46 protein-coding genes (2 of these 46 only partly in view) are annotated in these 57671 nt (G+C 68.7%); 17 read left to right on the top strand and 29 right to left on the bottom strand.

Annotated features, from left to right (window positions below; genetic code table 11):
- Positions 1–1376 carry the 3' portion of an ATP-binding protein gene (locus tag ACORQU_RS09625; RefSeq protein WP_491640978.1) on the top strand. 109 nt of this gene lie to the left of the window's left edge, so 1376 of the gene's 1485 nt are visible here — the last part of the coding sequence; its start codon lies beyond the left edge, outside the window; the stop codon is at positions 1374–1376.
- Between the two features lie 33 nt (positions 1377–1409).
- On the opposite strand, the gene ACORQU_RS09620 is transcribed toward ACORQU_RS09625, so the two are convergent.
- Positions 1410–2774 carry a glutamate--cysteine ligase gene (locus ACORQU_RS09620; protein WP_491640977.1) on the bottom strand — a complete coding sequence of 455 codons (1365 nt, stop codon included), beginning with the start codon at positions 2772–2774 and terminating at the stop codon, positions 1410–1412.
- Between the two features lie 267 nt (positions 2775–3041).
- Between ACORQU_RS09620 and ACORQU_RS09615 the strand changes: the two genes are divergently transcribed.
- The gene (locus tag ACORQU_RS09615; RefSeq protein ID WP_491640976.1) at positions 3042–3734 is read left to right on the top strand and encodes a VIT1/CCC1 transporter family protein; all 693 of its coding nucleotides are present in this window, start codon (positions 3042–3044) and stop codon (positions 3732–3734) included.
- 4 nt (positions 3735–3738) lie between these two features.
- Here the strand turns inward: ACORQU_RS09615 and yihA are convergent, their stop codons facing one another.
- Positions 3739–4380: a ribosome biogenesis GTP-binding protein YihA/YsxC gene (yihA, locus tag ACORQU_RS09610; protein ID WP_271647495.1), complete on the bottom strand. Its 642-nt coding sequence runs from the start codon at positions 4378–4380 to the stop codon at positions 3739–3741.
- Positions 4381–4600: 220 nt separating this feature from the next.
- Here yihA and ACORQU_RS09605 point away from each other — a divergent pair, with 220 nt between their 5' ends.
- The 6 genes from ACORQU_RS09605 to ACORQU_RS09580 all read left to right on the top strand — a co-directional run bounded on the left by ACORQU_RS09605 (position 4601) and on the right by ACORQU_RS09580 (position 11265).
- Entirely contained in the window at positions 4601–5449 is an 849-nt protein-coding gene (locus ACORQU_RS09605) for a c-type cytochrome (RefSeq protein ID WP_491640975.1), read from the top strand.
- Between the two features lie 130 nt (positions 5450–5579).
- Positions 5580–6221 carry a thiol:disulfide interchange protein DsbA/DsbL gene (locus tag ACORQU_RS09600; RefSeq protein ID WP_491640974.1) on the top strand — a complete coding sequence of 214 codons (642 nt, stop codon included), beginning with the start codon at positions 5580–5582 and terminating at the stop codon, positions 6219–6221.
- Between the two features lie 80 nt (positions 6222–6301).
- Entirely contained in the window at positions 6302–7111 is an 810-nt protein-coding gene (locus ACORQU_RS09595) for a thiol:disulfide interchange protein DsbA/DsbL (RefSeq protein ID WP_491640972.1), read from the top strand.
- A 45-nt stretch (positions 7112–7156) separates the two neighbouring features.
- A complete protein-coding gene (locus ACORQU_RS09590) occupies positions 7157–7897 on the top strand; it encodes an endonuclease/exonuclease/phosphatase family protein (RefSeq protein WP_491645042.1) in 741 nt (246 codons plus the stop codon).
- A gap of 141 nt (positions 7898–8038) precedes the next feature.
- On the top strand, positions 8039–10006 hold the full coding sequence (locus ACORQU_RS09585) for a transglycosylase SLT domain-containing protein (protein WP_491640971.1): 1968 nt from the start codon (positions 8039–8041) through the stop codon (positions 10004–10006).
- Positions 10007–10038: 32 nt separating this feature from the next.
- Positions 10039–11265, top strand: coding sequence for a multifunctional CCA addition/repair protein (locus ACORQU_RS09580; RefSeq protein ID WP_491645040.1), 1227 nt, complete (start codon positions 10039–10041; stop codon positions 11263–11265).
- A gap of 15 nt (positions 11266–11280) precedes the next feature.
- Here the strand turns inward: ACORQU_RS09580 and ACORQU_RS09575 are convergent, their stop codons facing one another.
- Positions 11281–12183: a LysR family transcriptional regulator gene (locus ACORQU_RS09575; RefSeq protein ID WP_491640970.1), complete on the bottom strand. Its 903-nt coding sequence runs from the start codon at positions 12181–12183 to the stop codon at positions 11281–11283.
- A gap of 86 nt (positions 12184–12269) precedes the next feature.
- Here ACORQU_RS09575 and ACORQU_RS09570 point away from each other — a divergent pair, with 86 nt between their 5' ends.
- On the top strand, positions 12270–13322 hold the full coding sequence (locus tag ACORQU_RS09570; RefSeq protein ID WP_491640969.1) for a YeiH family protein: 1053 nt from the start codon (positions 12270–12272) through the stop codon (positions 13320–13322).
- Between the two features lie 996 nt (positions 13323–14318).
- Here ACORQU_RS09570 and ACORQU_RS09565 read toward each other — a convergent pair.
- The 12 genes from ACORQU_RS09565 to ACORQU_RS09510 all read right to left on the bottom strand — a co-directional run bounded on the left by ACORQU_RS09565 (position 14319) and on the right by ACORQU_RS09510 (position 31523).
- The gene (locus ACORQU_RS09565) at positions 14319–15344 is read right to left on the bottom strand and encodes a sialidase family protein (RefSeq protein WP_491644889.1); all 1026 of its coding nucleotides are present in this window, start codon (positions 15342–15344) and stop codon (positions 14319–14321) included.
- Between the two features lie 145 nt (positions 15345–15489).
- Entirely contained in the window at positions 15490–17343 is a 1854-nt protein-coding gene (locus tag ACORQU_RS09560) for a glycoside hydrolase family 35 protein (RefSeq protein WP_491645038.1), read from the bottom strand.
- 23 nt (positions 17344–17366) lie between these two features.
- Positions 17367–19709 (bottom strand): GH92 family glycosyl hydrolase, encoded by a 2343-nt coding sequence (locus tag ACORQU_RS09555; protein WP_491644888.1) that lies wholly within the window; start codon positions 19707–19709, stop codon positions 17367–17369.
- Between the two features lie 98 nt (positions 19710–19807).
- Positions 19808–21259: a glycoside hydrolase family 125 protein gene (locus tag ACORQU_RS09550; RefSeq protein WP_491644886.1), complete on the bottom strand. Its 1452-nt coding sequence runs from the start codon at positions 21257–21259 to the stop codon at positions 19808–19810.
- 53 nt (positions 21260–21312) lie between these two features.
- Positions 21313–21492, bottom strand: a complete 180-nt coding sequence (locus tag ACORQU_RS09545; protein WP_491644884.1) for a hypothetical protein — start codon at positions 21490–21492, stop codon at positions 21313–21315.
- 17 nt (positions 21493–21509) lie between these two features.
- On the bottom strand, positions 21510–24185 hold the full coding sequence (locus ACORQU_RS09540) for a beta-mannosidase (RefSeq protein WP_491644883.1): 2676 nt from the start codon (positions 24183–24185) through the stop codon (positions 21510–21512).
- Positions 24186–25030: 845 nt separating this feature from the next.
- A complete protein-coding gene (locus tag ACORQU_RS09535; protein ID WP_491644881.1) occupies positions 25031–26107 on the bottom strand; it encodes an acyltransferase family protein in 1077 nt (358 codons plus the stop codon).
- A gap of 4 nt (positions 26108–26111) precedes the next feature.
- The gene (gene nagA / locus ACORQU_RS09530; RefSeq protein WP_491644879.1) at positions 26112–27263 is read right to left on the bottom strand and encodes an N-acetylglucosamine-6-phosphate deacetylase; all 1152 of its coding nucleotides are present in this window, start codon (positions 27261–27263) and stop codon (positions 26112–26114) included.
- The gene (locus tag ACORQU_RS09525) at positions 27260–28312 is read right to left on the bottom strand and encodes an SIS domain-containing protein (RefSeq protein ID WP_491644878.1); all 1053 of its coding nucleotides are present in this window, start codon (positions 28310–28312) and stop codon (positions 27260–27262) included. Before ACORQU_RS09525 ends, nagA begins: the two co-directional genes overlap by 4 nt.
- Positions 28309–29376, bottom strand: coding sequence for a LacI family DNA-binding transcriptional regulator (locus ACORQU_RS09520; protein ID WP_491644876.1), 1068 nt, complete (start codon positions 29374–29376; stop codon positions 28309–28311). Before ACORQU_RS09520 ends, ACORQU_RS09525 begins: the two co-directional genes overlap by 4 nt.
- A gap of 30 nt (positions 29377–29406) precedes the next feature.
- Positions 29407–30684: a sugar MFS transporter gene (locus ACORQU_RS09515; protein ID WP_491644874.1), complete on the bottom strand. Its 1278-nt coding sequence runs from the start codon at positions 30682–30684 to the stop codon at positions 29407–29409.
- Positions 30685–30767: 83 nt separating this feature from the next.
- Complete coding sequence (locus ACORQU_RS09510) at positions 30768–31523, bottom strand: GntR family transcriptional regulator (protein ID WP_491644872.1); 756 nt, start codon at positions 31521–31523, stop codon at positions 30768–30770.
- 347 nt (positions 31524–31870) lie between these two features.
- On the opposite strand from ACORQU_RS09510, the gene ACORQU_RS09505 reads away from it, so the two are divergent.
- The 3 genes from ACORQU_RS09505 (at position 31871) to ACORQU_RS09495 (ending at position 38089) form a co-directional block, all read left to right on the top strand.
- Positions 31871–32863 carry a glucokinase gene (locus ACORQU_RS09505; protein ID WP_491644870.1) on the top strand — a complete coding sequence of 331 codons (993 nt, stop codon included), beginning with the start codon at positions 31871–31873 and terminating at the stop codon, positions 32861–32863.
- Between the two features lie 143 nt (positions 32864–33006).
- Positions 33007–35673, top strand: a complete 2667-nt coding sequence (locus tag ACORQU_RS09500; RefSeq protein ID WP_491644868.1) for a TonB-dependent receptor — start codon at positions 33007–33009, stop codon at positions 35671–35673.
- Between the two features lie 121 nt (positions 35674–35794).
- Entirely contained in the window at positions 35795–38089 is a 2295-nt protein-coding gene (locus tag ACORQU_RS09495) for a beta-N-acetylhexosaminidase (protein WP_491644866.1), read from the top strand.
- A 45-nt stretch (positions 38090–38134) separates the two neighbouring features.
- Here the strand turns inward: ACORQU_RS09495 and ACORQU_RS09490 are convergent, their stop codons facing one another.
- A complete protein-coding gene (locus ACORQU_RS09490) occupies positions 38135–39340 on the bottom strand; it encodes an exo-beta-N-acetylmuramidase NamZ family protein (protein ID WP_491644864.1) in 1206 nt (401 codons plus the stop codon).
- Positions 39341–39613: 273 nt separating this feature from the next.
- Between ACORQU_RS09490 and ACORQU_RS09485 the strand changes: the two genes are divergently transcribed.
- Entirely contained in the window at positions 39614–41632 is a 2019-nt protein-coding gene (locus tag ACORQU_RS09485) for a hypothetical protein (protein WP_491644863.1), read from the top strand.
- Here the strand turns inward: ACORQU_RS09485 and ACORQU_RS09480 are convergent.
- On the bottom strand, positions 41629–42036 hold the full coding sequence (locus ACORQU_RS09480) for a VanZ family protein (protein ID WP_491644861.1): 408 nt from the start codon (positions 42034–42036) through the stop codon (positions 41629–41631). The genes ACORQU_RS09485 and ACORQU_RS09480 overlap by 4 nt on opposite strands.
- The gene (locus ACORQU_RS09475; protein ID WP_491644859.1) at positions 42024–43205 is read right to left on the bottom strand and encodes a class I SAM-dependent methyltransferase; all 1182 of its coding nucleotides are present in this window, start codon (positions 43203–43205) and stop codon (positions 42024–42026) included. Before ACORQU_RS09475 ends, ACORQU_RS09480 begins: the two co-directional genes overlap by 13 nt.
- Positions 43206–43356: 151 nt before the next feature.
- Here ACORQU_RS09475 and ACORQU_RS09470 point away from each other — a divergent pair, with 151 nt between their 5' ends.
- Positions 43357–44199 (top strand): proteasome-type protease, encoded by an 843-nt coding sequence (locus ACORQU_RS09470; RefSeq protein WP_271647530.1) that lies wholly within the window; start codon positions 43357–43359, stop codon positions 44197–44199.
- Between the two features lie 66 nt (positions 44200–44265).
- Here ACORQU_RS09470 and ACORQU_RS09465 read toward each other — a convergent pair whose 3' ends face one another.
- From ACORQU_RS09465 to ACORQU_RS09450, 4 genes are all read right to left on the bottom strand, one after another.
- Positions 44266–45207 (bottom strand): alpha-E domain-containing protein, encoded by a 942-nt coding sequence (locus tag ACORQU_RS09465; protein WP_491644857.1) that lies wholly within the window; start codon positions 45205–45207, stop codon positions 44266–44268.
- Positions 45207–45377, bottom strand: coding sequence for a hypothetical protein (locus ACORQU_RS09460; protein WP_491644855.1), 171 nt, complete (start codon positions 45375–45377; stop codon positions 45207–45209). Before ACORQU_RS09460 ends, ACORQU_RS09465 begins: the two co-directional genes overlap by 1 nt.
- A 96-nt stretch (positions 45378–45473) precedes the next feature.
- Positions 45474–46919, bottom strand: coding sequence for a circularly permuted type 2 ATP-grasp protein (locus tag ACORQU_RS09455; protein ID WP_491644853.1), 1446 nt, complete (start codon positions 46917–46919; stop codon positions 45474–45476).
- 119 nt (positions 46920–47038) lie between these two features.
- Positions 47039–48265, bottom strand: a complete 1227-nt coding sequence (locus tag ACORQU_RS09450; protein WP_491644851.1) for a mechanosensitive ion channel family protein — start codon at positions 48263–48265, stop codon at positions 47039–47041.
- Positions 48266–48414: 149 nt separating this feature from the next.
- On the opposite strand from ACORQU_RS09450, the gene ACORQU_RS09445 reads away from it, so the two are divergent.
- Entirely contained in the window at positions 48415–49155 is a 741-nt protein-coding gene (locus ACORQU_RS09445; protein WP_491644849.1) for a pteridine reductase, read from the top strand.
- 110 nt (positions 49156–49265) lie between these two features.
- On the opposite strand, the gene ACORQU_RS09440 is transcribed toward ACORQU_RS09445, so the two are convergent.
- The 6 genes from ACORQU_RS09440 to rhlB all read right to left on the bottom strand — a co-directional run bounded on the left by ACORQU_RS09440 (position 49266) and on the right by rhlB (position 54507).
- On the bottom strand, positions 49266–49673 hold the full coding sequence (locus ACORQU_RS09440; RefSeq protein WP_491644847.1) for a 2-amino-4-hydroxy-6-hydroxymethyldihydropteridine diphosphokinase: 408 nt from the start codon (positions 49671–49673) through the stop codon (positions 49266–49268).
- On the bottom strand, positions 49670–50032 hold the full coding sequence (gene folB / locus ACORQU_RS09435) for a dihydroneopterin aldolase (protein WP_491644846.1): 363 nt from the start codon (positions 50030–50032) through the stop codon (positions 49670–49672). Before folB ends, ACORQU_RS09440 begins: the two co-directional genes overlap by 4 nt.
- A gap of 10 nt (positions 50033–50042) precedes the next feature.
- Positions 50043–50888, bottom strand: coding sequence for a response regulator (locus tag ACORQU_RS09430; RefSeq protein ID WP_271647536.1), 846 nt, complete (start codon positions 50886–50888; stop codon positions 50043–50045).
- Positions 50889–50902: 14 nt separating this feature from the next.
- The gene (gene ftsX / locus ACORQU_RS09425; RefSeq protein ID WP_491644844.1) at positions 50903–51865 is read right to left on the bottom strand and encodes a permease-like cell division protein FtsX; all 963 of its coding nucleotides are present in this window, start codon (positions 51863–51865) and stop codon (positions 50903–50905) included.
- 34 nt (positions 51866–51899) lie between these two features.
- Positions 51900–52586 carry a cell division ATP-binding protein FtsE gene (ftsE, locus tag ACORQU_RS09420; RefSeq protein ID WP_491644842.1) on the bottom strand — a complete coding sequence of 229 codons (687 nt, stop codon included), beginning with the start codon at positions 52584–52586 and terminating at the stop codon, positions 51900–51902.
- A gap of 151 nt (positions 52587–52737) precedes the next feature.
- Positions 52738–54507 (bottom strand): ATP-dependent RNA helicase RhlB, encoded by a 1770-nt coding sequence (rhlB, locus tag ACORQU_RS09415; protein ID WP_491644840.1) that lies wholly within the window; start codon positions 54505–54507, stop codon positions 52738–52740.
- 223 nt (positions 54508–54730) lie between these two features.
- On the opposite strand from rhlB, the gene trxA reads away from it, so the two are divergent.
- Both trxA and rho read left to right on the top strand, forming a co-directional pair.
- Positions 54731–55072 carry a thioredoxin TrxA gene (gene trxA, locus ACORQU_RS09410; protein ID WP_271647540.1) on the top strand — a complete coding sequence of 114 codons (342 nt, stop codon included), beginning with the start codon at positions 54731–54733 and terminating at the stop codon, positions 55070–55072.
- Between the two features lie 228 nt (positions 55073–55300).
- Entirely contained in the window at positions 55301–57115 is a 1815-nt protein-coding gene (rho, locus tag ACORQU_RS09405; RefSeq protein WP_491644838.1) for a transcription termination factor Rho, read from the top strand.
- A 122-nt stretch (positions 57116–57237) separates the two neighbouring features.
- Here the strand turns inward: rho and ACORQU_RS09400 are convergent, their stop codons facing one another.
- Positions 57238–57671, bottom strand: partial view of an energy transducer TonB gene (locus ACORQU_RS09400; protein WP_491644836.1) — the 3' portion only. It continues 394 nt past the right edge of the window; the window shows 434 of its 828 coding nt (coding positions 395–828); its start codon lies off the right edge, out of view — the gene reads right to left on this strand; its stop codon occupies positions 57238–57240.

Raw genomic sequence — 57671 nt, 5'->3', positions numbered from 1 at the left:
TGCTGTCCACGCGCATGCCGGCGTCGAGCAAGGACGTCTCGGTCAGCGACGAATCCACGCCCCCTGCGCCCACCGACCGGATGGGGGTGGAAGACCCGCGCATGCGCGCGGTGCTGGCCGACTGGATGGGCCAGCCAGTGGCGCAGGTCCACTTCTACCGGCCCAAGCTCCATGGCCTTGGCCAGGCGCCCCTGGACCAGCCGGAGATGGTGATTCCCCCCCCGCTGCGCCATGGCCCGCCCTGGGCCAGGCGGACGCCACGCACCGAGCCGGACGGCGCGCCGTCCACGAGCACCCCGCGCGACGCCGCGCCTGCCCAGCCCGACCCGCCAGCGGACCTGACGGCCACCGATGCCCCAGTGACCCAGCCGGTGGGAACAGACAGCAACGAGGACGGCCGGGGCATGGCCTTCGGCCAACGTGACGTCCTGTCCGAAGGGTTCGTGGCGGCCGCACAGCAGACCGACGGTAGCTGGCGCGTGGTGCGCTACAACGGCCTGACCCTCTCCAATGTCTTCAAACTGCAGCTGACGATCCTGTTCGCGCTGGGCCTGCTGCTCATGCTGCCGCTGGCGTGGTGGTTCTCACGGGCGCTGTCGGCTCCCATCCGGGAATTCGCCGCCGCCGCGGACCGACTGGGCCGTGACCCCGATGCGCCCCCGCTGGAGCGCCGCGGGCCGGCCGAGATCGTGCTGGCCACCGATTCGTTCAATGCCATGCAGGCCCGCCTGAGCCGGATGGTGGCCGAGCGCACACACATGGTCGGCGCGATCGCCCACGACCTGCGCACGCCGCTGGCACGCCTGGCCTTCCGCCTCAACGACATCGATTCGCCGCTGCGCGAGCGCGCCACGGCCGACATCGACGAGATGAAGCACATGATCACCGTGGCCCTGGAGTTCCTGCGCGACCAGTCGCGCAGCGGTCCGCGCGAACGCGTGGATTTCCAGGATCTGGTCGAGAGCGTGGTCGACGACGCCGCCGATATCGGACAGGACGTGGCCCTGGAACCCGGCGACAGCGCGATCCTGGACTGCGATCCCCTGGCGCTGCGGCGCGTGGTCGGCAATCTGATCGGCAACGCGGTGAAATACGGCAAGCGTGCCCGGGTGCGAGTCCGTCAGATCGACGGGCATGCGCGCCTGGAGATCGACGACGACGGTCCGGGCATCGATCCCAGGCTGGGCGACAAGCTGTTCATGCCGTTCTTTCGCGGCGAGAACTCACGCAACAAGGAAACCGGCGGGATCGGCCTGGGCCTGTCGGCTGCGCGCGCCATCGTCCTGGCGCATGGTGGCGAGATCGGCCTGACCAACCGCGAAGGCGGCGGCCTGCGCGCCTGGGCGACGCTGCCTCGGGCCAAGATCGAGCGCTGATCCAGATCGGCGCGCCCCCCTCCTGCGCAAGGCTCAGTAGGCGAACTCGCGGAACACCGGGTCCACGCTGCCGCCCCACGCGCCATGAAACAACGCCAGCTTGCGCTCGGCCGCGGTCTGGCCGGCGTCGGCGATCTCCACCAGCGCATCCAGGAACCCCGACTCGTCGGCGCCCTGCGCGTTGTGGATCGCGCGCCGGCGCAGGCCGGCCTGGGCGATCTTGAGCGCCTCGATGGCCAGTTCGCGCACCGTCGCGCCACGGAAGGGCAGCTTCAGCGCCTGGCGCGGCACGCCGTCGCGCAGCGCGTGGCGCTCTTCCCGGGTGAAGTCCTTGACCAGGTCCCAGGCCGCATCGAGCGCGGCATCGTCGTAGAGCAGGCCCACCCAGAACGCCGGCAGCGCGCACAGGCGATTCCAGGGGCCACCGTCGGCGCCGCGCATTTCCAGGAACTTCTTCATGCGCACCTCCGGGAAGGCGGTGGTCATGTGGTCCGACCAGTCGCGCAGCGTCGGCAGCGCCCCAGGCAGGGCCGGCAGCTTGCCCTTGAGGAAGTCGCGGAAGCTCTGGCCCGAGGCATCGTGGTAGATGCCATCGCGGTAGGAGAAGTACATCGGCACGTCGAGCAGATAGTCGACGTAGCGCTCGAAGCCGAAGCCATCCTCGAACACGAAATCCAGCATGCCGGTGCGATCGGCGTCGGTGTCGGTCCAGATGTGCGAGCGGTAGCTCAGGTAGCCGTTGGGCTGGCCCTCGACGAACGGCGAATCGGCGAACAGCGCCGTGGCGATCGGCTGCAGCGCCAGCGAGACGCGGAACTTCTTCACCATGTCCGCCTCCGAGCCGTAGTCCAGGTTGACCTGCACCGTGCAGGTGCGGGTCATCATGTCCAGGCCGAGCTGGCCGACCTTGGGCATGTAGGACTTCATGATCTGGTAGCGGCCCTTGGGCATCCACGGCATCTGGTCGCGGCGCCACTTGGGCTGGAAGCCCATGCCCAGGAAACCCAGCTGCAGCTCGTCAGCGACCGTGCGCACCTCCTTGAGGTGGGTCCCGACTTCCACGCAGGTCTGGTGGATGGTTTCCAGCGCCGCGCCGGACAGTTCCAGCTGACCGGCAGGCTCCAATGTCACCGAGGCACCGTCGCGCAGCAGGGCGATGGTGCGGCCATTCTCTTCCACCGGCTCCCAGCCGAAGCGGGTCAGGCCGCTGAGCAGCGCCTCGATGCCGCGCTCTCCGTCGAACGCTGGCGGATGCAGGTCGTCGGTGCGGAAGCCGAACTTCTCGTGCTCGGTGCCGATGCGCCAGTCCGCGCGCGGGCGTGCGCCGGCGGCGGAATATTCCACCAGCTGCGACAGGTCGGTGATCGGCGTATCGGCAACGTGGCTGGGGCTGGACAAAGGGCGGCTCGCAATCGACGGTGGATGGGGTCGGGCGATCCGTGTCCGGCATGCACACCCTTCGCAAGGGCCGCACTATACCGGCCCGGCACCGCCAGATCGTTGCCCCTGACCGGTTGCTGCATTCCATGGCCGGATGCAGCCGCGGTGGCGACGCCACGGCAGGCCAGCGATCGCATTCGGTTCGCATTCGCACCAGGGATCGCACTCCGCGATGCCTGCGCCAGAGCCGCTACGCTCCGACCCTCCGCCGCCGGCCCCTCCACGATGAAACAGACCCGCCACCATGAAACCCACCGCGCGCACCGCACAGGCTGGCTGCGCGCCGCGGTGCTGGGCGCCAACGACGGCATCGTCTCGGTCGCCGGCCTGATGGTCGGGGTGGCCGCGGGGGGCGCGGGCGCGACCACGCTGCTGGCCACCGGCGTGGCCGGCCTGGTCGCGGGCGCGATGTCGATGGCCGCAGGCGAGTACGTGTCGGTCAGCACCCAGTCCGATACCGAGCGGGCCGACCTGGTGCTGGAAAAGCGCGAGCTGGACGAAGACCCCGCCAGCGAACTCGACGAGTTGGCCCGCATCTATGAGCAGCGGGGCCTGCAGCCGGCGCTGGCCCGGCAGGTCGCCCAGCAGTTGACCGAACACGATGCCCTGGGAGCCCATGCACGGGACGAACTGGGCATCACCGAGACCCTGCGCGCGCGTCCGGTCCAGGCGGCGGCCGCATCGGCCGCGGCGTTTGCCGCCGGGGCGATGCTGCCGCTGCTGGCCGCCATCGTGGTCGCCGACCACGCGCGCGTGGCCGTGGTCGTGGCGACCCTGGTCGCGCTGCTGGTCTCCGGCGGCCTGGCCGCGTGGGCTGGCGGCGCGCCGGTCCTGCGCGGCGCGCTGCGGGTGACCTTCTGGGGCGCGCTGGCGATGGCCGCCGCGCACCTGATCGGCGGGCTGTTCCAGCTCGCCTGACGCCTCAGGCCTCCGGAGGCTCCGGGGCCACCGGCGCCGGCAGCAGCTCCAACCACTGCTGGACCACGGTCCGCGCCTGGTCCACGCCCAGCTTGGACTCGGAGGAGAACACCTGGAGGCTGACGGTGTCGCCGAACGCCGAGGACAGCTCCTTCTTCACCGCGGCCATGGTCTGGGCCTGCTGGCCGCGCCCCAGCTTGTCGGCCTTGGTCAGCAGCGCGTGCGCCGGCAGGCCGCGCTGGACCGCGTAGCCCAGCATCTGCCGGTCGTAGTCCTTGAGCGGATGGCGGATGTCCATCACCACCACCAGGCCGCGCAAGGCCTGGCGGGTGGCGAAGTACTGATCGATGAACGCCTGCCAGTGCGCCTGCAGGTCCATCGGCACCTTGGCATAGCCATAGCCGGGCAGGTCCACCAGGCAGCGCTCGGGCCTGACCTCGAAGAACACCAGCTGCTGGGTGCGCCCCGGCGTCTTGGACACGCGCGCCAGCGCGTTGTGGCCGGCCAGGGCGTTGAGGGCGCTGGACTTGCCGGCGTTCGAGCGCCCGGCGAAGGCCACTTCCAGCCCGGCATCGGGCGGAAGCTGGCGGGCGTTGTGGGCCGACAGCAGATAGTGCGCGGCGTTGAGATAGTTGGAGACGGCCATGCCCATAGGATCGCATGGGGATGCGCGCCGGTGAGCGATCCCATGCTGCACCGCGCCACGTTTTGCCGCGAACCGGACGTCAAAACGCTTCAACACGCCGAATCGGGCGCGGCGGCGGGCGGCGAAATTGACCGCCTGCGCGCGCCATGACGATAATCGGCCGGCTTCGCGTCGGCGCATGCCGGCGCGCGATCCAAAGGGAACCACGGAGCTCCAGCTAATGCGCCACGCTCGCGTCTTGGGACTGTCCTGTCTTGCCATTGCCGCGGCCGCCTGTGCCGCGTACGCCCAGACCAGCGTGACAGCGCTGCCTGACAACGCGCCAGTCCAGGCCCAGCCGCTGGAGATCAATCTGGCCAAGACCCACTGGGGCGATCCGCAAGCCGGCGCGGCCAAGGCCGCGCCTTGCGCGGCCTGCCACGGGGCCGACGGCAATCCGCCCACGCCGATGTACCCGCGCCTGGCCGGCCAGGGCGAGCGCTACATCTCCCAGCAGCTGGCGCTGTTCGCCACCGGTCAGCGCACGTCTGGCATGGCGGCGGTGATGATGCCGTTCGCCCAGTCGCTCAGCCCGCAGGAGATGCGTGACGTCGGCGCCTATTTCGCCCAGCAGAAGGCCGGTGCCGGCGTGGCCGACGACAGCGTCATCGCCGACGGCCCGTACAAGGGCGAGAAGTTCTACGAAGTCGGCCAGGCGCTGTTCCGCGGGGGTGACGCCAAGCGCGGCATCCCGGCCTGCATGGCCTGCCACGGCCCCAGCGGCGCCGGCAATCCCGGCCCGCCGTATCCGCATATCGGCGGCCAGCCGCAGGACTACGTGGTCCGGCGCCTGCAGGAGTACCAGGCCGGCACCACCGCCTACAAGGATCCGGCCCACTTCCAGATCATGGCCCAGGTCGCCAAACCCTTGACCGAGCAGGAAATCGCCTCGCTGGCCAGCTATATCCAGGGCCTGCATGACAGCGCGCTGGATGCGGCGGCGGCGGACGCGGGGACCGCGCCACCCGCGGCGCCCGCCCCGGCGCCCGCCGAGGCACCGGCCGCTGCGGAACCAACCCAGCAATCCTAGGGTCCAAGCCGCCGGCGACACGCCGGCTGTCACCCTCGTCACGCTCGACGCCGGCCCCACCATGGCCGGCGTCGTCGTTTTTCCCGGACAATCCCGTTCCCCACCCCGATCACGGAAGGACCCCTCCCGTATGAAGCCCCGCCTGCTGCTGTTGACCCTGCTCGCCCTGCTGCCCCTGGTAGCCTGCGCTTCGCCCACCCAGCCCGTCGAAGGCGAAGACTACGAAGTGATCCCCGGCGGCAAGCCGTTCGCGCCGCTGACCGGCAAGCAGAAGGTCGAGGTGGCGGAGGTGTTCGGCTATGTCTGCATCCATTGCGCGCATTTCGAGCCGGTCCTGGAGGCCTGGGAGAAGAAGCAGCCGGCCAGCGTGCGCGTCACCCCGGTGCCGGCCGCCTTCGGCGGTTACTGGATTCCCTACGCCAAGGCCTATTACGCCGCCCAGCAGATGGGCGTGCTCAAGCAGAGCCATGCCGCGATGTTCCGCGCCCTGCACGACACCGGCGAGCTGCCGATCCAGAACGCCGGCGATGAGGAGATCGGCCGCTTCTACGCCCAATACGGCGTCGACCCGGCCAAGTTCGCCGCCACGATGGAGTCGCCGCGGGTGACCCAGCAGCTGCAGCATGCCCGTGAATTCGGCATGGCCAGCGGCATCACCGGGACCCCGACCCTGGTCGTCAACGGCCGCTACCGGATCAAGGTCGCCAGTCCCGACGATGTCCTCAAGGTGGCCGACTACCTGATCCAGCGCGAGCTGGCCGCGGCCAAATAACATCCACATCTGAAATGAACACGCGGGTTGGCATCATGCCGGCCGGCGCCCGTACCGACGCATCCAGGAGTGTGTTGCACATGAAGACCCGTTTCGCCCTGGCCCTGGTGGCCCTGCTGCCCGTGCTGGCCGCCTGCTCCAAGTCCGAGTCCAACGCCGCGCCGACGACCGAAACCGCCGCGCCCGCAACCAGCGCCCCAGCGGCCGAACCGGCCACCTCGCAGCCGCCGGCCAGCAGCGCCCCGGCCACCGCCCAGGCCGCCGCACCGGACCAGCCCAACAACAACCCGATCGTGCCGCCGCAGGGCCCGGCCCCGGTCGAGGGCCAGGACTACACGGTCATCACCGATGGCCAGCCCTTCGAGCCGGCCGACGGCAAGGTGGAAGTGGTCGAGGCGTTCAACTACATCTGCCCGGCCTGCGCGCAGTTCGAGCCGCTGTTCAACCAGTGGAAGTCCAAGCAGCCGGCCGACGTGAGGGTGGTCTACGTGCCGGCACAGTTCCGTCCGGACTTCCGCGAGTACGCCAAGGTCTTCTACGCCGCCGAATCGCTGGGGATCGCCAAGCAGAGCCATGACGCCATGTTCCAGGCCATCCACGTCGAGCACGCCCTGCCGGGCGAGGGTGAACCCTTCGATGCGGACAAGGTCGCCCAGTGGTACACCAAGTACGGCGTGAGCGCCGAGCAGTTCAAGCAGGCCATGGGCAGCTTCGCGGTGGCCGGGCGGATGAGCAAGGCCAACCAGTTCATCCTGCGCGCGCAGATCGGCGGAACCCCGTCGGTGATCGTGGGCGGCAAGTACCTGATCAAGCAGAAGCCTTATCCGGAAGTGCTGCGCATCGCCGACCACCTGATCGCACGCGAGCGTCAGGCCGCCAAGGCGCAGTAAGGCCCACCGGTGTCCGACGTGTCTGCCCCCCCGCGCCGGCTGAGGATGTTGAGCGCCAACATCCAGGCCGGCTCCAGCACCCGCCGCTACAGCGACTACTTCACCCGCAGCTGGTCGCACGCGTTACCGGTCGGCGCCAAGCGCACCAGCCTGGACGCGATCGCCCAGCTCGCCGGGGAGCATGACATCGTCGGTCTGCAGGAAGCCGACCCGGGCAGCCTGCGCTCGGGCTTCACCAACCAGACCCACTACGTGGCCGAGCAGGCGGGCTTCAAGCACTGGAGCCACCAGCCCAATCGCAACGTGGCCCGGGTGGCGGGCAGCGCCAATGGCCTGCTCAGCAAGCTGCAGCCGGTCAAGGTCGACATGCACCCCCTGCCCGGCCGCATCGCAGGGCGCGGGGTGCTGCTGGCGCACTTCGGCCATGGCGACGAAGGTCTGGTCGTGGCGGTCGCCCACCTGTCGCTGGGCAACGGCTCGCGACGGATGCAGCTGGCCTTCATCGCCGAACTGCTGGCCAGCCATCCGCACGCGGTGCTGATGGGCGACTTCAACTGCGTGCCCGACGTGCCGGAGATGGAGCTGCTCTACAGCCGCACCCACCTGCGACCGCCGAGCTTCTGCGTGCCCACCTTTCCCAGCTGGAAGCCGGCGCGCGCCATCGACCACATCCTGGTCACCGACCACCTGGTGCACGAAAACGCGCGCGCGCTGCCGGCGGCCTTTTCCGACCATCTGGCGCTGGCCCTGGACATCGACGTCCCGGTCGCGGCGCTCAAGCAGTAGCGGCACGAGGAAGTCGCGCGAGCCGCCATGGCGGCACAATGGCCTGTGCCTGCGTCTTTCCGCACGTGCTGCGCCTGTCGGCTGCGGCCCGCGCCGGCATGCAAAAAAGCGATTCATGCGGGCCTGCTTATCATCGCCGGCATGATCCGCACCGCCTTGCTCTGTAGCTTCACCGCCCTGTTGGCCCTCGCGCCGATGGCCCATGCCCAGGACCTGGACGCCCAGCGCCCCCTGGTGCGCACCGCACTGGAGAACGCCCAGCGCGGCCAGGCCGACGACGCCCTGCGCAACCCCGCCCTGGCCGACAGCCCGCTGCGCGGCTGGATCGAATACGCCCAGCTGCGGCGCAACATCGACGATGTCGGGGTCGCCCAGGCGCAGGACTTCCTGCGCCGCTACGCCGGCCAGCCGGTGGCGGCCAGCTTCCGCAGCGCGTGGCTGCCGGCGCTGGCGCGGCAGAAGGACTGGAGCGACTTTCTTGCGGCCTGGCAGCCCACCGATAACCTGGCCCTGCGCTGCGCGCGCCTGCAGGCGCAGTGGGTGCTGGGACGCACGGATGCGAGCTGGGTCGAGGAGGCCCAGTCCATCTGGCGCACGGGCAGCAGCTCGCTGCCCGATGGATGCGACCCGGTCTTCGCCGCGCTCGACAGCCAGGGCAAGCTGACCGACGCCCTGCGCTGGGCGCGCATCGAGGCAGCCGCCGCCGAAGGCCAGACCGGCGTGATGCGCTTTGCCGCCAGCGGGCTGCCGGCCAGCCAGCGCAGCCAGGCGGTGGCCTATGCCAGCTTCCTCGATGCACCCGGCGCGCAGGCCCTGTCCTGGGATCGCTCGGACCGCAGCCGTCAGATCGCCGCCGATGGCCTGGCGCAGCTGGCCCGCAAGGACCCCGATGCCGCCGAGCGCCTGCTGCCGCAGTACGTGCAGGCGCTCAAGCTCGACGACACCCAGCGCGGGCAGGTGCTGTACCAGATCGCGCTGTGGACGGTGGCCTCCTACCTGCCCGATTCTGCGCGACGACTGGCCGCAGTGCCGGCATCGGCCTACGACGAACGCCTGCACGAATGGCAGGTGCGCGAAGCGCTGTCGCGCGGCGACTGGCCCGCGGCGCTGGCCGCCATCCGTGCGATGCCGGCCAGTCAGCGCCAGGATCCGCGCTGGTCGTATTTCGAAGCGCGCATGCTGGACAAGACCGGCCTGCCCGACGACGCGCGCCCGTTCTACGCGCGCGCCGCACGCAGCGCGACCTACCACGGCTTCCTGGCGGCCGATCACCTGGGCCAGGCCTATGCGCTGTGCCCGGTCATCCCGCGCGACAGCGCACAGGCCCGGGCAGCCGTGGCCCGCGACCCGGCGCTGATCCGCGCCATGGAGCTGTGGAAGCTGGACCAGCCCGCCTGGGCGGTGGCCGAATGGAAGGACGCCCTGACCCGCTTCGACGACGACCAGCGCCGCATGGCCGTGGAGGTCGCACAGGACCACGGCTGGTTCGATCGGGCGGTGTTCTCGCTGGGCAAGCAGCCCGGCGAACTGCAGCTCTACACCCTGCGCTTTCCCCTGCACCACGACGCGACCATCCGTCGCGAAGCGAAGAAGAACGCGCTCGACCCGGCCTGGATCGCCGCCGAGATCCGCGCCGAGAGCGTCTTCAACCCAGCCGCACGCTCGCCGGCCAATGCCCGCGGGCTGATGCAGGTGCTGCCGGGCACCGGCGCGGCGGTGGCCAGCCGCCAGGGCATCGCCTACGACGGCGCGCCCAGCCTGTACGATGCGGACACCAACATCGCCATCGGCACGGCCTACCTGCGCGAGCTGCTGGACAAGTACGGCGCCCCCTACGTGACCATCGCCGCCTACAATGCCGGGCCCACGCCCACCGCGCGCTGGCAGTCGCAGCGGCCCGGGTTCGATCCGGACATCTGGATCGAGACCATCAGCTATAAGGAAACGCGCGAATACGTCGCGCGCGTGCTGGCCTTCAGCGTGATCTACGACTGGCGCCTCAACGACGATGCGCTGTCGCTGAGCGAGCGCATGGCCGGCCGCCTGGACGGACGGCGCAAGGGCTTCACCTGCCCCGGCGCGACCTCGGCGCAGAACGAGGAAGGCTGACGTTTCGCCCCACGCGGGCGATCATGGACGGCATGAAGACGTATCTGGTTGGCGGCGCGGTCCGCGATGCCCTGCTCGGCCTGCCCGCCGGTGATCGCGACTGGGTGGTGGTCGGCGCCACCCAGGCGCAGATGGAGGCGCAGGGCTTCCGTGCGGTGGGCAAGGACTTCCCGGTGTTCCTGCATCCTGACACCCAGGAGGAGCACGCGCTGGCGCGCACCGAGCGCAAGTCAGGGCGCGGCTATCGCGGCTTCGTGGTCGATGCCGACCCTTCGGTGACGCTGGAAGAGGATCTGCAGCGCCGCGACTTCACGCTCAATGCGATCGCCCGCGATGCCGATGGCACGCTGGTCGATCCCTACGGCGGCGCGCGCGACATCGCCGCGCGCGTGCTGCGCCATGTCGGCCCGGCCTTCGTCGAAGATCCCCTGCGCGTGCTGCGCGCGGCGCGGTTCATGGCGCGCTTCGCGCCGTTGGGCTTCACCGTTGCCCCCGAAACGCTGGCGCTGATGCGGCAGATGGCCGACAGCGGCGAGCTGGACACCCTGGTGCCCGAGCGGGTGTGGCAGGAGCTGCGTCGCGCACTGGCCTCCAAGCAGCCCAGCGCCTTCCTGCGCACGCTGCACGAGGCCGGCGCCCTGCGCCACGTGCTGCCCGAAGTGGAGGCGCTGTACGGCATACCGCAGCGGGCCGAGTTCCATCCGGAGATCGACACCGGCCTGCACCAGGAACTGGTCAGCGACATGGCCGCGCACCTGGCGCCGGGCGACGATCTGATCGGCTTCGCCGCGCTCACGCATGACCTGGGCAAGGCGCTGACGCCGGCCGACGTGCTGCCACGCCACATCGGCCATGAGCGCGCCGGAATCAAGCCGCTGCAGGCGCTGGCCGCGCGGCTGAAGGTGCCGGCCGAACACCGCGACCTGGCGCTGATCGCCTGTCGCGAGCATCTCAACGTGCATCGCCTGGACGAACTGCGCGATGCCACCGTGCTCGAGCTGCTGACCCGCTGCGACGCCTTCCGCCGGCCCGCGCGTATCGCCCAGCTGGCGACGGTGTGCGAATGCGACAAGCGGGGCCGTGCCGGCAGCGCACACGATGCCTATCCGCAGGGCGCGATGCTGCAGCGGCTCCATGCCGCCGCACTGTCGGTCAACGCGCGCGACCTGGCAGCCGAAGGCCTACAGGGACCGCAGATCGGGGAGGCACTGCGCAAGGCCCGTGTCGCGGCGATCGGCGCGGCGCGGCGCGCCGGCTAGGGCGAACGCGCACCCTCAAGCCGACTCTAGCGCCTGCAGAAAAGACTCCAGCGCCGGCGAGCGCGGGCGGTTGCCCAGCTCCAGGCGATAGAGCGGACGCTGCAGCGCCGGGCCGTCGGGTAGCCCGAGCGCGCGTAGTCGGCCATCGGCGATGAAATCGGCCACTACGGCGGCCGGAAGGATCGCCACCCCGGCGCCGGCCGCCACCGCGCGGGCGATGGCCTCGTTGCCGCCGATCTCCACGCTGCGTGCCGGGGTGATGCCGCGCGCAGCCAGCAGGTGTTCGGCGACCTCGCGCGTGCCTGAGCCGGGTTCGCGCACCAGCCAGCATTGCGCGGCCAGCTGCTTGGCGCTGGCCCGTCGCGCCTGTCCCAACGGTGCCTGCGCGGCGATCACCGCCTGCAGCGGCTCCTCGCGCCAGCGCGTGGCCACGATGCGCTCGTCGTGCGCCGGACCTTCGACAAACCCGGCATCGATGCGACAGTCGATCAGCGCAGCGACCACCTCCTCGGTGTTGCCGACCTCCAGGGCGCTGTCCAGCTGCGGCTGGCGCACCACATGCGCGGCGAAGGCCTCGGCCAGCCAGTACGCGGCCACCGTCGTGCTGGCCCCGATGCGCAGTCCGCCGCGGCGCAGCCCGACCCTTTCGCGCACCTCGTCCATGGCCGCGCGCTCCATCGCGAAGATGCCGCGCGCGTGGCGATACAGCGCCTGCCCGCCCTCGGTCAGGCGCACGCCGCGCCCGCCGGAGCGGTCGATCAGCGGCAGGTCCAACTGGTGCTCCAGTTCACGCAGGGCCTTGGACACGGCCGATTGGCTGACGAACAGCGCCTCGGCCGCGCGCGAGAAGCCGTTGTGCTCGACCACTGCGGCAAAGACACGCAGCAGATGCAGGTTCAAACCATGAGCTGGATTCATGGAATCTTGAGAATGATGTATTGGACGCATTCTAGGCCCGGGCGGAGGATGCCTGCATCCCTCCTTGCCTCAACGCCAAGATCGCCATGTCCAGCACCGCCACCCATCCGCACGCCAGCCCGATGCGTAGCCCCGGCTTCTGGCCGGGCTTGGCCCTGGTCCTGGGTGTCGCCCTGGCCGGCATCGGCCTGTCCAAGCTGCCCTGGGCCCAGACCGCCGGCCTGAGCGCGCTGACCCTGGCCATCGTCATCGGCATCGTGCTGGGCAACACCGCCTTCCCGGCCATCGCACCCAGGACCGGGGCCGGCGTGGATTACGCCAAGGGCATGCTGCTGCGCGCGGGCATCGTGCTGTACGGTTTCCGGGTGACCTTCCAGGACGTGATGGGTGTGGGCCTGGCCGGACTGGTCATCGATCTGGTGGTGGTCAGCGGCGTGTTCTGCGCGGCCACCTGGATCGGCACGCGGCTGCTGAAGATGGACCGCGAGACGGCGATGCTGATCGGCTCTGGCAGCGCGATCTGCGGTGCCGCCGCCGTGCTGGCCGCCGAGCCGGTGATCAAGGCGCAGGCACACAAGGTGTCCGTCGCGGTGGCCACGGTCGTGGTGTTCGGCACGCTGGGCATGTTCGTCTATCCGTGGATATATCCGCATCTGGGGCTGGATGCGCATGCCTATGGCGTCTATGCCGGCTCGACCATCCACGAGGTCGCACAGGTAGTGGTGGCCGGGCGCTCGGTCAGCGACGAGGCAGGCGCCGCAGCGGTGATCGAGAAGATGCTGCGGGTCATGCTGCTGGCGCCGTTCCTGCTGATCCTGGGCGCGTGGCTCAAGCGCGGCGCGCAGGCGGCGGCCGGCGCCGAGGCAACCAAGCTCACGATCCCGTGGTTCGCGATCCTGTTCGTGGTGGTGGCCGGCTTCAACTCGCTGCACCTGCTCTCCAAGCCGGTGCTCGATGCGATCCTGCTGCTGGATACGCTGCTGCTGGCCATGGCAATGGCCGCACTGGGCCTGCGCACCCACTGGGGCGCGATCAAACAGGCCGGCGCGCGGCCGCTGCTGCTGGCCTTGATCCTGTGGGTGCTGCTGATGGGCGGCGGGTATCTGCTCAACATCGGGGTCGTGGCGCTACTGGGCTGAGCCGCGCCAGCCTTTGCCCTTGAACTTAGCTGTTGCTGTCGTTGCTTTTGAGCCGTTGCCGTTGCCGTTGCCGTTGCCGTCAGCTTTTGCTTTCCCTGTCTGAGCCGTAAAGCGAGCCGAGCATCGCAGGAAGGCAGGGCCGAAGAGTCGCCCTGTTTGAGCGTAGCGAGTTTGGGCGACGTGCCCTGACTTCCGAGAAGCGCAGGGGACCGCCGCGTAGCGGCGGATCGCGTCCGGCGAGTAGCGGTTTTGGTGACTTTTGCCGCGACAAAAGTCACTCGCGCCGCAGGCGCGAAAGCTCTGCAACTGTCGCGCTGCAAGCGCGAAAGCCTTGTACTTGTCGCGCCATCGGCGCGATGCCTTTCATCTCGGCGCGGTCGTTGGATCAAGCGCATCTCGAGGCGGAGGCCTGAAGCTGCATGCAGGATCAAGAGCTTTCGCGCCCTTGGGGCGCGACTTCCTTTTGTCGCGGCAAAAGGAAGCAAAACCGCTACTCGCCGGTCCCAAAAGGGGATTGAAAACACGCGCCGATGCTACGCATCGGTTCCCTGCGCTCCTCGCCTGATCGGGCACGGCGCCCAAACTCGCTTCGCTCAGACAAGAGCGCCTCTTCGGCCCGATCAGCCTCCGGTGCTCGGCGCGCTTTACGGCTCAGACAGGTAAAGCAAAGAGCAAACGCCATGCAAAGCAAAAGCAAAAGCAAAAGCAAGTTCGAGCGTGCTGCCGACGCGGTCGCCTGGGACGCCCGCGCGACATCGGCCACCGGCTGGGCTAGCCACGTCCTGCGCGGCCTTGTCCGACTTGGTCGCCGTAGCAAGCTGCGCAATGGAAGCGTACCGCGTCACCGTGCATGTCGCCGGCTTCGACTTACCGCAGGACCAGCGCGAGGCGATGTTCGTTCCGCTCGCGCGGCCGGAGGCCGGCTTCGCATTCGCGCCAAGGTGCTGAAGCGCTCGCAGCGGACCACAGGTCGCCCGACACGCACCGCTCGCCCGATCAGTCGGCCCGGTCCATCGACAGCTGCGCCGGATCCAGCACGACCTGCGCGATCGCGGTGCGCTTCCAGGTGTAGCTGATGTGCACTTTCCCATCGTGGGCCTGGATGACGGCCGGGTAGGAGAACTTCTCGCCGGGCGTGTTCTCCAGCGTGAGCACGCGGTGCCAATGCACGCCATCGTCGGACAGCGCCACGGCCAGCACGCCGCGCCCATCCCACCAGTCCTTGCCGCTCGTGGTGGGGTTGTAGACCAGCAGCGAGCGCCCATCGGCCAGCTGCACGGCGTCGATGCCGGCGTTGGGGTTGTCCATGTCCAGCAGGGTCGGCGCGGTCCAGTGTGCGCCATGGTCGGAGGACCACAGGCTGGCGATGCGGTTCTGCTGGGTGCGTGCCAGCGCCTGCACGCGGCCGTCGGCATGCACCAGCAACGCGGGCTGGATCGCGCCGATCCGCGCGGGATCGTTGAGCGGACCGGTGCGCTGCCAGTGCGCGCCGCCATCGTCGGACCATTCCATGTGCAGGCGCCAGCCATCGTCCTCGGTACTGGACGGGGCGAGGATGCGGCCGCCGGCCAGTTGCACCGGCTTGTCCTTGATCGGGCCAAGGATGCCCTCGGGCAGGCGTCGCGGTGCGGACCAATGAGCGCCATCGTCGGTGGAGGTGATGACCATGCCCCACCATTGGCGCGGATTGGGGCCGAGCTTGTAGTAGAGCTGCAGCGGGCCGTGGTCGGGCTGAAACAACACCGGGTTCCAGGCGGCGACCGGCTTGCCGTGCGCATCGACGCCGCCGGCCACGCGCAGGGGCGTGGACCAGCCGCTCGGGTCGCGGCGCGCCAGCCAGATGCCCACGTCCGTCGCGCCTTCGTGGTCGCCGCCGAACCACGCGGCCAGCAGCACGCCGTCGCGGGTTTCCACCAGGGTGGAGGCGTGGCATTGCGGCGTGGGACAAACCAATTGTTCACGCGATACGACCGGGTCGACCGCGGCCGCCGATACGGGCCCGGACACCGCCAGCCATGCCATGGCGCACACCGCCGCACGCTGCCGGAAAAATCCATCTGGAATCACTTGGACACCTCCTGCAAACCCCTTGGAACGAGACGTTCCCCTCACGAGATCTCCCCTTGCCACGATCCTTCCGTCCCCTGTGCCAGGCGTGTGCGCCACCTCAACGGGTCGCGTCCTTTGGCGGGTCGATCCACACCGGATGCGTCACGCCGGCGAGCTGTGGCGTGGCCTCCGTGTCCAGGTCGAAGACCACCACCGTGTTGTCGCCCGTCCGCTGCCAGGCGCCGGGAAAGTACAGCGCCGCCTGCGGGCCGATCTTCCACACCCGGCCCAGGTTGTGGCCGTTGGCCCACAGCTGGCCCTGGCCGAAGGCGCGCGTGTCCAGATAGGTGTCGCCGGGATGGGCGATGCGCAGCGTGCCGCGGTGGAAGGCCGGGCCGGCGACCGGCTGCCGGGTCCAGCCACGCACCGCGTCCGGGTCGTCCATCGGCAGCGGGAAGGTGTCCCAGCCCTTCACTGGAACGCCGGCCAGGAACACCGGGCCGACCAGTCCGGCGCGACCATCTGCCAGGTGCGGGCCGTAGTTCACCCGGCCGGTGTTCTGCACCAGCACCTCCAGCGTGTGCTCGCCAGCGGGAATGTCGAGGTCCACCTGGACCTGCTTGAGGCGGCGCTCGGCCGCACCGACGTCGCGGCGATCGACGTAGATCCGCGCCGCATCGCGTACTTCGCCCAGGTACAGCGCGCCGTGGACCGGACCGGTGACGCGGGTGCGGTAGAGGATGGCGCCGTAAGCCTGGCCGACCTGCTCCATCGGCAGCGGGTCGGCGGCGTGGTGCGGCGCGGGCAGGTTGTCCCAGAGCGAGGCCGCTTCTTCCAGCCGCACCGTCGGCAGTGCCTGCAGCGGCGCCTGCGCCGGCAGGGGCGGCGGCGTGTGGCCGGTGGCCGTGGCGATCACCTCGCGGAACAGGGCGAACTTGGGCGTCGGCCGGCCCGCCTCGTCCAGCACCGCGTCGTAGTCGTAGCTGGTGGTGTCCGGCGCGTAGTGGTCGGCCGGGCCACCCTGAAAGTTGGCCCCGGCCATGTAGCCGAAGCTGGTGCCGCCGATGAACATGTACAGGTTCACCGAAATCCCCTGCCCCAGCATCCAGGCCAGTTCATCGGCCTGCTGCCGCGCATTGGTGTGCGCGTGCGCCTCGCCCCAGTGGTCGAACCAGCCGGCCCAGTATTCGCCGGCCATGCGCGGCTGCCCGGGACGCGCCTTGGCCAGCGTCTCGAACGCGCCGCGCGCCTGCCCGGGGGCGAAGTTCACCGTCGCCAGCGTGCCGGGCAGCGTGCCGTTGGCCAGCATGTCCGCCCCATCGGCGGTGAACAGCAGCGCCTGGTCGAAGCCGGCCTGGACCAGCATCTGCCGGGTGTCGCGCATGTAAGCGTGGTCGTTACCGTAGGAGCCGTATTCGTTTTCCACCTGCACCGCTACGATTGGCCCGCCATGACCGTTGAGCAGCGGTCGCACCTGGTCGGCCAGCGCCTGCAGGTAGCGCCGCTCGGCGGCGAGGAAGCGCGGATCGCGCGAGCGCACCTGCAGCGTGGGATCGGCGAACAGCCACGCCGGATAACCTCCGGCATCCCACTCGGCGCAGGCGTACGGCCCGGGACGCAGGATCACGTTGAGCCCCTGCGCGGCGGCGGCGCGCACGAAGGCGGCCACGTCGTTGTTGCCGCTGAAGTCGAACCGCCCCGGCTGCGGCTCCACCGCATTCCAGAACACGTAGGTCTCCACCGTGTTGAGCCCCAGCGCGCGCGCCTTGCGCAGGCAGTCGTCCCAATCCGCGCGCGCGATGCGCTGGAAGTGGATCGACCCGGAAATCACCTGGTAAGGCTGGCCGCCGCGTACGAAATGGTCGCCTTCGATGCCCAAGCGCGGCCACGCCGGCGTGGCGCCGAACGCCTGTCCGGCCAATGCCGCCAGCAGCAGCGCCAGTCCGAACAACGCCAACACCAGTCGCGCCAGCGCGGCGTGACGCCATCCAGCCATCATGCGAACGACGGCGGCAGGTCTTTGCCCGAGGCGCCGAAGGCCTTGTTCGGCTCGGGCCCCATCACGAAGGACAGCGTGCCGCCGGCGGCCAGGTCGGCATGCTTCAGCCAGCTGCATGTGGTCGGCGCCCCGTTCCAGGCCAGCGACTGCACATAGACGTTCTTGTCGCTGTTGCCGCTGACTTCGATGCGCAGGGTCTTGCCTTGGCCCACCTCCACCGTGGCCCCATCGAACAGCGGGCTGCCGACCACGTAGTGGCCGCTGACCGGATCGACCGCGTACAGGCCCAGCGCGCTGAGCACGAACCACGCGCTCATCTGTCCGCAGTCCTCGTTGCCCGACAGGCCATTGCGCGCATCGTGGTACTGCTCGACCAGCAGCCGGCGGACCATGGCCTGGGTCTTGTAGGCCTGTCCCGCGTAGGCGAACAGATAGGCCACGTGGTGGCTGGGTTCGTTGCCATGCGCGTACTGGCCGACCAGGCCGTCGATGTCCGGCGGCGCATCGGGGGGCAGCTCGGAGCTGGTGGTGAACAGTTCCTCCAGCTTGGCGGCAAACACCTCGCGCCCGCCGAACAATTCCATGTAGCCGTACAGGTCGTGCTGGTTGAGGAAGGTCGCCTGCCAGGCATTGGACTCGGTGAAGTCGCGCCACCGCTTGCTGTGGCCAACCGCGCGCGGATCGAACGGCTGCGCCCAGCTGCCGTCGGACAGGCGCGTCTGCATGAAGGTGCTCTCGCGGTTGAACAGGTTGCGGTAGTTGCGCGAGCGCTCGCGCAGCTTGCGTGCCTCGCCATGCGCGCCGGCCGCGTCGGCCAGGTGCGACACGGCCCAGTCGTCGTAGGCGAACTCCAGGGTGCGGCTGACCGCCTCGTCGACCTTGTCGCTGGGGATATACCCCAGCTCGCGGTACAGCGCCAATCCATGAAAATCGTCCTCCATCGCACGCTTGCGGTACTGCTTCCACGCGGTCTTGTAGTCGATGCCGGTGAAGCCCTTGGCGTGCGCCTCGGCGATCACCACCGCCGAGTGGTAGCCGATCATGCAGTCGGTCTCCACGCCTTGCAGCGGCCAGATCGCCACGCCGGCCGGCGACTGCCCGTTGCCACGCACCAGGCATTGCACCAGGTCGGGCACGCGCGCGGACTGGACCAGGGTGAACAGCGGATGCAGCGCGCGGTAGGTGTCCCACAAGGAATAGGTGCTGTAGTTGTGCTGACCCCGCGGCAGCTGGTGCACTTCCAGGTCCATGCCGCGGTAGCGGCCATCGACGTCGCTGAAGAGCGAGGGCGCGATGCAGGTGTGGTAGAGGCTGGTGTAGAACACGCGCCGGTGCGCATCGTCCTCGGTCTGCACGCGGATGCGGCCCAGCTCGGCTTCCCAGGCCTGCACCGCCTCGGCGTGCACGCGGGCGAAGTCGAAGTCCGGCAGCTCGGCATCCAGGTTGGCCAGCGCGTTCTCCGCACTCACCGCCGAGACGCCCACCTTGACCAGCAGTGGGCCTTCGCCGGCATCGGGGTAATGCAGCGCGGCCTTCAGGCAGGTGCCCGCCGACTGCGTGGTGCCGTCGGCCAGGGGCGCATCGTCGCTGTAGAGCTGTGCGCTGGCGAACGGACGCGACAGGCGCATGGCGAAGTAGATGTAGCGACCGCTGGCCCATTGGTGCACGCGGCGCCCGCCCATCAAGGTCTGCGCATCGACCACCTGCAGGGTGGCATCGCTGACGCGCGTGGGCACGCCTGGACGGTCCTGCATGCCGTGGAACAGATCCAGCAACAGGTGACCGGCCGCGCCCTTGGGGAAGTGGTAGCGATGCAGGCCGGCGCGCTGTGTCGCGGTCAGCTCTGCGTGGATATTGTCGTCCTGCAGGCGCACCCGGTAATAGCCGGGCGAAGCGGCCTCGTCGTCGTGGTCGTAGCGCTGGCGGTAGCCGCTGTCGGGGTCGTCCAGTTCCCCCGGCTTCAACTGCACGGGCCCGGTGGACGGCATCACCAGGAAATCCAGCATGTCGCCGACCCCGGTGCCCGACAGGTGGGTGTGCGAGAAGCCCATGATCGAATGGTTGTCGGTGTGGTAGCCGCCGCAGGAATCCCACACCGCGTTGTAGGTATCCGGACTGAGCTGGACCATGCCGAAGGGCAGCGTCGCGCCGGGGAACACGTGTCCATGGCCGCCGGTGCCGATGAACACGTCCACGTGACGCGTCAGGTCCGGCTGCACGCGGCGGTCGGCCGGCAGCGCGTAGTTGCCGGCGCGGGCGAAGGAGCGCGGCGCCAGACCGGAACTGCCAAGCAGCGCCAGGGCGATGGCGCCCTGCAGGAAAGTACGTCGTGTGGCCATTGCGATGGATCCTCGTGGAGCGATGTTTGGGTGGAAGCCGCCATGGCGGCGATGGCACGCACGGGGGAAGCCATCGCCGCCCGCGGCACGCGCGCGCATCAGGCGCGCAGCAGCTGCGGCCGGGTCTGGTGGAGGTGGACGATGAGTTCGCCGAACAGGGTGTTGGCCCAGGCGAACCAGGCGCGGGTGAAGTGCGACGGGTCGTCCTGGTCGAAGGCCTCGTGCATGAAGCCGGTGCCGTTGTCGGTGGTCTTGAGCCACTGCAGGCACTGACGGATCTGCGCGTCGTCGTCGCTGGTGAAGGCGTACAGGATGATCGCCATCGGCCAGATCATCCGCAGGCCCTCGTGCGGGCCGCCGATGCCCTGCGCCGCGGTGCCCTGGAAGAAGTACGGATTGCGCGGGCTCCAGGCCAGCGCGCGGGTGCGCTGGTAGACCGGATCGTCGCGGTCGACGCAGCCCAGGTAGGCCAGGCTCAGCAGGCCCGGCGCGTTGGCGTCGTCCATGAACAACTGGTTGCCATAGCCGTCGACTTCGTAGGCCCAGTGCGTGCTGCCATCGGCGTCGCGCTGCAGGCCGGCCTTGCGCGTGGCCTGTTCCACCTCGTCGGCCAGGGCGCGGCACTGCGCGGCGAAATCCGCATCGTGGTGGATCGCCGCGCTCATCTGCGCCAGTTGGCGCAGCACGGTCACCGCGAACAGGTTGGCCGGCACGAACAGGGGATACAGGCAGGCGTCATCGGACGGGCGGAACATCGAGTGGATCATCCCGTTGGGCCGGGTCGGGTTGCCGTAACCGTCCAGGAACTGGCTCTCGGTCGGACGCGGCGAGGGACGCTGGAATCGATACGGCCCCGGGCCATCCTTGCGTTGCTGCTCGCGGAAGGTCTGCACCACCAGGGCCATCGCCGTGCGCCAGTCGTCATCGAACGGCGCGGTGTCGCCGGTCGCCTTCCAGTAAGCGTGCGCCAGGCGGATGGGGTAGCACAGCGAGTCGATCTCCCATTTGCGCTCGCCCACGCCGGGCTTCATCTCGGTGTCGTCGCTGACCGCCCACTTGAGCCGCTGGCCATGCGGGTCGGGCAGGAAGGCATTGGCATAGGGGTCGATGCGGATGCACGCGGCCTGGCGCTGGATCAGGCCATGGAACATGCGCCGCAGCGCCTTGTCGCCGCGTGCCAGCGGGATGTAGGGATGCACCTGGGCGGAAGAATCGCGCAGCCACATCGCGTCGATGTCGCCGGTGATGACGAAGGTGTCCGGCTTGCCGTTGAGGGTGCCGGTCTCCACCGTGGTGTCCAGCGTGTTGGGGTAGCAGTTCTCGAACAGCCAGGCCAGCTTGGGATCGGCGATGCCGGCTTTGACCGTGCGCAGCTGGCGCTCGACCGCCTCGGAGGTGAAGCGGCGCTTGCCCGGTGCCGGGCGCTGGCTGGTGAGGCCCGCGCCTGCCCTCCCCGGGACGGCGGCAGCCCAGCCGGGCAGCGCGGCGGCCATCAGGCCGGCCCCGGCGCTGGTGCCGAGCAGTTGCAGGATGTCGCGACGGGTGGTCATGGGGCTCTCCTAGAACGGGACAGCGCGGGCCATGCCGCGCCAGAAAGGGTGGGCTACTTGGACAGCGCGGCGCTGCCCCGGATCGAGGCGGCAAAATCGCCGCCAGGCGCGCCATGAACGGCCAGAGTCGGCGCTTCGCAGCCGGTGTCCATGCCGCGGCTCAATGGCCGCGCGGCGGCCTTCTCCCGTGCGCTGTCCGCGCGCGTGGCGACCGATGCACGCAGGGCGGGCACGCAAGGCATCGATCGCATCACCTCGCAGCCTCCGGCTCGGGCGGCGCCCCCTGCAGGGTCGAGGCCACGTCACGCAGCTGCAGCCTGGCCCTGAGCGCGTCCAGCGACGCGCTGCTGCGCACATGCACCGTCGCAGGCGTACCGGGCAGCAGGTCGAAGGCGTTGTCCGAGAGCATTGCGTCGATGTCGCCGAAGGACAGCCACAGTTCGCGCGCCAGCACCGGGCTGGTCAGCGTGACCGCATAGCCGCCCTGCTCGGCCCGCCACTGGGCGACCACCTGCGGGATCGGCAGGTCCAGGTGCTTGGCGGCGTCGAAGTACACGCTCTGCCGCGACAGCACGGTGTCCCCATCCAACAGCTCGAACACCGCCAAACTCGTCTTCGGGTCGGCACCCTTGAGCAGGTCGGCATCGGCGAACTGCCCAAGCTGGGTGCTGCTCAGCGCCGGCAGCGTCACCGCGTGGGTGTCGGTGGACAGCAGCTTGCCGTGGAAGTCCATCACCCGCACGCGCCAACGGGCGGCCAGCGGCGTGGTGCGGTCGGAAACCAGGGCCACGTGGGTCTGTCCGTCCTTGCGCAGCGCGGCGACCAGCTCGGGCGCGAAGAAGCGCCGCGCGTGGTACTGCAGCGCCTTCCAGCGGCCCTCGTAGTCCACGCTTGACCAGGAGATGACCGGCCACACGTCGTTGAGCTGCCAGAACAGCGTGCCCATCGTGCGTGGACGCGAGGCGCGATGGTGTTCGGCCGCGATCTGGATGCCCTCGGCCTGCATCAGCTGGCTCAGGTAGACCAGGCTGGCAAAGTCCTTGGGTTCGCCGAACTCGCGCCGGATGTAGAGCAACTGGCGCGCGTTGCCACGGCCGTGGTCCCACTTCTGGTGGGCCTTGATGGCCGGCGTCTCCAGGCTGAGCGGGCCATCGCCGGCGAAGTCACGCACGGTGCGCATGTCCGGGAAGGACTGCAGGCCATACTCGGACATGAAGCGCGGGGTGACGTCCATGTACTGGGTCACCGGATAGGCCGGGCCGCCCCAGACCTCCCAGTAATGCATGTCGCCGTCGTCGGTCTGGTTGGCGTCGGTGTCCAGGTCGGTGCCGGGCGAGGTCGCCCAGTACGGCACGTTCGGGGAATAGCGGGTCACCACATCGCGCAGGACCGAGCCGAACAGGTTGTCCATGCCGCGCTCGATGCGGCTGCGCTCGGCCGGATCGATCGACGCCTGCAGCTTGGCGCTGTCGCCCATGCCTTCCCAGCCGACCTGGACCTCGTTGTTGCCACACCACAGCACGATGCTGGGATGGTCGCGCAGGCGCATGACCTGGTCGATCGCCTCCTGCCGGGTGTTCTCGCGGAAGGCGCGGTCATAGGGCGGGATGCCGCCGCCGAACATGAAGTCCTGCCAGACCATGATGCCCAGCGCGTCTGCGGTCTCGTAGAACGCGTCGCTCTGGTAGATGCCGCCGCCCCAGATGCGCACCATGTTCATGTTGGCATCGCGGGCATCCTGCAGGGTGCGGCGGATCGTGGCCTCGGTGACCCGGCTGGAGAAGCTGTCCAGCGGGATCATGTTGGCGCCCTTGGCGAAGATCGGGATGCCATTGATCACGAATTCCATGCCGCGGCCCCACTGGTCCTTCTCCCGGCGCAGCTCCACGCTGCGCAGGCCGGTCACGCGACGCGCCTGCTGGCTATCGCCGGTGGCATCGGTGAGGCGGACCACGAAGGTGTAACGATCCTGCGCGCCATACCCAGCCGGGAACCAGCGGCGCGGATGGGCGATGCGCACCGGTAGATCGATCCGGTTGCGGCCCGGGTCGAGCACGCGTTGCTGGGTGAAGGTGGTGACCGGATTGCCGTCGGGATCGAGCACCTGCAGTTCCACCGTGGCCGTCCCGCCTTGTGTGGCCTGCACGGTGAGCTGGGCCTCCAGCTGGGCCGCCTCGGCATCCACGCGCTGCTGGTCCACGTGCAGGTCCTGCACGCGCGCCTCGTCCCAGGCCTGCAGCGCCACCGGCTTCCATGGACCGGCGGTCACCAGGCGCGGGCCCCAGTCCCAGCTGAAGTGATATGGCGCCTTGCGCAGGTAGATGGAACTGTTGCGTCCGGCCGGCTCGTCGCCAAAGGCCGAGTCATACGTGCCCGGCATGGTGTAGGGCTGCTTGGCCAGCCATGGGCGCAGGGCTTCGATCGGCGAACGGAAGGTGATCTCCAGGGTGTTCGCGCCGCGCTTGAGCAGCGGCTTGGCATCCACCGTCCAGCGCCGGAACATGTTGTCGGCGTCGAGCACCTTGTGCCCGTTGAGCGTCACCTGGGCCAGCGTATCCAGGCCTTCGAACACCAGTTCCACGTGCTGGCGCGCCAGGGTGTCGGCATCGACGTCGAACCGGGTGCGGTACTGCCAGTCGCTCAGACCCACCCACTGCACCTTGGCCTCGTTGTCGACCTTGAACGGATCCGGCATCAGGCCGGCGGCCATCAGGTCGGTCTGGACCACGCCAGGCACCTGCGCCCTGAGCCATTGCGCCGCCTGCGGATGGTCCTTGGCCTGGGCCTGTCCGGGGACCAGGCGCAGCTGCCAACCGGTATCGAGCATGCGCGTGGTCGGCGCGGCGGCCTGGGCCTGGCCCAACCCGGCCAGCAGGCCGAAGCCCAGCATCACGCGTGGCAGCAGGGACGGAAGGCGGATCGACATGAGCAAGGGACTCCTTGGGTTCAGTGTGCGCCGGCCGCCGGCGATGGCCCGGCGGTCAGGACGGTCGTGCGCAGACAGGAGACATCACTGCCGCTGCGCGAGTTGATCGATGTTTCCAGTGAGCACTGGAGGCGGTTCGGTGCCGCGCCGGCGCGGTGTCCCTCACGCCATGCCTGGACGCGCGAGGTACCGGTGTCGATACGCAAAGGCGACACCCGCGCGGCTTCGGCTTCGCCGGCGCGCGAGCACCCGCGCTGAACCCCGCCATCCATCGATGATCCGGTCCAGACCCGTGTTTTCGACAGTGTCGCCAATGACGATCCCCATGGGATTGGAGCGGCAATGTGCGCCCGCGCGGCTGCCGCCGTCAATATTTTAAACGATTTAAATCAGTCGTTTTTTAAGGTCTCCCCGCTTGGCCGCATTGCGTCCGGGGTGGCGCCCATTTGGCGGAAACAGCCGCGGCGCATGGCGTCATGGTCATCTGGGGCCTGCGGATTCTCGCGGGAGTGCAGGCCTGCGTCCCTGCGGCGCAGATCGGCGCCAGCGCGTGCAGGCAAGGCCCGGGAGAGGCGAGGCCACTGCGGCGATCATGGACGGGACCTGCCATCGGGCAATCGAGGCGTCAGTCCGGGACGACGACGTTCCCGCCCCCGTCTGCGCGCCGCGGCATCCGGACATGCGTTGCGATGGCCCAGGCAATGCCCAGTCAACAGCGCCATGTCGGCACGATCCCGCCACCCCGCAGCAAGGCGTCGGTGCGCGGCATGTTCCTGGCCGATGCGCGCCAGATGATCGGCGCGCCGTCTGCGTGTGGCGCGACACCCCTTTCGAACGCTTGACCGCTAGACCTTTAGCACGATGCCGCGTCGCTCCATGAGCTTGGCGATTACCCACCATATCCCGGTGAAGACCAGCGCAAAGGCCAGGGACGGCACTTCGGGACCGAAGCGCGGCGTCATCCAGCTGGCATAGCCGATCCGATAGATCGCGTCCCAGGCCCCGCTGGCGGCCAGCAGCAGGAACATCACCGCCGATCCCGCATAGACGGTGATCGCATTGATGCCCAGCGCGCGTCCCAGCGCGGGCCAGCCGCGCACATCAACCAACATATGGAACAGCCACAGCAGGGCCATGGCCCATCCAGCGGTCCACAGGACGAAAGAGGGCGTCCACAGGTTTTTGTTCCAGGGCAGCACCGCCGCCCACAGCCAGCCCACCAGCAGGCAGCCCAGGGCCCCCGGCAGGAGCCGGTGCGCGCGCCCCCGGCGCAGCCAGCCGCCGGCATGCAGGCCGATCAGCGTGGTGGCGATGGCCGGCAAGGTGCTGAGCAGACCTTCGGGATCATGGCCGCGCCCGGTCGCGGGGTCGAACTCGTACACCAGCGGCCCCAGCAGCGCGGTATCCACGCGGCTGGCCAGGTTGGTCCAGGGGGCGAACCCGCCGGTCAGTCCCAGCAATGCCCAGTAGCCCAGCAGCAGCAACACGATCAACGCACCCTGCGCCCGCGCACGCGGAACGGTCGCCAGCAGCCCGACCACGAGGAAACACAGGCCGATGCGCTGAAGGACGCCCCAGGGCCGCAGGTGAGGCTTGTCCAGCAACCACCACCCCAGCAGGTTGATCGCCAACCCGATGCCGATGATCTTCGCCGCGCGGATCCACAGTCCTCGTCGCAGCGGCGCCGCAGCGGCTCCGGCCTCCACACGGGGGACGACGCCCAGGGCGATGGAGACCCCGACGATGAAAAGAAAGAACGGGAAAACCAGGTCGGTCGGCGTGCAGCCGTCCCATTGCGAATGCAGCAGCGGCGCGTAGACATGCGCCCAGTCACCCGGGTCGTTGACCAACAGCATGGCCGCGACGGTCAGGCCACGCAGGGCATCGACCGAAGCGAAGCGACGAAGAGAGGAAACAGCCATGGCATCAGCCGGCGGACGTTTCCCCGCCGATCCAGGTTTCGATAACCCGCACATTATCGTCCAGCGCCACCAGGTCGGCACGCAGGCCCGGTGCGATGCGGCCACGCTCGTGATCCACCCCGAGGAACTGCGCGGGATAGAGCGCGGCCATGCGCAGGGCTTCGTCCAGTGGCAGGCCGACGAGCTGCACCGTGTTGCGCACCGCCGTGGCCATGTCCAGCGCCGATCCAGCCAGCGAGCCGGCCGCGTTGCGCACCACGCCATCCACCGCGGTGATGGTTTCGCCGTACAGGTCGAAGGCGGGGCTGTCGGCGCCCACCATCGGCATCGCATCGGTGACCAGGAACACCTTGCCGCGCGGCTTGGCGGCCAGCGCCACGCGCAGCGATCCAGGATGCACGTGGACCCCATCGGCGATGACGCCGCACCAGCTGCCGGCATCCTCCAGCGCCGCGCCCACCGCGCCGGGCTCGCGCCCCTGCAGTGGCGACATGGCGTTGAACAGATGGGTGAAACCGCGCACGCCGGCGTCCAGCCCGGCACGGATCTGCTCGTAGGTGCCCGCGGTGTGTCCGGCGACCACCAGCGCGCCTTGCGCGATGAAGGCGCGCAGGGTCTCCACCGGCACCTGCTCGGGCGCCAGAGTGACCAGGGTGACGCCGTTGCCCAGCGCCGTGGCCATGGCGACCTCGTCCGCATCGGGCACGCGGAAGGTGCCCGCGTCGTGGGTGCCCTTGCGCGCCGGCGCCAGGTACGGGCCTTCCAGGTGCACGCCGATGACACCGTCCACGCCTTGCGCGATGGCCTGGCGCGTAGCCTGGACCGCTTGCGCCATGACCTCGGCACGGTCACTGATCAGGGTGGGCAGGAAGCCAGTCGTGCCGAAGCGACGATGCGCGCGGCCAATGCAGTCGATCGCGCCCGGCGTGGGATCGTTGTTGAACAGCACCCCGCCGCCGCCGTTGACCTGGCAGTCGATGAAGCCCGGCGCCAGGGTTGCTCCGCCCAGGTCGAGCACGGTGTCGGCCTGGCGCCGCGCTTCGGCGGCGGAAGTGACCGCGACGATGCGGCCGGCATCGACGACAACGCCACCGTCGGCGATGAAGCCCGTGTCGGACAGGACGCGGGCGTTGACCAGGGCAAAGCGCAGGCTCATACGGTTTCGGTGACCTTGTTCAGATGGGGCGGCACATCGGGATTGTGCCCACGCGCCAGGGCCAGCGCGTTGATGGCCTTGTAGAAGCTCTGGATGGTCAGCAGCGGCGCGCAGGCCGGATGCGGGGCCGCCACCAGCGGCAGGTCCCCCTGCCCCGAGGCCACCCACACCTGCGCGCCCCGGCCGCGGAACTCCTCGGCCAGTGCCAGCATGCCAGCCTCGGTGCCGTCGGGCTGGGCGAAGCACAGCACCGGGAAACCCGGGCCCACCAGCGCCATCGGCCCGTGCTTGACCTCGGCCGAGCTGTAGGCCTCGGCGTGCAGGCCGCAGGTTTCCTTGAACTTCAGCGCGGCCTCCTGCGCGGCGCCCAGACCCAGACCACGGCCAAGCACGAACAGGTTGTGCGCGCCGACCAGACCTCCGCTCAGGCCCGACCAGTCTGCATCCCAGGCCTGGCGCAGCGCGCCAGGCAGCGCGTCGAGCGCGGCCAGCAGCTTCTCGTCCTGCGACCAGTGCGCCACCAACTGCAGCAGCGCGGCCAGCGAGGCAAGGTAGCTCTTGGTCGCGGCGACGGAGGTCTCCGGACCGGCGCACAACGGCAGCACCACGTCGGCCAGCTGCGCCAGTGGCGAATCCTCGACGTTGACCAGCGCCACCACGCGCGCGCCGGCGACCCTGGCCGCCTCGGCATTGCGCAGCAGGTCAGGGCTCTTGCCCGACTGGGAGATGGCGATGAACAGCGCGCCGGACAGCTTGAGCGGCGAACCGTAGACCGACCCGATCGAGGGCGAGGCCGAGGCCGTCATCACCCCGACCTGGGTTTCGATCAGGTACTTGCCGAACGTCGCGGCATGGTCGGAGCTGCCACGCGCGCAGGTCGCCACGAACGGCGGCGGTGACTCGCGCAACGATTGGGCCAGTGCCACCACGGTGTCGTGGTTACGCGCGAACTGCGCGGCCACCACCTCGGCGGTGGAGGCGGCCTCGTTGTACATCAGGGTCTGCGTGGCTGCAGGCAGCGCCGTGGCGGGTGTGGGAGATGAGTTCATGGGGTCGATGTCTTGGGTTCGGCGCGGACGGGGCGCATCGGCGCGGTGGAACCACGCACCACCAGCTGCGGGGTGAAGCCCTGGTTGTGCATGGCAATGGGGGCATCGTCGTAAGCATCCTGGCGCAGGCGCGCAATCAACAGGCGCGCGGCGTGCTTGGCGATGTCTTCGGTGGCCTGCTTGGCCGTGGTCAGCGGCGGCCAGGACTGCTTGGAGAACGGACTGTCTTCGAAACCGGCGATGGACAGGTCGTAGGGCACGTTGAGTCCCATCGACTTGGCCGCGGCCAGCACGCCGGCGGCGATCTCGTCGTTGGACCCGAAGATCGCGGTGGGCGGCTCGCGCAGGGCCAGCAGGCGACGTGCACCACGAAAGCCATCGTCAAAAGTGAAGTCGCCCGGCACCACCAGGTGCTTGTCCAGGGTGATGCCGTAGTCCTTCAGCGCCTGTTCGTAGCCGGCATAGCGCTCGGTGCTGGAACGGTGCGCCAGGCCGCCCATGAGGAAACCGATGCGCTGGTGGCCCAGCTGGATCAGGTGCTCGGTGATCTCGTAGGCCGCATCACGATCGTCCACGTACACGCACGGCGGGCCATCGCCTGGATCCTCGGTGGCGGCGATGATGCGCACCAGCGGCACGTTGCGCGCGGCCAGCGCGGCGATCAGCTCGGGGCGTTCGGACATCGGTGCGGTCAGTACCAGTCCGGCCAGGCGCGAGCGCTGGACGAACTCGGCCAGCTCCTCGGCCAGCAGCGGTGAGGTGGAATCGCACGGCTGGATCTGCAGGCCGAAGCCGGTTTCGCGGCATGCGGCCAACACGCCGTTCTGCACGCCGATGATGTGGTACGGATTGGGGTTGTCGTAGACAAGCCCGATCACAAACGGCGTGCCGCTGCGCAGGTTGCGCGCCGATGGGTCCGGCTCGTAGTCCAGCTCGGCGATGGCGCGCAGCACCCGGGCGCGAGTGCCCTGCATCACCGATGGCTCGTTGTTGATGACGCGCGAGACGGTCTTGAGCGACACCTTGGCCCGCTCGGCAACGTCCTTGATGGTGGGTCTGCGCATGGTCGTTCCGCCTTGTGTGCCAGGAGCGCCTCAGCGCGCGGCCTGCCCCTGGCCGACGCGATGCCCGCGCACGGCAAAGAACAGGATGTACAGGTAGCAGGGCACCGCCAGACCGGCGAACACCCACTGGAAATCAAAATGCTGCTTGAGGATGGCAAAGCTCTGGGAGATCAACGCACCGCCGGCGATGCCCATCACCAGCAGCGCCGAACCAGTCTCGGTAAAGCGTCCCAGGCCCCTGATGGCCAGCGGAAAGATCGCCGGCCACATCATCGCGTTGGCGAAGCCCAGCGCGGCCACGAAGCCCACCGACACATAGCCGTGGGTGAACAGCGCGCCCAGCGCGAACAGCACGCCGAGCACCGCCGAGATGGCCAGGTACGCCTGCTGCGACAGCATCCGTGGGATGGCCACCAGTCCGACCAGGTAACCGAGCAGCATCGCGCCGAGGGTAAAGGAGGTGAAGAACTTGGTCTGGTCCAGCGGCAGGCCGAACCCATTGCCGTAGGTGCCGATCGCATCGCCGGCCAGCACCTCCACGCCGACGTAGACGAACAGGCACAGCACGCCCAGCCACAGATGCGGGAACTGGAAGATGCTCGCGCGCGCCGCACCGCCTGCGGCCGTGGATTCGGCGTTGGCGTCGCTGCCCTTCAGCTCCGGCAGCGGCGAGAACAGGATCACCACCGCCACCACGACCAGCACGCCGGCCATCACCAGGTAGGGCCCATGGATCTTGGCGGCGAAAGCGGTCAACAACTGCTCCTTGGTGGCCGGATCGGCCGCGGCCACCTGTGCGGACAGATCGCCGATGCCATGCAGCACCACCGAACCGATCACGATCGGCGCCAGGATGCCGGCGATCTTGTTGCACAGGCCCATGGCCGCGATCCGACGCGCGGCGGTCTCGATCGGACCCAGGATGCTCACGTAGGGATTGACCGCCGTCTGCAGCAGCGCCAGCCCCCCCCCGATCACGAACAGCCCTGACAGCGCGCCGGCGTACCAGCGCTGGGTGGAGAACTGGCCGAACATCGCCGCCCCGACCGCCATCACCACCAGGCTCAGGGCCAGGCCCTTCTTCATCCCGGTCATCTTCAGCGTGGCCGCCGCCGGCAAGGCCAGTACGAAGTAGGAGATGTAGAAAACGAACACCACGAAGAAGGCCTTGACCTCATCCAGGTCGAAGGCCAGGCGCACGAAGGTGATCAGCGGCCCGTTGATCCAGGTGAAGAAGCCGATGATGAAAAACAGCAGGCCGGTGACGGCGAGCGAGCTGGCGAAGCTTTTGGGCTGGTCGGACGACATGAGGCGTGCAACTCCGGGCTGAAGCGTCGGTGGAAGGAACACCCGCTGACCGGCTTGATGCCGATGCGCGGACATCGGTCTGGCTAGCGCCGCAACTCGGCGACGAAATCGTAGAAATCGTTGTGGCAATAGGTGTTGCTGAGCTCGATCGCCGCGCCGTCGCGCGCATACCCCACGCGCACCACGTGCAGGATCGCATCGCCGGTGCTCATGCCCAGGTGTCCGGCCATGCGCGCACTGAGATTGACCGCGCGGAAATACTGCAGCGCGCGCACCACCGGCGTGCCGTGCGCGTCGAGCCAGGCGTAGAGCGAATCACCGACATCGTCGGGATCGGGCAGGACGCGCTGCGGGATTACCGAATGTTCGTAAGCCATCACCCGCTCATCGGCGCGGCGCAGGCGCGTGATCGAAGACACCGGCGTCTCCGGGGACAGGCCCAGGCGCAGGATCTCCTCGCCATGGGCCGGGCGCACGCGTCGCTCCAACCACTGGCTGCTGGGCTGGTAGCCCTTCATGCGCAGGGTTTCGCTGAAGCTGGCCAGACCCGTTAGTGGATGGGTGATTTGCGAGGTGACGAAGGTGCCCGCGCCCTGCCGACGGGTCACCAGGCCCTGCTCGACCAGGGCATCCATCGCCTGGCGCAGCGTCACGCGGGAGACCTGCAACTGTTCGCACAGCACGCGCTCGGCCGGCAATGCCTCGCCGACCTTCCATGCGCCGTCGCGGATCGTTTCGCCCAGCTGCGCGGTCAGCTGCAGATACAGCGGCGTGGGCGCGTCGGCATCAAGCGCGATCGCAGACAGGCGCGGATCCAAGGCGGACGTGCGACGTGTCATGGCCGCGCGCCCGGTGCGAGTGGGCTCAAATTCATTGGGTCCAATTTAAAACCAATTTTTCTGACTACTGCAAGCGCTTAAAGACGGCAATGGCGTGGCCAGCAGCTCGCAGCGCCCAGGATCCAAGGGCTCTCCGCGCAGTCGCTGCCCATGTTCCACATTGGCGGCACATGATCGTGCTGCGCCGCCGCAATACCACTGAGTGATGAAAATGTCGCGACAGCTGTTGACATCGTTGTCATCACCATTGGAGACTCGGTCCATCGGCGCCGGGGATCTGTGCGCGCCGGGCATTCGTCGGGGAGAGCTGTTCGCATGCAGGACCAGGACATCCGGAGGACCCAGCCTTGAGCATCGGTGCGCCCTTCATCGCCGCCGACGTGGGCGGCACGCACGTTCGCCTGGGCCTGGTGCGCTCGACCGGGCAGGACCTGCAGCCCGTGGAGATCCTCAGCTACCGCAAGTACGCCTGCGCCGAATACGCGGGCCTGGCCGAGATCATCGGCAACTTCCTGGGCGGGCTGGACGGCCCGCGCGTGCAGCGCGGGGTGATCGCCAGCGCCGGTTTCCCGCTGGAGGACGGCACGGTCATCACCGCCAACCTGCCCTGGCGCCTGTCCCCCCGTGAGATCCAGGGCGTGCTCGGCCTGGACGACCTGCGCCTGGTCAACGATTTCGAGGCCGTGGCCTATGCCGCCGCACTGGTCGGCGACCAGGAAGTGCTGCGCCTGAGCGGTCCGGCCCACGCCTCCGAGCGCGGTCCCACGCTGGTGCTCGGCCCGGGCACGGGCCTGGGCGCGGCGGTGTGGATCCCGACCGGTCGTCGGGCCACCGTCCTGGCCACTGAGGCCGGGCACGCCGCGCTCAGCGTGGGCACCGAGCTGGAGCTGGCGGTGTTGGCGCAGATGCTGGGCAAGCGCTCCCACGTCCCGGTCGAACATGCCCTGTCCGGCCCGGGCCTGCTCAACCTGTATACCGCGCTGTGCCAGGTCCGCGGGGTCACGCCGCGCCATGCCGCGCCCGACGCCATCACCGCGGCGGCCACCACGGGCGATGACCCGCTAGCGCGCGAGACCCTGGAGATGTTCTGTGGGCTGCTGGGCAGCACCGTGGGCGACATGGCTTTGCTGTATGGCATCACCGGCAGCATCTACCTGGCCGGCGGCATCCTGCCGCGCATCCGTGAACTCCTGCTGCAGAGCAGCTTCGTCGAGCGGTTCCTCAACAAGGGACCGATGCGGGCTGCCCTGGAGCGCATTCCCGTGCGACTGGTCGAGCACGGGCAGTTGGGCGTCCTGGGCGCCGCCAACTGGTATCTCGGCCAGACCGCACCGCACTGAAGTCACTCGCAAGGCCGCCCGCGGCGTGACGCTGGTCGGGACATTCGGCGCCACGCAACACAGTTTGTTTCGACATCGCACCACATCGACGTACAGGCCTGGCAGCCCACTGCCACAACCCATCACAGACCGGGGAACGCACCATGACCTGCAAGAAATCCCTTTTGACCGTGGCCATCCTGACCAGCCTGAGCTTCGCCGCGCAGGCGCAGCAGACTGACGGCGGCCAGTCCGGCACCGACGCCACTAACCTGGACACCATCACGGTGGTCGGCATCCGCTCCAGCCTGGAGAAATCGCTCAACACCAAGCGCGACGCCTCCTCGCACGTGGAAGCGGTCAGCGCCGAAGACATCGGCAAGCTACCCGCCAAGAACGTGGCCGACACCCTGCGCGAATTGCCGGGCGTCAACATCGCCTCGTCCTCCGCCAGCGAAGGTGCATTCGACGAAGCCGATCGCGTGTCCCTGCGCGGCACCAGCCCCAGCTTGACCCAGACCACCCTCAACGGCCACGGCATCGCCACTGGCGACTGGTTCGTGCTCTCCCAGGTGCAGACGGTGGGCCGCAGCGTCAGCTACTCGCTGCTGCCCTCGGAAATCGTCGACCAGGTCGTGGTGCACAAGTCCTCCGAGGCCAAGCTGGTCGAAGGCGGCGCGGCCGGTTCGATCGACATCCTGACCCGCAAGCCGCTCAACTTCGACAAGCCGCTGACCCTGGAAGGCTCGTTCGGCGCGGTCTACTCCGACCTGCCCGGCGATACCAAGCCACAGTTCAGCGGGCTGCTGAACTGGAAGAACGATGCCGGGACCTTCGGCTTCCTGCTCCAGCCGTTCTACGAAAAGCGCAGCCTGCGCCGCGACGGCCAGGAAGTGGTGGGCGGCTACGGCACCGCCACGGTCGGCGGCCAGAGCGTGCTGTATCCCAACCTGCTCGGCGCCACGCTGTTCACCCAGGAGCGCGAGCGTCAGGGCGGCACGGTCGACCTACAGTTCAAGGCGTCCGACGACCTGACCTTCGACCTCAACGGCTTCTACTCGAAGATGAAGGCGGATAACTACAACCGCAACTTCATGATCTGGGGCAGCCAGTTCGTCGGTGCCCAGACCCCTGACAGTTACACCATCGACAACGGCGTGCTGACCAGCGCCAGCTACACCCCCAACGGCACCACGCCGTACGGGGTGTACGACATGATCTCGCGCCCCGGCGCCGAGTCCTCGACCAATTACGTCGCACTCAATGCCGACTGGCACGTCAACGACAGCGTGCAGGTGAAGTTCGAGGCCGGCAGCAGCCACGGCGTGGGCAAGAGCCCGCACCAGAACGTACTGGAAACCGGCATCTCGCCCACCGGCGGCACCGTGGGCTGGCAGATGCACGGCATCGGCAGTGTCATCGACGCCTCGCTGGGCACCGGCAATACGCCGAGCACCCAGATTCCATCGGCCGGCTGGATCTTCGGCGACCAGGGCATCGAGGTGAAGGACAAGGAGAACTGGTTCGCCGCCGACAGTAGCTGGACCAACGCCGAAGGCGTGTTCAGTTCGCTCGACTTCGGCCTGCGCTATACCGAACACGAGCGCCACAACGACTTCGACATCGGCCAAGGCCCGCTCAATGGCATGCCCCCGCTTTCGGCCCTGCCGACCACGGGCGGCGCCTACCCGAGCGACTTCGGCGACGGCATTGGAGGCAACCTGCCGAGCGGCATCTGGTACTACACGCCCGGCCAGCTGGCCGCGATCAACGCCGAGTACGCCAACCGCGACCCGGTGGCACGCTTCAACTGGCAGAACGTCTATGGCGTGAAGGAGAACAACGGCGCGGCCTACCTGCAGGGCAACTTCGAGGGTGAGCGCTGGAGCGGCAACATCGGCGTGCGCTACGTCAACACCTCCAGCAAGGTCCGCTACAACCAGGGCGTGGGCGCCGCCATCCCCGGCGCCATCACCGGCTCGGCCTTCGGTGCCTACCTGCCGATCGAGGTCAGCAATGACTACAGCAAGCTGCTGCCCAGCGCGAACTTCAAGTTCGACTTCAGCGACGACCTGGTCGGCCGCGTGGCCGCTTCCAAGACCCTGACGCGTCCGGACTACTCCGCACTGGCCGGCTCGCTGTCGCTGGACGACCTGACCCACACGGGCAGCGGCGGCAACCCCTATCTCAAGCCGCTGGTATCGACCAACTTCGACCTCTCCCTGGAGTGGTACTTCATGCCACGCGGCCTGCTGGCCGCCAGCGCCTTCTACATGAAGATGAAGGACTACATCGATGTGGGCGGTTCGCAGACCATCCAGTACAAGGACCAGCAAGCCAGCTTCGACCAGGGCGTTGATGTCTACGCCGACTACCAGGTCACCGTGCCGGTCAACACCGATGCAAAGGTCAAGGGCGTGGAGCTGACCTACCAGCAGCCGATCGGCGAGTGGTTCGGCGTCAACGCGAACTACACCTATACCGATGGCGACACCGATACCAGCACGCCGATGTTCGGCACCTCGAAGAACACCTACAACGTGGCCGGCTACTTCGAGAACGATATCTTCAGTGCACGCGTGTCCTGGAGCTATCGCGACAGCTTCTATGCCGGTGCCAGCCGCGCCACGCCGTTCTACCAGGACGACTTTGGCACCCTGTCAGCCTCGCTGGGTTACAAGATCAACGACCACCTGTCGCTCAGCCTGGACGGCCTGAACCTCAACAACCCCAAGGCCAAGTACTACACCGACAGCACGGTCGGCTTCCTGCCGTATGCGGTGTACTCCAACGGTCGCCAGTACTACCTCAACCTGCGCGCGAAGTTCTGATCGGCGCCAACTTGTTGCATGCTTGACCCCAGGCGGGCCCGGACATGTCCGGGCCCGCCTGCGTTTTGACGACGCGCAACGTCCCGGTGGCGCTGCGTTTCCCAGCCCTAGAGGTGCCTTCATGCCACTGCCGTCCCGATTCCGCCCCGCCCTGCGCACCGCGCTGGCCTGCCTGGCCCTGCTGTGCGCGGGCGCCAGCGCCGCGCCACTGCCGCTGATTCCCGCACCGCGCAGCGCGACCCCGGGCCAGGGACAGTTCGTCCTCAAGTCGGGGATGACGGTGACCGCGCAAGGCGAGGAAGCCCTGACCACCGCGACCCAGTTCATCGACCTGCTGCGCAGCACCGGCGGACCGGCGCTGAGGCTGGCCGACACCGGCGAGCAGGCGGCGGTGCGATTCGTCCTGGATCCGGCCACCGGCGGCGCCGAGGGCTACACCCTGCATGTCGGCCAGGACGGCGTGCGCATCCAGGGCGCGACCTCGGCCGGCCTGTTCCACGGTGCCGTGAGCCTATGGCAGCTGCTGCCGGTCGGCGGTGGCCAGGGCGCGCCGGCAGCGCTGGACGCGGTGGACATCACCGACAGCCCGCGCCTGGCCTGGCGCGGGGTGATGCTCGACTCGGTGCGCCACTTCCAGAGCGTGGAGGAGATCGAACGCCTGCTCGACGCGATGGCCGTGCACAAGCTCAATGTCTTCCACTGGCATCTGACCGATGACCAGGGTTGGCGCATCCAGATCGACCAGTACCCGCGCCTGACCAGCGTGGGCGCCTGCCGCGTGCCCTTTGGCGATGCCGGCATCGGCGCGGATGGACAGCCGATCCAGGAGTGCGCCTTCTATACCAAGGACCAGATCCGCGCGGTGGTGCGCTACGCCGCCGAACGCCACATCACCGTGGTGCCGGAGATCGACATCCCCGGGCACGCGACCGCGGCCATCGCCGCCTACCCCGACCTGGGCGTGGACCGGCCGCAACTGAAGGTCTCCAGCTGGGGCGGCGTACACACCAACCTGTTCAACGCCGACGAGGCGACCATGCAGTTCCTGGAGAACGTGCTGGGCGAAGTGATTCCCCTGTTCCCCGGGCCGTTCTTCCACATCGGCGGCGACGAAGCAGTCAAGGACAGCTGGAAGGCGTCCAAGCACATGCAGGCGCGGATCAAGCAACTCGGCCTCAAGAACGAGGAAGCGTTGCAGGGCTGGATGATCGACCGCCTGGGCACCTACCTGGCTGCGCACGGCAAGCGCCTGATCGGCTGGGACGAGATCCTCGAAGGCGGCAAGCTGCCGGCCAACGCGGCGGTGATGTCCTGGCGCGGGACAGAAGGCGGCATCGAGGCCGCGCGCAAGGGCCACGACGTGGTGATGACCCCGGTCTCACCGCTGTACATGGACTACCTGCAGACCGCCTCGCCCGATGAGCCGCCGGGCCGTCCCACCCTGAATCCGCTGCAGAAGGTGTACGCATTCGATCCGGTGCCGGCGGTGCTCGATGCGCAGCAGAAGCAGCACATCATCGGCGTACAGGCCAACGTGTGGACCGAGCACATGCAGTCCTTCGACCGGGTCGAACACGCGCTGTTCCCGCGCGCGGCGGCCCTGGCCGAGATCGGCTGGTCGCCCCAGGCCAGCCGCGACCTGGACAGCTTCAAGGCCCGCCTGCCCAACCTGCTGGCGCACTACCGCGCCCTGCACCTGGGCTATGCGCGCACGCCGTTCCAGGTGCTCTACGACACGCAGGCCGACGCCAGCGGCCAGCACGCCACCGTGCGCCTGTCCGATCCCCTGGACTATTCGGACATCCGCTACACGCTCGACGGCAGTACGCCCAAGGCGGACTCGCCCCGTTATCGGGATCCGCTGCAGCTGGACGTGCCGAGCACACTCAAGTCGGCGGCCTTCTTCAACGGGAAGGCGCTGGCGCCGGCCACGGCCCTGAGCCTGACCGCACAGGGGCTGCGCACGCGCAGCGACGAGCAGTTGGACATGTGCACCGGCGCGCTGACCCTGCGCCTGGAAGACGACGGCCCGCGCGAGGGGCCGCGGGCGATCTTCAACGTGGACATCTTCAATCCCTGCTGGGAGTGGAAGCAGGCGCACCTGGACGGCATTGGCGCCATCAAGGTCCGGGCCGGACGCATGCCGTACTACTTCTACCTGGCCCACGACGAGCCCAAGCGCACGTTCAAGCCGGCCAAGAGCGCTTACGGCGAACTGGAGATCCACGACGGCTGCGCCGGCCCGCTGCTGGCCACCGTGCCGCTGCCGGAGGCGCCGGGCATCGACGGCTTCGTGACCTTGCAGGCGCCGCTGCAGCAGGCGCCTTCCACCTCGGACCTGTGCGTGTTCTTCACCGGCGATACGCGCCCGGACATGTGGGTCCTGGATCGCATGACCCTGGTGCCCGGCCCCTAGCGCTGCGCCGTGACCGTCCCGGTGCGGGTCGCGCGCGCCGGGATTTCAGTACAGCAGGTAGCGCGCCCGCAGCGCCTTGAAGCGGGCCAGATCGGGCTGCCAGCGGTCCTGGAGGGCCTGCAGGTCTTCGCCCTCGGCGATGGCCGGCCGCAACCAGTCGTTGCCGATCAGCGTGTCGAAGAACGGCGGCGTCCCCGGCAGAAACTGGAACTGCTGCGGATACAGGTCGTGCAACGCCTTGATCACGGCCACCCCAGTGAGCACCGGCCTGAAGGCCTGCACATCGGTCACGTGCAGCTGCACGCCGGCACAGGCCTGGCCCTGGAACTTGGAAAAGGTCGGCGTGAACCACACCGGGCGGAAGCGCACGCCCGGCAGCTGCAGCGCCTCCAGCGCGCGTGCCAGCGTGGGTGCATCGACGAAGGGCGCGCCCAGCATCTCGAACGGCAATGTGGTGCCGCGTCCTTCGGAGACATTCGTGCCTTCCAGCAGGCCGGTCCCGGGGTAGACGCGCGCGGTCGCCACGGTGGGCATGTTCGGCGAGGGCGGCACCCAGGCCAGCGTGGCCGGAAACCCGTCGCCGCGCTGCCAGCCGCGCATCTTCACCACGTGCAGGTCCGCGCCGATGCCGAAGTCCTCATTGAACAGCCGCGCCAGCTCGCCGATCGTCATGCCGTGACGCACCGGGATGGCGTACATGCCCACGAACGAGGCCACCTGCGGCATCAGCACCGGGCCTTCGACCGCCTCGCCGCCCAACGGGTTGGGCCGATCGGTCACCACCACCGGGATGCCCGCGCGCCTGGCCGCGATCAGCAGATGCGCCAGCGTCCACGGATAGGTGTACCAGCGCGTGCCCACGTCCTGGATGTCGTAGACCAGCACGTCGATGCCGGAGAGCATCTGCGACGAGGGCTCGCGGTGGTCGCCGTACAGGCTGTAGACCGGCAGGCCGGTGGCGGCATCGCGACGGCTGTCGACGTGTTCGCCGGCCTGTGCATCGCCGCGCACGCCGTGCTCGGGCCCGAACAGCGCCACCAGTTTGAAGTCGGTGCGCGCGGCGAAGCGGTCGATGTCGCTGCGCAGCTGCCCATCGACGCCGGTGGCATTGGTCACCAGCCCCACGCGCTTGCCGCGCAGCAACGCCGGATCGTCCAGCAGCACGTCCACGCCCAGTCGGAAGTCCGCCTCACCCGAGACAGCTGCCCGCCCAGTCGCCCGCAGGGGTAGCGACAGAACAACGCACAGCATCGCCAGACACCAGCACGACAACCGAGTGGACAAACGTGACGATAACCAGGACATGCAACGACTCCCTGCCCGCATTTGCGATCCATCGCACGCGGGCATCGTGCGAACGTCGGCCGCGGTCATGCCGATGCGGCAGCTGCGTGTTATATCGTGGTGACCCACGTTGGAACATGTCCGCTGCGCCAGCTTCGGCGCCATGCCTTGCGAGGGTCTGTCCTGATGGTTCTGCGCGTATTTTCGTCCATGGCTCTTGTCGCCTGCCTGTCCACCAGCATGCTGCCGCTCCTCGCGCACGCCGATGACCGCCTGGGCGTCACGCCCTCGGCGCAGTCGATCGACTATGTCCAGCACAGGCAGCAGTTCCAGCTGCACACGCTGCTGACCGAACAGCGCCATCCGCGCACGATGGACCTCAGTCAGGTCATCGCCGAGGACACCACCGCCGGCCTGCGCGAACTGCTTTCGGTGGATCAGGACGTCACCGCCACGATGAACGCCGTGGCCATCGACCCGGCGCGCCTGGGCCAGCTGCAGGCCGCGTCGGGTGCGGTGCAACAGGCGCTGCGCGAGGGGCATCGGATCTATTTCTACGGCACCGGCTCGACCGGGCGCCTGGCCGAAACGCTGGAAAGCGGCCTGTGGCGTCCGTTCTGGGAGCGCGTGGCCAACGAGCATCCTGATCTGTGGAAAACCATCAGCGCCAAGTACCCCGGCCTCGACGCGCGCGTGCGCGGCGAGATCACCGGCGGCGATCGCGCGCTGATCTCCTCGCTGGAAGGCTTCGAGGACCTGCAGCTCATCGGCAGACTGCAATTGCAGGACAACCACATCGCGCCGCAGGATGTGGTCTTCGCGGTGACCGAAGGCGGCGAGACCTCGGCGGTGATCGGCACCGCGCTGGCCGCGGCCGCACAGCCCGGCCGCGCGCAGGGCCGCACTTGGTTCGTCTATAACAACCCGAACACCGTGCTGCGCCCGTTCGAGCGCAGCCGCGCGGTCCTGGACGATGCGCGCATCGGCAAGATCGAGCTGGCCACCGGCCCACAGGCCATCACCGGCTCGACCCGCATGCAGGCCACCACCACCAGCCTCTACGCGCTGGGCGCGGTGATGGAAGACGCGGTCCAGCGACTGCTCGCGCCCATCCTCGCGCCGGCCCAGCTCGCCTCGCTGGGCTTCGATCCGGGCACCACGCTGGCTGACCGCCTGCGTACCTTTTCCAGCCTGCAACGCATCGCCGCGGCGGCCGCGCCGCAGCTATCGGCCTGGACCGACCTGGAGGCCAGCACCTACCGCGACGGCCACCACGCCACCTACCTGGCCCAGCGCGCGCTGATGGCGGTGTTCGTGGATGTGACCGAACGCGCGCCGACCTTTCGCCTGGCGCCGCTGGACCGCCGCGATGCCGATCCGCGCCGATCCTGGATCCAGGTCTGGGCGCCGGTGGACGACCCGCGGGCAGCCTGGGACGCACTGCTGCACCGGCCCTTCCACGGGCTGGACCCGGCGCTGTATTCCGGACCTTTCCAACACGACATCGACGATGCCTATCTGCGCGGCGCGGCGCTGCACAGCCTGGCCTCGGCCGGCGCCGACGAGCAGGCGCTGTACGACCTGTCGGTCTCCCCACACAACCTGGACCACGCCGGGCCGCAGGCCGGTGACCTGGGCGCCCTGGTGCTGCTGGGGCACGAGGCGGTCTCGCCCGTCGGCCGCCGGTGGCTGGAGCAGATCGCGACAGCCAAGGCGCACCAGGTGGTGTTCTCGGTCTCCGACCAGCCGCTGGATCGCTCGGTGCACGCGGCCGCCCCGCAGGCCACCGTGGTCGCGGTCACCGTGCCGCAGCGCGATCCGTTCGCCCTCAATCAGACCATCGTGCTGAAGATGCTGCTCAACGCCCACTCCACCGGGGTGATGGCCAAGCTCGGGCGCGTGGTCGGCAACACCATGACCGCGGTGCAGCCAGGCAACCTCAAGCTCTATGGACGCGCGACCTACCTGATCCAGTCGCTGGTCAACGGCGCGCTGGACAGCCCGGCCTGGCGCCAGACGCACGGCACCACCGCGCCGCTGACCTACGCCGAGGCCAACGCGGTGATGTTCGCGGCCATCGATCAGCGCCAGCACCTGGCCGCGGCCACCGACATCCCCGAGGTAGAACTGTCCATCGTCGCGGTGCTGCAGGCCCTGGCCGCCGGCAAGCCGGTGGACTGGGCACAGGCCGCCACCACCCTGCAGCACGAACGCCTGGGCACCTACATGGCGCCCTACACCGCCGCCACCGCGCGCTAGGCGCGGCGCGGGAACAGCTTCAGCAGCAGGTCGCGGGCCGGGGTCAGGGCCACGCACAGGCCCAGCAGGACGCCCGCGGCGTCGGCCAGGGCGTCGGTCGGATCCGGGGTGCGGTCGGCAGTGAACCAGCCCTGCATGAATTCGATCAGCACCCCCAGGATCACCAGCCACGCCGCCGCGCGCCACAGCGCCCGGCGTGTGGCGAACAGCTGCACCGCGCAGACCGACAGGGCGAAGAACGCCGTGGCGTGCTCCACCTTGTCCCAGCCCAGCGGGACTTCGGGGATGTCCTGGCCGGGCAGCAGGCACACGGTCACCACCACGGCCATCGCCACGCCCCACAGCCCCAGCCAGAAACCGGGCCAGCGCAGCGGCTTCACGGCACCGCCGCTCACAGCCGCCATGTCAGATCTCCGGACAGGAAGGCGGCCTCGAAGTTGCAGTCCCGCGCAAATCCCATGAACTGAAAGCGCTCGCCCATCTCGTTGGGCAAGGTGAGCTTCTTGAACTCGTTGCGCAGGCGCAGCTTGCCGGCCTCGTCCATGCGCGCCTCGGCCTCGCCCAGGCGATCCATCAGCCCATTGCCGATCAGGAAGCCGGCCTGGGTGGCGTAGCCCGCCAGCTCGAAGCCGGCCCCGGTGCCGGCCTCGGCCAGCGCGGTGAAGTCCACCGAGGCGGTGATGTCCTGCAGTCCGGGCCACCGATACACGTCCGCGTGCATCCGATGCCGGTAGAAGGCGCGCGTAGTGCCGCCGTTGCGCTGTTCCAGGTAGTACTCCTTGCGCGGGTAACCGTAATCGCAGAACAGCATCGCGCCGGCCTGCAGGCCGCCGATCACCGCCTGCACCCAGTACGGCAGCTGCGGCAGGAGTTCGGCGCGGTAGCCGTCCTCGAACAGGACATCGCGCGCACGCTCGACATGGCGCACGGCGGCGGCCAGCAGCGGGTCGGCCGGGCGATCGGTGGCCACGAAGCGCCCCTCCCCATCCAGGGCGACGTGCTCTTCGAACACCTCGCCCTCGCGCAGGGTGAAGCGTGGCGTGGGCAGCGCATCGATGACCTCGTTGGCGAACACCACGCCGTTCCAGGCCTCGTTGGGCGGCGTGTCCAGCCATTCCACGCAATCGAACACCGGCGGAATCAGGCGCCGGCCCAGGCGCTCGCGCTGGCGCTCACGCAGGTCCGCGCTGGGCTCCAGGATCCAGTATTTGGCCGGCATCGCGTCCAGCTGCAGCAGTCGCTTGAGCATCACCTCGGCAAAAGCCCCGCTGCCGCCGCCGATCTCCAGGAAGCAGCATTCCGGACCCAGCTGCTGCAGGACCGGCGCTACGGCCTGGGACACCGCGCTGGCAAACAGCGGGCCCAGCTCCGGGGCGGTGACGAAATCACCCGCCTCGCCGAACTTCTCCGCACCGGCGCTGTAATACCCCAGCCCTGGCGTGTACAAGCAGCGCTCCATGAAGCGGGAGAACGGCACCGACCCGCCAGAGGCGTTGATTTCGCTACGGATCAGCGTGGCCAAGCGGTCGCTGTGGGCCAGCGCGTCGGCATCGGGAAGAGGAAGATCGTTCATGCAGGTGAGGGGGCTTCTCAACAAAGAACGCCATGTTACGCGGCGCTGCCAGCTGCGTTGCGCGGATCGCGTGAATGCAGTCGGGCAATGGCCCTAGCCAGCACCGGATGCCTTCCCTATGATCCAAGGTGCACTTTTCCCCGGCTTTGACATGACCTACTGCGTCGGCATCGAAGTGGACGAAGGCCTGGTCTTCGCCGCGGACACCAGGACCAGCGCTTCGTTTGACGACGTGCGCGTCTACCGCAAGATGCATATCTTCGAATATCCCGGCGACCGGGTGTTCGTGATCATGTCCGCGGGCAACCTGGCGACCACGCAACTGACCATCTCGCGCCTGAAGCGCGACGCCGAGGATCCGGACTGCACCCGCAGCCTGCGCAGCTTCAAGCATCTCTACGAAGTGGCCGAGTATGTGGGCGAGGTTCTGGTGTCCAGCCAGGTGGCGGTGGGCGACCAGGCCCAGCACAGCGGCGTCAGCGTGCAGTCCACCCTGATCCTGGGTGGCCAGGTCGCCGGCGAGCGGCCCGGGCTGTACATGGTCTACCCGCTGGGCAACTGCATCGCCACCTCGCCCGAAACACCCTACCTGCAGATCGGCGAGTCCAAGTACGGCAAACCGATCCTGGACCGCATCCTGCGCCCCGAGACCACGCTGGAAGATGCGGCGCGCTGCGCGCTAGTCTCGCTGGACTCGACCATCCGTTCCAACCTCTCGGTCGGCATGCCGGTGGATATGGCCGTCATCCGCGCCGGCGATCTGCGGATCACCCAGCAGATGCGCTTGGAAGCCGATACCCCGCTCTATGCGGAGATCCACGACACCTGGTCGCGCAAGCTGGAAAACGCGGTGCGCACCCTGCCCCGGTTTCCGTGGGAGGCCCCGCGCGGGGATGCCGGTGACGAGGACGATGGCCCTGCGCGCGCGCCGGTCGCACCGCCCAGGCGCATTGCCGCGCGCCCGGATCCGGGCGATGAGTCCGGCCAGCAGTAACCATCCACTTTTCAGACCCTAGCGCAGGGACGACTGGGTAGCACGCTTCCCCGGCACACCTCTTCGCTAGTTGTAGAAGTAGCCCTCGACGACGGCGTCGTGCAGGCGGCTCAGATGCACCTGCACCTCGTCCATGAAACCGGCCGGATTCTTCGCCGCCAGCCACACCGGATCGGCGTTGCGGATCATCCCGACCACCCGGTTCAGATGTCGATCCACCGCCGGCCGCGGCGGCATCGAAGGCAGTACGTGCTGGGCCCGGGTCAAGCAGAACTGCACGCTGCGCGGGAACTCGGTGTTCTGTAGCAGAAAGCGCAATGCGTGCTCGCCGGTGACGCGCTGGCGGATGTGCCGACGGTACATCTGGTAGGCGGCCAGCGAACGCAGGACCGCCATCCATTGCATGTTGCGGAAGGCCTCGCGGTCGTCCTCGGTACGCGGCGTGATCAGGCCCGAAGCCCCGGCATCGATGATGCGCGTGGTCATGTCGGCCTGCTCGATGCCGGTGCCCAGGCGCAGGAACTGGTAGCCGATGTCGCGGCTGACGTTGGCCGAAAGCAGGCCGGAGACCTTCAGGCAGCCATCGACGATGCGGTTGATGAAGTCCAGGCGGTAGCGACGCTGCAGCGCGCGCTCGCCGCTGCTCTCCACATACAGGTGCAGGTCGTTGACCGCTTCCCACACCTCCTGGGGAAGGGTGTCGCGGATGCTGCGCAGCAATTCGCGCGCGTTGACCAAGGACACCTTCAACGATGAGCCGTTCTGCTCGTCCAGCAGCAGAAAGCGGATGACGTCCACGTCGGCCACGTCGCTGCCGGCATCCGGGTGCAGGCTGGTGAAGATCTCACCCGCGCCGACTGTGTCGATCATCGGCCGCCAGGTGAACCGCACCGAGCGTGGCAGGTCCAGCTGCAGCGTGCTGCCCACGCCGACCAGGCGCGCGGTGTTTTCGGCGCGCCGCACATAGCGGCTGAACCAGTACAGGTTGTCTGCGACGCGGGACAACATCAGGGCGTGCTGCCGTGGTTGGAGTGGGTCACGTTGTCGTGCCTGACGGTCAGGTGATTGAGCGAGCCGCCGCGACAGGCTGGCCGCCTGTCCAAGGCGCGCGCGAGCGCATGGCCGCCGGGCACGGCAGCCCGAAGGGCCGCGCCTGCGTGGGCACGTTGCAGGGTCATCACTCGATCATGTCGCGACATACATTTCCTCGTTCTTCCGTGCCCCGTGCCCCCGCAGGCATGGCGTGGCCCACGCCAGCCGCGGCAGCAAGCCCTTTAGCCTTCTTCGTCGGCATCGACCACCCAGGTGTCCTTGGCGCCGCCGCCTTGCGAGGAGTTGACCACCAGCGAACCCGGCGTCATCGCCACGCGGGTCAGCCCGCCGGTGGTCACGTAGGTGTCCTCACGCGAGAGGATGAACGGGCGCAGGTCCAGATGCCGTGGCGAAGGACCGTCGTCGGTCACGATCGGCGCGGTGGACAGGCTCAGTGTGGGCTGGGCCATGTAGTTGCGCGGGTCGGCCTGGATCAGCTCGCGGAATGTCTCGCGCTCGGCCTTGCTGGCCCGCGGACCGATCAGCATGCCGTAGCCCCCGGACTCGTTGGCCGGCTTGACCACCAGCTTGTCCAAGTTGTCCAGCACGTACTGGCGGTCCTTGGCGTCATGGCACAGGTAGCTGGGCACGTTGGGCAGGATCGGCTCTTCGTCCAGGTAGTACTTGATCATCTTGGGCACGTAGGCGAAGACCACCTTGTCATCGGCCACCCCAGCGCCCGGCGCATTGGCCAGCGCCACCCTGCCGGCGCGCCAGCTGCGGATCAGGCCCGGCACGCCCAGCACCGAATCGGGATGGAACACCTCCGGATCGATGAACAGGTCGTCCACTCGACGGTAGATCACATCCACGCGCTGTGGGCCGTAGACCGTGCGCATGTAGGTGCAGTCGTCGTCGGCCACGAACAGGTCAGAACCCTCGACCAGCTCGATGCCCATCGCCTGGGCCAGGTAGGCGTGCTCGAAATAGGCGCTGTTGAACACGCCCGGGGTGAGCAATGCGATCACCGGGGCATCGCCGGGGCGCGGCGAGAGCGCCGCCAGGGTGTCGTAGAGCTGGCTGGGATATTCGTCCACCGGCAGGATCGAGCTGGTCTCGAACAGCTCCGGGAACACGCGCTTGGCGACCATGCGGTTTTCCAGCATGTAGCTCACGCCGGAGGGAATGCGCAGGTTGTCCTCCAGCGCATACAGCGTGCCATCGCCGTCGCGCACCAGGTCCGAACCGCAGATATGCGCCCACACGCCCAACGGCGGCGTCACCCCCACGCACTGGGTGCGGAAGTTGACCGAGGCCTTGAGCAGCATCGCCGGGAACACCTTGTCCTTGACGATCTGCTGCTTGCCGTAGATATCGCCGATGAACAGGTTGAGCGCACGCATGCGCTGCTTGAGACCGGCCTCGGTGTGCTCCCATTCGGTGCGCGGAATCACGCGCGGGATCAGGTCGAATGGCAGCGTGCGGTCGACGTTGCGACCGTCGGAATACACGGTGAAGGTAATGCCCATGACCCGGGCGATGACGTCGGCGGCCACCTGGCGCTCGGCGATGTCGCGACCATTCAGACCACCCAGGTATTCCACCAGGCGCCTCGCTGCGGGACGCGGAACGCCATCGGCCTGGATCAGCTCGTCAAAGGTGGAACTGCGGTATTGCGCCCAGTCCATTCGCTCCATTCCGATGCCCTTGCAGCCAGCGGAAAGCAGGTGCGACAGGGGTGAACCCCAACATGCCCGCAAACCATGATGGGCGTCAAGCAACGCGTGCGGCGTGCGCGCCCCCCGGCTCAGGACGCCATGCGCTGCAGCGCTCCGGGATCGCCCAGGTCCTGGAAAACGCGCAGCCCAAACTGCGGCAGCACCGCCAGCAGGTGATCGAAGATGTCGGCCTGCACCCCCTCGTATACGTTCCAGGCAGTGCTGCGGGTGAAGCAATACAGTTCGATCGGGATGCCGCTGCGCCCAGGCTCCAGCTGTCGGACCAGCAAGGTCATGTCCTGGTGGATGTCCGGATGCTCGCGAAGGTAATGCTCCACATAGGCGCGAAAGGTCCCCAGGTTGGTCAGGCGACGCGCCTGGACCACCCCGGCCTCCAGGCCGGCGTTGGCTTGGGCCAGTTCACGCCCCTTGCGCGCCAGGTAGTCGCCCAGCAGCGGCGAGGCCGCCAGCCGGTCCTGCAGGCGCGCATCGAGAAACACCACGCTGTGCTGGTCAAGATACACGGCGCGCTTGATGCGGCGCCCGCCGGCTTCGGTCATGCCGCGCCAGTTCTTGAACGATTCGGTGATCAGCTTCTTGGTCGGCACCGTGCTGATGGACTTGTCCCAGTTCTGGATCTTGACGGTATGCAGCGCGATGTCGACCACGTCGCCATCGGCATGCTGCGAGGGCATTTCGACCCAGTCGCCAACGCGCACCATGTCGTTGCTGGCGATCTGCACACTGGCCACCAGCGACAGCAAGGTATCCTGGAACACCAGGATCAGCACCGCCATCATCGCGCCGAGGCCTGACAGCAGCACCATCGGGTTTTGATCGATCAGAGTCGCGACCATCAGCACCCCTGCCAGTGCGAACAGCATGATCTTCAGCACCTGGAGATAGCCCTTGATCGGCTTGCTGTGTGCATCGGGACGGCGCAGGTAGACCAAGTTGGCCAAGTCCAGCGCGCGCGAAACCGACAGGGCCACGGTCAGCACGATGAAGGCCGCGCACACGTTGCGCACCACTTCCACCAGCAGCGGCGGCAGTTCCGGGACGGCCCGCACCCCGGCATACAGCACCAAGGCGGGCACGGCATTGGCCAGGCGCGGAATCACCGACAGCCGCATGCCCTCGTCTTCGGACGCGAACGGCGAGGCCGCCAGGGCGCGACGCAAGGCGCGCAGCAGCACGCGTTTGGTCAGCCAGTTGGCGGCGAAGGACGCCAGCAGCAACGCGGCCACGGCGAGCAGCGTGTAAGCATGGGGATACGGCGCGAGCGCAACGCGCAAGGCCTCCAGGTCATCGAGCATCGTGGGTCCTCGGTCGGCACGGAGCTGCGACATCACGGCGGGCAGGACACGCCATCGCAGTCGTACAGTGTAACGCCCTGTCCCCGCGCACCCGTCGCCGACATCCGTGATGCCACAATTGCCAGGCCTTCCGTCCGGGTGCCACCGCCATGCCTCCACCGCCCCGCGTTGCCCTGATCACCGGCGCCGCCAAGCGTATCGGCGCGGCCATCGCGCGTGCGCTGCACGCCGATGGCTACGCACTGGGCCTGCACTACCGCGGCTCGATCGACGCCATGCACGCACTCGCCGCCGAACTGGAAGCCGCGCGACCCGGCAGCACGCTGCTGTTGCAGGCCGAACTGGGCGACGTTGCGTGCCTGCCGGCGCTGGTCGAGAACACGGTGCAGCGCTTCGGTCGGCTCGATGCACTCATCAATAACGCCTCGGCCTACTACGCCACGCCGGTGGGCAGCGCGACGCCGGCGCAGTGGGACGAACTGTTCGCCTCCAACGCACGCGCACCGTTCTTCCTGTCGCAGGCCGCCGCGCCGCACCTGAAGGCAAGCGGCGGGGCGATCGTCAGCATCGCCGACATCTACGCGCAGCGCCCGCTACCCGAGCACACCCTCTACTGCATGGCCAAGGCCGCGCTGGTGATGATGACCCAGTCGCTGGCACGCGAACTCGGCCCGCAAGTGCGGGTCAACGCCATCGCGCCAGGCAACATCCTGTGGTCGGAGAATCCGGTCAAGGCCGAGACCCAGGCTGTCCTGGAACAGCGCGTGCCGCTGCAGCGCCAGGGCGCGCCGGATGACATCGTCTCGGCCGTGCGCTGGCTGATCGACGGTAACGCGTACGTCAATGGCCAGATCGTCGCCATCGACGGCGGGCGCTCGGTGTTCGTCTAGCGGACGGTTTGTGCTCGTGTGGCAAGGGTCTGCCTGTGTGGGAGCCGCCACGACGGCGATGGCGCACTAAAGGGAAGGCCCCTTCACCGCCATGGCGGCTCCTACTCCATCTAAGCCAACGCGGTCCCGCGCAGCTGGTCGAGCACGTTCTGCATCAGGTCCACGAACAGCGGATGGCCGAGCTTGGCATCGTCGCGCCACAGCACGATGCCGTGGGCATCGCACTCGCAAGCCAGGTCGATATCGATCACGCACTGCGCTGCCTGCGGCGTGCGCCCCAAGGCCGTCTCGATCTGCTTGAGCGTCGCCACCAGCGCCTCACGCGGCAGCCCTGTCGCCAGGGCGACGGCCTGGTTGTGAAAGCGTCGCGCGTCGGCCGGGTTGACGCTGGGGCCTTCGACCCGCGCCGAGGCGACCTCGAGCAGGCCATGCATGGCCAGCGCGGCGCGCGCGTCATCCAGCGCCTGCGGCGTGTCCAGGCTGCTGCCCAGCAGCAGCACGTAACGGCGGGTCTTCATGCCGCGCTCCGACGTCGCACGATGCGCACGCCGACTCCGCGCGCGGCCGGGACCGCCTGCGGCTTGGTCACCCGCAGCATCACCTGGGCGATGGGGAAGTCGTGCAGCAGCCGCGTGGCGATCGTTTCGGCCAGTGCCTCGACCAGGGCAAAGCCCGACTGGGCGCAGATCGATTCGATGGTCTGCGCGACCACCGCGTAATCCACCGTGTCCTCGAGCACATCGCTGTCACCGGCACGACGCGTGTCGAGCGTCATCTCCACGTCGAACATCAGCGGCTGGGCGGCATCGCGTTCGAAGTCGTAGACCCCGATCAGCGCCTGGGTGCGCAGTCCATCGATAAAGATCACATCGTCCATGGCGCGCGTCCTAGCCGTCCTCGCGCGGGCCGGCCATGCGAGCCAGGCGCAATTGGAAGAGCACCTTGGTCACCAGCAGACGTTCCTCGATCGGCTTGAGCACCAGGTCATTGGCGCCGCTCTGCAGCAGCTCGGCCTGGTTGTCGCGATTGGAATCGCCGGTCATCACCAGGATCGGCAAACGGCGCTTGCCGTAGCCGAAATCCACGCGCACCCGCTGGACGATGTCCACCCCGCTCAGCTCGCCCTTGAGGGTCACGTCGGTGAGCACCACGTCGAACTGGTGGGTCGACATGCCCAGCGACTCGGCGGTCAGCAGGGCAAAGGCATCCTCGGCGCGCAGCACGTGGACTACCTTCAGATCGTGGCGTTCGAGCATGCGCTTGGTGGTCTCGGCGACCACGCGGCTGTCCTCGACATACAGCACCGTGGCGCCTGGCACGGCCTCGGGCGCCACGTAGCCGTGGATGAAGGCGGCCAGTGCCTCATGGCCCAGGGCCTTGTCGAAGTAGTCGGTGACGAACTCGGTGAAGCGGCGCTCCTCGAGATGCGCCTGGGCCTCGCCGGAAACCACGATGACCGGGACGTAGGCCTGCCCGGCGGCCTCGCGCACCGCGCGGGCGACCTCCAGGCCGGTCCCGCCGCCCTTGAGCGAAAGCGCCGTGGTGACCAGGTCCACCGGGCCATCGGCCAACGCCTTGCGCGCTTCGGCCAGGCTGGCGCAGCCGACGACTTCGACCTGCGGCAGGTCGCGCTTGAGCACATCGGCGATGAGCTTGCGCACCATCTTGGAGCCGTCCACCACCATGACGCGTGGCGCTTCGCTGATCAGATGACGCAGGTCTTGTGGGGGCATGGGGGAGAGGCAGGTCAGGTGTCGGTCGGACGGGTCTGGCGCAGATAGTGACCGGTCACCCACCAGGCCCCCAGCCAGCCGATGATCAAGGCCGCCACTAATACCAGTCCGGCGCTCACCGGGTCCAGCCCATCCAGCGCGAAGCTGCTGCCGTAGCTGTGCGCCAACGCGTCCAGTGGCGCGCGCAACGCAGCGGCCGCGGCCAGCACCAGCCCTAGCGCCACCAACCCGGCTCCGAGCCCATACCAGGCGCCCAGGTAGAGGAACGGACGCCGGATGAAGCCGTCGGTGGCCCCGAGCAGCTGCAGCACGCCGATCTCCTCGCGCCGGGCCTGGATGTCCAGGCGCACCGTGTTGCCGACCACCAGCAGCGCCCCCAGCCCGAACAGCGCGGCCAGCACCCAGGCCAGGCGGTTGCCGAAATGCAGCCAACCCTGCAGGCGCTGGCGCCAGACCGCGTCGTGCTGGACCACGTCGGCCTCGGGCAGCTGGGCCAGGGCCTGGGCAAGCGCCGCGTCATCGCCGCTGGGGATCACGACCAGTTGGGCCGGCAGCGGGTTGTCGTCCAGCGCATCGATGGCCGCATCCAGCCCGCTGAGCTTGCGGAAATCGGCCAGCCCCTGCGCCGGCGTGCGCAGCTCCACCCTGGCCACATCCGGCCGGGCGCGGATCTGTTCGGCCAGCGCCTGCGCCCGCGCGGCGTCTGTGTCCAGCTTGAGGAACACGTCCACCTCGCGCGACGCCTGCACGTCGCCGGCGAAGTGGCGCACGTTACCCAACGCCAGCCACAGCCCCAGCGGCAAGGCGAAGGCCACGGCCATCACGCCGATGGTCAGCGCCGTGGACCACGGCCGGCGCAGCGCGCGGCCCAGGCTGGAGACGAAACTGTAGAGATGCTGGTCCACCCAGATGCCCACGCCGGAGCGGGGGCCGTCGGCACGGCGGTTGGTCTCGATCTTGGGGGCCTGCTCGTTCATGCGCGGCCTCCCGGCAATACGTGGGTCATGGGCATCATTCGGCCAGGTCGTCGGGCGAGATGTCATCCATCAGCCGCCCGTGATCCAGGATCAGCACGCGCTTGCGCATGCGCTTGATCAGGGCCAGGTCGTGGCTGACCACCAGCACCGAGGTGCCGCGCTCGGGCATGGAGGCGAACAGCGACATGATCTCGGCGGCCAGGGTCGGGTCCAGGTTGCCGGTCGGCTCATCGGCCACCAGCAGCTGCGGCTCGGAGACGATCGCCCGGGCGATGCCCACGCGCTGCTGCTCGCCGGCCGAGAGCTGGGTGGGTAGCGCGCGTTCGCGATGCCCCAGCCCCAGGCGGGTCAGCACCTCGCGCACGCGCTTGCCGATGTCCCCGCGTCGGTCGCCGCGCAGGATCAGCGGCAGGGCGACGTTCTCGGCCACGGTCCGGTCGGTGAGCAGGCGATGGTCCTGGTAGACCGCGCCCACGTGGCGACGGTGCAGCGGGATCCTGCCGCCGCGGACCTTGAGCAGGTTGCGCTCGCCGAACACCACCGCGCCGCGGCTGGGACGCTCGCTCAGGTGCACCAGCTTGAGCAGGGTGCTCTTGCCGGCGCCGGAGTGGCCGGTGACGAAGAGCATCTCGCCCTCGGCCACCTCGAAGTTGATCTCCGACAGGGCTTCGTGCCCGCCGGGATACTGTTTGCTGACGTTTTCAAAGCGCAGGACGGTCATGGGCGGCGATTATGCCTATGCCCAGGTGAGTCGTGCGCCAGCGCAGGCTGCAGATCCGTCGCAACTGGCCCGCGGCGACGGCGACCGGCGGCCCAGACACACGAAGGGCCGCATGCAGCGGCCCTTCGTTTTCCTTGCCGGGTCGACCGGCTCAGCCGCCGACCATCGACTTGATCTTGCGCCCCAGGCGGGTCAGGAACGAGTCGTTGCCGGCTGCCGGCGCAGGTACGGCAGGGGCCGGGACCGGCTTGGGCGGCTTGGGGCTGGCTACGCGGGGCGGCTTGGGCGCGGCGCCGGCCGACGAGGTCTCCCCGTTGGCGCTGGCGGGCGTCTCTCCCCCTTCCAGCGGACGACCGTGACGCCGACGACGGCGCTTGCGCGGACGCTTCTCGCCCTCAGGCACCGGCGCGGCGGGTGCAACGACCGGATCGGCAACGGACGTCGTGGTCACGGTGTCGGCGGCGACCTCGGTCGGCACGGTCGCGGCGGCGCCGTCCGCTGCGGGCTCGGCGCGTGGCCGGCGCGGCGGGCGCGGACCACGGCTGCCCGCCCCACTGCCGGCGCCCTCGCCACTGCGCCCGCCCTCGCGTGGACCGCGACGGCCGCCGCCGCTGGAACGCCCGCCGCCACGACGGGCCTCGTCGGCGGCCTTCTGCTCGCGGGCCTCGCGGAAGATCGCGCTGACGCTCTCGGCCTCCTCCCCGTCCTCGCCTGCCGGCGGCGCGGCGCGCTCGGGGCGCGGCAGCGGCGTCAGCAGTTCGGCGGTGACCGGTTCGACCGGGATCTTCTGCTCGATGTAGGCCTCGATGTCCGGCAGGCTCATCGCATAGCGCTCGCAGGCGAAACTGATCGCGTCGCCCTCCGCACCCAGGCGTGCGGTCCGGCCGATGCGATGCACGTAGTCCTCGGCATCGAACGGCAGGTCGTAGTTGTAGACGTGGCTGATGCCGTCGATGTGCAGGCCGCGCGCGGCCACATCGGTGGCCACCAGCAGCTCCAGCTGGCCGGCCTGGAAGCGCTTGAGCAGGGTCTCGCGCTTTTTCTGCGGCACGTCGCCGGACAGCACGCCGACGCGGTAGCCGGCCTTTTCCAGGGCCCGGGCCACGCGCTCGACGAAGGCCTTGGTGTTGACGAACACCATCGTGCGGGCGCCCTCGCTGCGCGAGAGCAGGCCCAGCAGCAGCGGGATCTTCTCGTCATCGGCCGGCAGGTACATGCGCTGGCGCACGCGCGAGGCGGTGACGGTCTCGGTCTCGACCACGAGCTTTTCCGGCTCGTTCATGTGCTCGTAGGCCAGCTCGAGCACGCGGTGGCTCAGGGTGGCGCTGAACAGCAGGGTCTGGCGCGTGGTGCGCTCGGGCATGCGCCGCAGCAGGAAGCGGATGTCCTTGATGAAGCCCAGGTCGAACATCCGGTCGGCCTCGTCCATCACGCACACCTCGCAGGCGTGCAGGGAGACGACCTTGTGCTGCTTGACGTAGTCGATCAGGCGGCCCGGGGTGGCGATGATGATATCCACGCCCTGCTGCAGCAGCTCACGCTGCTTGTCGTAGTCCACCCCGCCGTAGACCAGCGCGAAGCGCAGGCCCAGCGTCGAGCCGAACTTCACCGCGTCCTTGTGGATCTGGATGGCCAGCTCGCGGGTCGGCGCCATGATCAGCGCGCGCGGATCTTCGGGCTTGCGATCGGCCAGCGCCGGCCGGGTCAGCAGGCGGTTCATGACCGCGACCAGGAAGGCCAGGGTCTTGCCGGTGCCGGTCTGGGCCTGTCCGGCCACGTCGCGGCCGGCCAAGGCCACCGGCAAGGTCAGGGCCTGGATCGGCGTACAGCGTGAGAAACCGGCCGCATCCAGCCCGGCCAGCAGGTCGGGATGTAGCGTGAAGGAGTTGAAGGTGATGTCGGTTAGGGGCTTGTCGCTCATGAATTCTCTTTGCGCCGCAGCGCAGGGGCGACGGCAGGCTGAAGGGGCGGGGGGATCCGCTTGCATCGCCGGCACCTACGGTCGCAAACTGGCGACATCGATGCCGGGTGGCGCGGCCGTACCCCCGCATGCAGGGCTTGATCTGGCCGCGAAGCGCCCCAATTTTACCGCATCTGGCGGCCATCTTCGGCCCCCGCACCGCGAAAACCCCATGGAGACCCCGATGAGCGACAAGGTGACCCACGTCGGCGACGCCGATTTCGACGCCGCCGTATTGCAGTCCGACGAACCCGTCCTGGTGGACTTCTGGGCCGAATGGTGCGGTCCGTGCAAGATGATCGCCCCGGTCTTGGACGAACTGGCCAACAGCTACGAGGGCCGCCTGAAGGTGGTCAAGCTGAACGTGGACGACAACCGCGCCACGGCCATCAAGTACCACGTGCGCAATATCCCGCTGCTGCTGCTGTTCAAGGACGGCCAGGTCCAGGCCACCCAGGTCGGCGCGGTTGGCAAGGGGCAGCTGACCCAGATGATCGACAAGGCCATCGGCGCCCAGGCGGCCTGATGACCCGCTTGGCCGCGCCTCCGGCGCACCGCCAGGCCTGAATCCGCTGCAACCCGTCGCCGGAGCGCGCTTGAAGCCGCTCCGGCACGGTGCTACTGTCAAGACATCCGGCGCTCGGGGCTTTCGCGCCGCACCCCCTCTGCAGTACCACACACCCTCACTTCAACAGCCGCCCGCGCCCGTTCGTGCCGCCGGCAGGCTCGCAACCTCTCAGCGAGGAATCGCACTTTGTCCGACAGCAATGAAACCGGCGCCGTTACCGCCGAGAAGCGCGTGCGCAAGCCGCGCGTGAGCAAGGCCGCCGCCAGCAAGACCGATACCGCGGCCCCGCAGGCCGCCCTGGCCCTCGACACCGCCCCGCCCGCCGCCAAACCGGCCGAAGCACCGGCTCCGCCGCGTGCCACGCCAGCGCCGCCCGCCCCGACCCCCGCCCCGCAAGCGGAAGCTTCTGCGCCCACGCCGCGCGCCGAAGCAGGCAATGAGTCCGCAGGCGGCGAGCCGCGCAACAGCGGTCAGCAGGTCACCGCGGACGGTGGTCAGCTGCACAACGGCCAGAATGGGCAGAACGGCGGCGGCAATGGCCAGCGCCCGCAGCACAACGCCCAGCAGAACAACGGCCCGCAGGGCCAGGGCGGCCGCCGCGAGCGCTTCCGCAATCGCCGTGACCGCGACCGCAACCGCGGTGGCGGCGGCGACCGCTTCAACGATGGTTTCCCGCAGGACGGCGCCAGTGACAATTTCGTCCCGCGCCCGCATCCGCAGGTCCCCGAGGGCTTCCCGCAGTATTCGCTGAGCGACCTCAAGCGCATGCCGGCGCACAAGCTGCTGGAGATCGCCGAGCAGCTGCAGATCACCGACGGGGTGGCCCGCGCCCGCAAGCAGGACGTGATCTTCGCCCTGCTCAAGGTGCTGACCCGCCATGGCGAAGGCGTGGCCGCCGACGGCGTGCTGGAAATCCTGCCCGATGGCTTCGGCTTCCTACGCGCGGCCGAGGCCAGCTACCTGGCCGGCCCGGACGATACCTACATCTCGCCCAGCCAGATCCGTCGCTTCAACCTGCGCACCGGCGACCACATCGCCGGCCGCATCCGCTTCCCCAAGGACGGCGAGCGCTACTTCGCGCTGAACATCGTCGACACCATCAACGGTGAGCCGATCGAGGCCAGCAAGGGCAAGGTGCTGTTCGAGAACCTGACCCCGCTGTTCCCGCGCAAGCGCTTCACCCTGGAGCGCGGCAACGGCTCGTCCGAGGACATCGCCGGCCGCATCCTGGACCTGATGGCACCGCAGGGCAAAGGCCAGCGCGCCCTGATCGTCTCCCCGCCCAAGGCCGGTAAGACGATGATGATGCAGCAGGTGGCCACGGCCATCACCACTAATCATCCGGATGTGCACCTGATCGTGCTGCTCATCGACGAGCGTCCGGAAGAAGTGACCGAAATGCAGCGCACCGTGCGCGGCGAGGTCATCTCCTCGACCTTCGACGAGCCGGCCGCGCGCCACGTGCAGGTGGCCGAAATGGTCATCGAGCGCGCCAAGCGCCTGGTCGAGCACAAGAAGGACGTGGTGATCATGCTCGACTCGATCACCCGTCTGGCCCGCGCCTACAACAACGTGGTGCCCTCCTCGGGCAAGGTGCTCACCGGCGGCGTGGACGCCAACGCCCTGCACCGTCCGAAGCGCTTCTTCGGCGCGGCGCGCAACGTGGAGGAAGGCGGCTCGCTGACCATCATCGCCACCGCGCTGGTGGAGACCGGCTCGAAGATGGACGAGGTGATCTACGAAGAGTTCAAGGGCACCGGCAACAGCGAAGTGCATCTGAACCGCCGCATCACCGAGAAGCGCGTGTACCCGGCCATCGACATCAACCGCTCCGGTACCCGCCGCGAGGACCTGCTGATCGAGCCGGAGCTGCTGCAGAAGATCTGGATCCTGCGCAAGCTGCTGCATCCGATGGACGAAATCGCCGCGATGGAGTTCATGCTCGACAAGATGAAGAACACCAAGTCCAACGACGAGTTCTTCTCTTCGATGAAGCGCTAAGGCCTCGGGCCCGACTGCCGCAAAAAAAGCCCCGCTTGCGCGGGGCTTTTTTGATCCAGGGGTCGTACCGCCGATGTGGTCCGACCCTGGCTTCTCACGAGCCCAGGATCGCTGCGCCATCCTCAGCTGGCGCCAAGCGGCGAGCGCAGATGCAAGCCGACTCCCACCTGGCTGGGCTGCCCGGCCGCGCCGGCATCCACGCCCGCGTCGGCGGCCATGTCCGGCGTTGCCCACGGCACAGGCTGGCGCGGCCCGGGGACGTAGGCGCGCCAGTGGTTCTCCCCCTTGGACGGCAAGTCCTCACCGACGCTGAAGGACACCGGCACGCGCATCTGCCAGTACGCATCGTCGACCGTGGCTCCGCGCGTGGGCGGGGTAAAGGACCAGTGCCTCGCGCCGCTGAGGGCGGCCTGCTCCAGGATGCGGCGCCACTTGTCCATCCTCGGCGCGCTGTCCACGACGCGCAGGTTGGTCTGCTCGGCCGCGACATCTTCGACCTGGCCGTCCCGCCCAACCCGCACCAGCACATAGACATCGCCCCCCACGCCGCTCTGCG

This window comes from Pseudoxanthomonas sp. JC1303, from assembly GCF_058448525.1.
The sequence above is the reverse complement of the archived record's forward strand: the minus strand, read 5'-3'. Positions and strand labels throughout refer to the sequence as shown.

What these genes read in the sequence shown, in the direction of transcription:
- ACORQU_RS09615 (WP_491640976.1), top strand. Translation starts at nt 3,042, where the DNA reads ATGAAACAGACCCGCCACCATGAAACCCACCGCGCGCACCGCACAGGC.
- yihA (WP_271647495.1), bottom strand. Translation starts at nt 4,380, where the DNA reads ATGGCCGTCTCCAACTATCTCAACGCCGCGCACTATCTGCTGTCGGCC.
- ACORQU_RS09605 (WP_491640975.1), top strand. Translation starts at nt 4,601, where the DNA reads ATGCGCCACGCTCGCGTCTTGGGACTGTCCTGTCTTGCCATTGCCGCG.
- ACORQU_RS09600 (WP_491640974.1), top strand. Translation starts at nt 5,580, where the DNA reads ATGAAGCCCCGCCTGCTGCTGTTGACCCTGCTCGCCCTGCTGCCCCTG.
- ACORQU_RS09595 (WP_491640972.1), top strand. Translation starts at nt 6,302, where the DNA reads ATGAAGACCCGTTTCGCCCTGGCCCTGGTGGCCCTGCTGCCCGTGCTG.
- ACORQU_RS09590 (WP_491645042.1), top strand. Translation starts at nt 7,157, where the DNA reads ATGTTGAGCGCCAACATCCAGGCCGGCTCCAGCACCCGCCGCTACAGC.
- ACORQU_RS09585 (WP_491640971.1), top strand. Translation starts at nt 8,039, where the DNA reads ATGATCCGCACCGCCTTGCTCTGTAGCTTCACCGCCCTGTTGGCCCTC.
- ACORQU_RS09580 (WP_491645040.1), top strand. Translation starts at nt 10,039, where the DNA reads ATGAAGACGTATCTGGTTGGCGGCGCGGTCCGCGATGCCCTGCTCGGC.
- ACORQU_RS09575 (WP_491640970.1), bottom strand. Translation starts at nt 12,183, where the DNA reads ATGAATCCAGCTCATGGTTTGAACCTGCATCTGCTGCGTGTCTTTGCC.
- ACORQU_RS09570 (WP_491640969.1), top strand. Translation starts at nt 12,270, where the DNA reads ATGTCCAGCACCGCCACCCATCCGCACGCCAGCCCGATGCGTAGCCCC.
- ACORQU_RS09565 (WP_491644889.1), bottom strand. Translation starts at nt 15,344, where the DNA reads ATGGCATGGCTGGCGGTGTCCGGGCCCGTATCGGCGGCCGCGGTCGAC.
- ACORQU_RS09555 (WP_491644888.1), bottom strand. Translation starts at nt 19,709, where the DNA reads ATGGCCACACGACGTACTTTCCTGCAGGGCGCCATCGCCCTGGCGCTG.
- ACORQU_RS09550 (WP_491644886.1), bottom strand. Translation starts at nt 21,259, where the DNA reads ATGACCACCCGTCGCGACATCCTGCAACTGCTCGGCACCAGCGCCGGG.
- ACORQU_RS09540 (WP_491644883.1), bottom strand. Translation starts at nt 24,185, where the DNA reads ATGTCGATCCGCCTTCCGTCCCTGCTGCCACGCGTGATGCTGGGCTTC.
- ACORQU_RS09535 (WP_491644881.1), bottom strand. Translation starts at nt 26,107, where the DNA reads ATGGCTGTTTCCTCTCTTCGTCGCTTCGCTTCGGTCGATGCCCTGCGT.
- nagA (WP_491644879.1), bottom strand. Translation starts at nt 27,263, where the DNA reads ATGAGCCTGCGCTTTGCCCTGGTCAACGCCCGCGTCCTGTCCGACACG.
- ACORQU_RS09525 (WP_491644878.1), bottom strand. Translation starts at nt 28,312, where the DNA reads ATGAACTCATCTCCCACACCCGCCACGGCGCTGCCTGCAGCCACGCAG.
- ACORQU_RS09520 (WP_491644876.1), bottom strand. Translation starts at nt 29,376, where the DNA reads ATGCGCAGACCCACCATCAAGGACGTTGCCGAGCGGGCCAAGGTGTCG.
- ACORQU_RS09515 (WP_491644874.1), bottom strand. Translation starts at nt 30,684, where the DNA reads ATGTCGTCCGACCAGCCCAAAAGCTTCGCCAGCTCGCTCGCCGTCACC.
- ACORQU_RS09510 (WP_491644872.1), bottom strand. Translation starts at nt 31,523, where the DNA reads ATGACACGTCGCACGTCCGCCTTGGATCCGCGCCTGTCTGCGATCGCG.
- ACORQU_RS09500 (WP_491644868.1), top strand. Translation starts at nt 33,007, where the DNA reads ATGACCTGCAAGAAATCCCTTTTGACCGTGGCCATCCTGACCAGCCTG.
- ACORQU_RS09495 (WP_491644866.1), top strand. Translation starts at nt 35,795, where the DNA reads ATGCCACTGCCGTCCCGATTCCGCCCCGCCCTGCGCACCGCGCTGGCC.
- ACORQU_RS09490 (WP_491644864.1), bottom strand. Translation starts at nt 39,340, where the DNA reads ATGCTGTGCGTTGTTCTGTCGCTACCCCTGCGGGCGACTGGGCGGGCA.
- ACORQU_RS09485 (WP_491644863.1), top strand. Translation starts at nt 39,614, where the DNA reads ATGCTGCCGCTCCTCGCGCACGCCGATGACCGCCTGGGCGTCACGCCC.
- ACORQU_RS09480 (WP_491644861.1), bottom strand. Translation starts at nt 42,036, where the DNA reads ATGGCGGCTGTGAGCGGCGGTGCCGTGAAGCCGCTGCGCTGGCCCGGT.
- ACORQU_RS09475 (WP_491644859.1), bottom strand. Translation starts at nt 43,205, where the DNA reads ATGAACGATCTTCCTCTTCCCGATGCCGACGCGCTGGCCCACAGCGAC.
- ACORQU_RS09470 (WP_271647530.1), top strand. Translation starts at nt 43,357, where the DNA reads ATGACCTACTGCGTCGGCATCGAAGTGGACGAAGGCCTGGTCTTCGCC.
- ACORQU_RS09465 (WP_491644857.1), bottom strand. Translation starts at nt 45,207, where the DNA reads ATGTTGTCCCGCGTCGCAGACAACCTGTACTGGTTCAGCCGCTATGTG.
- ACORQU_RS09460 (WP_491644855.1), bottom strand. Translation starts at nt 45,377, where the DNA reads ATGACCCTGCAACGTGCCCACGCAGGCGCGGCCCTTCGGGCTGCCGTG.
- ACORQU_RS09455 (WP_491644853.1), bottom strand. Translation starts at nt 46,919, where the DNA reads ATGGACTGGGCGCAATACCGCAGTTCCACCTTTGACGAGCTGATCCAG.
- ACORQU_RS09450 (WP_491644851.1), bottom strand. Translation starts at nt 48,265, where the DNA reads ATGCTCGATGACCTGGAGGCCTTGCGCGTTGCGCTCGCGCCGTATCCC.
- ACORQU_RS09445 (WP_491644849.1), top strand. Translation starts at nt 48,415, where the DNA reads ATGCCTCCACCGCCCCGCGTTGCCCTGATCACCGGCGCCGCCAAGCGT.
- ACORQU_RS09440 (WP_491644847.1), bottom strand. Translation starts at nt 49,673, where the DNA reads ATGAAGACCCGCCGTTACGTGCTGCTGCTGGGCAGCAGCCTGGACACG.
- folB (WP_491644846.1), bottom strand. Translation starts at nt 50,032, where the DNA reads ATGGACGATGTGATCTTTATCGATGGACTGCGCACCCAGGCGCTGATC.
- ACORQU_RS09430 (WP_271647536.1), bottom strand. Translation starts at nt 50,888, where the DNA reads ATGCCCCCACAAGACCTGCGTCATCTGATCAGCGAAGCGCCACGCGTC.
- ftsX (WP_491644844.1), bottom strand. Translation starts at nt 51,865, where the DNA reads ATGAACGAGCAGGCCCCCAAGATCGAGACCAACCGCCGTGCCGACGGC.
- ftsE (WP_491644842.1), bottom strand. Translation starts at nt 52,586, where the DNA reads ATGACCGTCCTGCGCTTTGAAAACGTCAGCAAACAGTATCCCGGCGGG.
- rhlB (WP_491644840.1), bottom strand. Translation starts at nt 54,507, where the DNA reads ATGAGCGACAAGCCCCTAACCGACATCACCTTCAACTCCTTCACGCTA.
- trxA (WP_271647540.1), top strand. Translation starts at nt 54,731, where the DNA reads ATGAGCGACAAGGTGACCCACGTCGGCGACGCCGATTTCGACGCCGCC.